Genomic DNA, 54,124 nt, shown 5'->3' with positions numbered 1-54,124 from the left:
TGGACCGGAGCTCATTGGTAAGCCCAGGCGGCACGCCGCCGGAGACGCCGCCCGGCCCCGGTTTCGGGCCCCCAAGCCTGGGTCCGCCTTCCGGCGGAGCACGGCCGGCACGCCGTGCAGCCCCCCGCCGTATTAAATATAAGCTTCAGTTTATAAAACTTGTGGCGGGCCCGCCGGGATTTGAACCCGGGACCTACGGCTCCGAAGGCCGCCGCTCTCACCTGACTGAGCTACGGGCCCTCCAAAATCTGGAGCCATATATTTAATTTTTAGGGCTGTAAGATAGATAAAGACTTGAGAGCTGAGATATATGGACATAAGCTTCCTAAGGAGGGAATTTGGCGACCGGTTTATAGAAGATAAAGTTGTCGCATCTCTATATATCCGCGACGCCTCGTTTATAGAGGTTTCTCAGTCTGTTATAGGGGTTGTATTTCCAGAAGACGAAGAGGAGGTTGTAGAGCTAGTTCGTTGGGCAGTGAGAAATAAGACCCCACTATTTCCACAGGGATGCGCCACAAGTCTCTCTGGCAACGCCATTGCGACAACCCCCGGGCTGGTGGTCAGCTTCGAAAGGATGGCCAAGGTGGAGATAGACCCCATAGACGGCGTAGCTGTGGCGGGGCCGGGGGTCAAGCTAGAGGAGCTTAATATAGAACTGGCTAGACACGGCCTCTTCTTCCCAGTAGACCCCGGCTCTGTCAAAAGTGCTACAGTAGGCGGGGCGATAGCCAACGGCGCAGGCGGTATGAGAGGCGCAAAATACGGCACTATGAAAGACTGGGTGTTAGGCCTAAGGGTGGTGACGGGGCGGGGAGATACACTTAAGTTGGGCTGCCGGACGTATAAATGTAGAAATGGATACGACTTAGTTAGACTATTTGTGGGGAGCGAGGGGACTCTGGGCTTAGTCACAGAGGCTACTCTCAAGCTAGCCCCCATCCCCGAGTCAGCTACGGCAGTACTGGCGTATTACAACGACGTAGAAACCCTAGTTGAAGACGTGGTAAAAGTCAGAGCCAACAGGGTGTGGCCCCTATTTGCCGAGTTTCTCGACGCGCCTACCTCTGCCCTAGTTGGTCTGGAAGAGAAAAACGCCCTTTTCCTCGGCGTCGATGTAAACACAGGCGCCGAGGAGAGACTGCTTAAAAAACTGAGAGAGCTTATCAGAGGCGAGATAGCACAGGAAGCCGCGGGGTGGGAAGCCGCCATGAAACTCCTAGAGCCAAGACGTAAGCTTTTCTATGGCCAGATAACAGCCGCAAGAGGGGGCGTGTTGGTGATAGAAGACATAGCTGTCCCCATCTCGAAACTACCTGACGCAGTCCGGGGCCTTAAGGCCGTTGCCGCTAAACACGGCGTCCCCCTCCTTCTCGGCGGACATGTGGGAGACGGCAATTTACACCCAGCCACTTGGTATAGGAGAGAGGAGGGCCTGGAGAAGGTGGAGAAGTTTATAAAAGACATGGCAGAGCTTGTGGCTAAGCTAAATGGCACAATCTCTGCAGAACATGGCGTGGGGATCCTAAAGAAAGAGCTGGCGAGGGCTGAGCTAGGGGAGACAGCGTTGAGCTATATGAGAGAGCTCAAAAAGCTCTTCGACCCGTACAATATCTTAAACCCAGGCAAGATCTTCTAGATTTTCTCCATCATCCTACGGAGGAGCTCGGCGATGTGAGGCGCCCTCTTTTCTAAGGTCTCTAGGGCCTCCCGAAGCGTCATCTCCGGCTTAACTCCAAGCGCCGAGAGAGTAAGAAGAAACTCGTCGAGAATATCACCAACTTTTACATTCCCCATCCAATCAGACGCCTTGAGAACCACATACCTCCTTTTTCCAATTTTCACAGTCTCGACAACCCCCTCCTTTTCTAGAGTGTATATGTACCACTGGACAGCTCCATAAGACACGCCAAGTGCCTTAGCCAACCTATAGACGGGGACAGGCCCCTCCCTCTTTAATATCTCAAGGATAATAGCTTTTGGATCCTTCACGCCCACATATACAGCGGGAGAGATATATTAAAGTTAAACTGTTAACAAAAAGTGCCCGTCCCCCTCTCGTATCTTCAATATTTGTATAGGCCAGCCAAGGGCGGATTTTACCACCACCGCCCTATCTGGGAAGTAGCGCCACACAGTGTTAAAGAGAGTCTGTAACTCAGGCGTTGGATCAACTCCTCTAAACGTGGCAAGTATCGCCGAGCGCGGAAGCGCGTTGTGTATAAAATCGAGGATATAGCCCACTCTTGTCCCCCTATCTTTTTCTTGGCCCCTCCCCGGGGGACTTAAGGGCCCGCCCCGGGTACACCGGGGCGAGGGGGCGGGTCATACGGGGGACGGCCGCCAGTTCTTTGTCTCGCACCACTTTGGGCGCCCCCGTCTGCCGCCCCGGGGCCATGCGTCGTTCATGAGTGAGAAAACTTACGAAGTTAAAAGTGTGATGGTCGCCAGTGCGGAGGAAAAAGTGGGTTGTTTTGTTTTCTGGAGGATTTCCCAGTAGCGTTTTTCTGCCCATATCATGGGGACGTTGTCGCGGTGCGCTCTGAAGCCGCACGAGGGACAGCGCATGAAGCGGCCGTTTTCCTCAACCATCTTGACTCCACAGCGGGGGCAGACCGTGCTGTATAGCCGCTCTTCCACATACGGAAGGCCGTACCATTGTGCGAGCGCTTGCAAACGCCTCCTCAGTTGGCCGAGACCGTCTAGGAAGTGTTTCTTATCGCCGCTCCAGTTGCCCTCCTTCAGCTCTTGGTACGTGTCGTCTTCCATTGTGTCGACGACTATGGCGGCTTGGTGCTCCCTCGCAAGCTTTATGATCTCGCGGGTGGCGTTTATAACGACGTCGCGGATTATGCCGTAGCGCTTTGTCTCAAGTTTCCACAGTTGTCTCTGGAGATCCAACGCTCTACGTGGATCCTTGTCCTCGTCCACACGCGCGAGAGCTCTACTAAGCCGGCTTATGTGGACGTGTATCCTCTCCAGTTTCTGAATCCGCTCCCTTTTGGGGAACTTCCACAACTCCACAACTCTACCATCAACGACCAGCCCAACTTTTACGTAGTGGTCAAGGCGGTTGACGTCGACGACGACAAGCGCCCTGGGTTCCACCGGCGTCACCTCTCTAGCGAATACGAGAGCGACATATAAACCGCCGTAAGTAGGATCCTTCTCACCACCTCTCTTCTCAACGCCAAGAAACGCCAACTTCAATTTAGCGCCCTCCTCCAACCGCTTTCTGATCCAAGAGATATCGCTCTTCTTCAGCTTGACGGCGAAAGGCGGTATGCCGAGTTTTCTTACTCTGACTACGCCACTCTTTAGGTCGACAAAGACCGCCGTACTCACATCTCTCTCATTTTCCACTCTCAGTTGGACGTCGAGGGGGATTGCCCGGTAGAACGCCACGTCGCGCCAGAGAAACTTGGAATATCTCACAAGAGCCCTCCCAAGCCCGTACCTGGGAAAGGTCTCTTCAATGATCTTGCACGCCAACTCCCGCCTGTCTGGCGTGAGAAGTCTGTCCAACTCCTCTGTCGTCAGCTTCGGCTCCTCTTGCCCCGTGATTTCCCTTAACAGCCTTCTGACGTACTCCTCCGCCGCTAGGTGCATACGCGTCACTAGGTCTAGGACGTCTGGACGCTCCTCAACGACGTGCCAAGGTATCTCTATCCTCAGCGTTCTGTATGCGTACATGGGCGTATATGTGGAGTGGCTGAAATCTCTGCTAGTTATAGAAGACACACGGGGGCAAGCCAAAAGTTTCACAAAACAATCCACGGCGCCGTGCCCAGCCTCAGAGCTGGCGAAACCCGCCCCCTCCACTGGCGCCGTCGTGAAGGCGGCGTTGGGAGGCTTGGCCATGTTGTTGACCTTCGCCGCCACAAGAACAACCGTCGTCGTAAGCAACTTGCCGACCCCCGCCGGCGTCATACGCCGCCGTTGCCACCCCTCGCGTTGTTCATACCGGCGATACCCACCGCGGCGTTGGCCGTGATAACCGCCGCAAACCCGTTTTTCAACCCACCCACACCTCTAACACAACCCTCTCACACTTTCTACTCCCTCGGCTCACCTGCCTGACAGCGACGACGTCAGGCAGGTGAGTCGAAATAGTTGAAAGAATGTTCCTGGCTTTTTCGCGCATGTGGCGGGGGAGGTATGAAGTTGTCGCATGCATCGCCAACGCCGCCGGGCGGATACTAACCGTGGTTTCCCTGCCAAAACCCCCGGCCGCCTCCGCCCAGGCATAGCCCTGGCGAGGGCGGACACAACCTCCTCTGAAAAAGCCACTCTCCTGCCCGAAGGAGCCGCCACCGGCTCTGGCTTCATAAAACTCTGAGACCACCTCCTAATGATATAGACGCCCCTCCGCGATATTGTAAAATAGAACTCTACCCCCGGCCCGGGCCCCAGCCGCGTTTTGACCACTCTGATCTTCCTATAGTGGTCCTTTGTGGAAGACTTGGCTAACCTCAAGAAGAGTGTTGATCACGTAGGCGAAGTGAGACTAGTTAATTTATCCCCCCAATGGCGATAATCGTGATGTTAAAAACTCTGTGCGTAGAAGACGCTGTCTCTCTACTCTGGAGAAGCGTGTTTATCCAATTTAAAATTTACCACGTCAGACAAATACTTGAAGTACTGCTCTATTACGCTAGACAATAGAACGTCTATGTGAGACACAGCTAGAAAAATCGGCACAATAACTTAGAGAGGCCTAGCTTAAGCCCCTCTGCCTTACTCCCCACCCGCAATATTGTAGAAGCCAACGCAGAGACCCCTCATATGATGCATAAAGCACAAGATGGGTCTTCCCAGACGCTGGAAGGTCGTATACGAATGTAAAAACCTTAGAGAACCCCTTATGACCCCTCCAGATATTGTACAAATCGACGCCAGTTCTCAGGGCCACGGAGCGCCTCCTTGGCTATCTTAGGGTCTATCCCCTGCCTCCGGGCAAACTCCGCGAAAAGATTTGCAATAAGCTCCGCGTTGTGAGGACCCATATCTTGTACTGCGTAAAGATAGAGGAGATATGGTCTTTCGAAGAGATCAGACGCCGTAGCCCCCCTTCTCCTCATCTTATATTCTATAATAGACCTAAGAGATACTCCCAGCGATAGGTAGAACTCTCGAAACAACTCTACCGGATTCATAGATAGAAAAAAACAATCCAATCTAAATACATTACTGTATACATGCCGAGCCCTACAATAGGCAACTAACTGATATCTAAAGCCGTTAGGCAGCTCTTAAATACCGTAGCGCTCTGAAACACAGGGGATTCGGCGGTAAAAACGCGCATATATAGTTATAAGCCGTAGACCGAGGATAGACATGTGATGAAGCTAGGCGCTGCCGAAAGATGGCGATAGCTCGAGAGGGCTGAACACCCAGCCCAGCCATCTACCTAATGGCATATTCTTATGGCTATACTCTCAGAGATCTCAAGTTCACATATGAGACAGAAGGTACTTCAAGTCTCTCACCAATGCCCTTGGCTACTGTCCCTATTTCCAATATTACCTCATCATGGGCAACATGCCTTTTCTAATCTTTTGACGTGTTTTATATTACTAGAATTTAGACGACTAGGTGGAATATCTAACTAGCCAATCCGCCGCCGGCAACGCTATTTCGACACGCCTTGGCATGAGGATTTTATACTATATTAGTTATGCACGTAATGTAATAGCCTGTGCCGAGGACTCTATAACCTACCGGGTTTTACAAGTGGTGTACTCCCCGGCTCCCACCGAAGAATATATAAACTATGAGGAAAATAAAAAGGGCGTGATTGAAATCGCTGAAGTTGCCAAACGCGGGATGACCCTCATATACGGCCCGCCTGGCTCTGGAAAGACCTCATTGGCCATGCGCCTAGCTAGCCGCATAGCTGACAAGGTACTCTGGGTCTCTACCACAGAGGGGCCAGACCTACTGAGAGAAGCCGCCAGAAGAGTAGGCGTAGACCCCTCCAAGTTCGACTTCTACGACTTCCCACGCGCCTTTAGACAAGACATAGCCAGATACATACTCGACCACATAGCCAACTATGGCGCCGCCGTAGTAGACTCAGTCACAGGAATGGCCACGCGGCAGAACATAGACGTAGTGACACACTCCATCCTCTACCAAATAGCCAAAGAAAAGCCAATAATCGTCATAGCAGACGAAGACACCCCCCATGTCAGCTACATAGCAGACCACGTAATACACGTCTGGTACCGAAAAAACAGCATAGGCCACTATATACGGTACGTGCAACTCGAAAAATCTAGAACACGCCCCCCAGGCCCAAGATACATCTTCGACATCGTAGAGGGGAAGGGGATTATGTACGTACACCCACTACACACAAGAGGCCACACGCAGCTAGTAGAAGAGGAAAAACTCGGCATAACGGCCCCCCTAAAAAGCGTAGTGTGCATACATGGAGAAAGAGTTAGAAAAGTAAACGCACTACTAGAAAAGATAAAGGACAGCGCAATCTTCCTGAAAATCGGCTCTTGGACCTCCTTCCACGGCATAGAGCTGAGAGATGACCAGATATATGTAGTGAAGACATTTCACGACCTCTTCAAGCTGTATGACAGCTTCACGTCTGGCAAGATAAAGGCGGAGTTTGTGGTAGTCAGCGGGCTTCTGAACCTGCCAGAGGAAGACAGGCCAGAGTACGTCTACACCCTTAGCTCATTGTTGGGCTTTGTGAGGTTTTTAGTTTTTGCAGATGTGGGTCCAAAGGATGAGACTGTTAGACTTGAAAAATACTGTGATGAGGTTGTCCAGGCCTAGAATATGCTGATGCCTACGTCTGCGCTGTTTGTGGGCAGTATGCCTGTGAGCACTAGTATCGCGAATAGTGTGAACACGCTGATTTTAACCATTATTCTTGTGGTTTCGTATGTTTTTATCACCTTCATGTACATGGGAGGGTTCCCTCGGCGTGGGTGGGGTTGGGCACGTCTGTAATACTTTTTGAAAGAAGGAGTATAAAATAAAATAGGTATATAATCCCTGCCGTGGCTGTGGGTGTTTTTGATAATCATACACATGCTAATGAATTTACCGGGTTTGGGGCTGTGGAGGTGGCTAGGAGGTTTAAGGCGGCTGGCGGGGTGGGGCTGGTGTTTGTCTCTCTGCTTACCTGGTCTATTGGGGGTGTGCCGGGGGATAGGGGTTGGGTTGTCAGGCTGTATGACCACACGGTTAGGAATGCAGAGGTGGCGAGGGGGGTCGGCCTTGTTTCAGGGGCTGTCGTGGGGGTCCACCCGGCTGAGTGTGTAAGGCTTTTGGAGGCCGGCTGGGGGGTTGGGGAGGTGGAGGAGTTTATGCGTTGGGCTGTAGATCTGGCGGCGAGGTATGTAGAGGAGGGGCGGGCGGTGGGCATGGGAGAGTTTGGGAGGCCTCACTGGCCTGTGGGGGAGGAGGTTGTAGAGCTGTGTAATAGGGTGCTTCTCTACGTGTTTGAGCGGGCGCGGGACGTCGGCGCCGTTGTCCACCTCCACTTAGAGCGGCGTGGCCGCGAGACTGTGGACTCTATCGCCGCTCTGGTGGCTAAGGCGGGCGTCGACCCGGCGAGAGTTGTAATGCACCACATCGAGGGGGCGTTGGCGGGGTACGCATACGCGAGGGGTCTCTCTCCCTCTGTCCCCCTGGGGCGGAGGGGCGAGTTTGAAGACGCGCTGAGGGCGGGGCCTGTCTTTGTAGTAGAGAGCGACTACCTAGACGACAAGTCGCGCCCTGGCGCCGTCATCCCGCCATGGACTCTAGCCTCTAGGCTCAGGCAGTATGTAGCAAAGGGGGTTCTCACAGAGGATGATATGTACAAGATATGTGTAGAAAACGTGAGACGTATATACAAAGACAGGCTAGATATATAAACTCCCTCTCGCGACTCCAGTGGGTTTCCAGGGCTGGTCGTTTATAGGAGATAGAGAGCTCTAAGGGGGAACGCCGCTACGGAGGATTTTTTAAACTGGATGTACGTCGTATACATGGCGGCGGTGATCCACGTGTTGGGGGCTCACGCATATACTTTGGTGAGGTATGGGGTAGATCCCTATGAAGATGTGGAGACTGCGGTGAAGAAGCTGGAGGCAAAGGCGCCGCACCTTGCCAGGTTTTTGAAAGAGGTTGCTACCTTCTGAGGGCGGTTAGCACTTTTTTCACTGCTGTCGCTGTGTCTACCGCGTCTTGTTCTGTTAGATTGGGCATTACTAATAGCGAGACGACGCGCTCCGCGGCCCACTCGGCGTTTGGGAGGGGCTTGTACTCCACCCTGCGCCTCTGGTATGGACAAGTCCACGGGCAGCCGAGGCCGTGGCCTTCTCTGCGTTGGAAGAGGGGCGTCTTGTAGAGGGGGGTTGGGTAGGCGACGAAGGCGTTTCCCACGCCTTCTGCCCTCAGCGCCTCTACTACATAGTCGCGGGGTTTGTTTAGCTTTTCCACCGCGAGTAGTATCTGGACGAGGTGCCAAGCGTGTCTGACGTAGGGCCTTGGCTTTGGGATAGTGAGGAGGTCGCCCTCTAGGGGGGCCAGCTCCTCCAACAGCGTCTTTACATAGGCCTCGCGCCTCTTCTGCATCTCTGGCAGCTGTTTGAGCTGGTGGTAGGCGAGTACGCCCTGTATCTCGGTCATCCTGTAGTTGTAGCCGAGGAGCTCGTAGCTATACTTCCCCACCTCGCCGTGTGCCCTAATTAGCCTCGCCCTTTCTGCATATGCAGCGACGTCTGTGGCGACGGCGCCTCCCTCGCCGGAGGTGATGTGCTTCGTGGCGTATAGGCTGAAGGTGGATATGTGGCCTATGGAGCCTGCCCTCTTCCCCCGGTACTCTGCGCCGAGGGCCTGCGCCGTGTCTTCCACGATCTTCACGCCGTATCTCTCTGCCAGCTTCATGAACTGGTCCATCTCGGCGGGCATGCCGGCTAGGTGCACCACCACCACGGCTTTTGTCCTCTCTGTTATTTTCTCCTCGGCGGAGGCCGGGTCTAGGTTGAGAGTTTCCCTGTCTATGTCTGCAAAGACCGGCACGGCGTTGGAGTGGAGTATGGCGGTGGCGGTGGCTGCGAAGGTGAAGGGGGTCGTCACCACCTCGTCGCCCGGCCCCACGCCTATGGCCTTAAGCGCCGTGTGGAGGGCTGTAGTGCCGTTGGAGACCGCCACGGCGTATCTCACGCCGAGGTAGGCGGCGAGCTCCGCCTCGAAGGCCTTTACCCACCTGCCGTGTTGCGCAGTTAGAATTCCAGATTTGAGAACTTCTGCTATGTCGTGGAGGACGTCCTCACTGTACACGACAGGCCTAGCCACGATAGGCTTTTCCCGCACGGGCTTGCCCCCCTCTATTGCTAACATAACCGCTGAGAGAAACACCCTATATAAACATAGATACGTACTCCATGGCGTGTGTAAGGTTTAATTTTGGGAAGAAATTTTAAATATAGCACTAAAAAATCTTCTATGGATGTTGTAAAAGATAACCTAGAGGTATATGGCTACTTGTCAAATATATATGGGCTTAACCTATTTGATGTCGATAAGCCGCTACAAAGAGTGCTTGAGTTTTTCTTAGGTAGAGTCCCCCAGTTAAGCAATTTGGGTAGATTTGTTGGACGTGATTTATTAGAAATAACCGACTATGTAGACAAAGCATCAAGACCTAGGCATATTATGTGGGATGTTAACGGCAATAGAGTAGATAGAGTTTGGCTTAATCCAGCTGAAAGATTCGCCTTAGAACGTCTGGTGTTTGATTTTGGTATTAATAAACCGCCTTATAAAGGAGCTAGTTGGCATGAACATTATGCAATGGGGTATTTGGTTTCAGACCCTGGTCTGTATTGTATCATCACGATAACAAATCAAACGGCTTATGCCCTTTACAAATACGGCGGTGACGCGCTAAGAGAGTTTGTGCCAAGACTTATAGGCGAGACAAGTCCCTTGGCTTTTGGAGCTACGTGGTTTACAGAGATCCAGGGGGGTAGTGACTTAGGCGCAAACCAGACTACTGCAAAAAAGGATGGAGGAGTATGGCGGCTATATGGAGATAAATATTTCGCAAGTGGAGCTGGATTAGCAGACGTCGCGCTTGTGTCTGCGAGACCTGAAGGCGGTAGACAAGGTGCCAAAGGTCTTGCGTTGTTTGCAGTACCACGTGTTAACTCTAGCGGAGGTTTAAACTTTGTAGTGAGAAGACTAAAGGATAAAAGTGGTACAAACTCCGTCCCCACTGGAGAAGTTGAATTTCATGGGTCTGAGGCATATTTAGTTGGCGATTTAGACAATGGCATTTACTATATTATGGAAGACTTAATGGTTTCAAGACTTGCCAACGCCATTGGCGCGTTGGGTGTCGCAAGAAAGGCGTATCTTGAGGCATATGAATATACAAAAAGAAGAAGGGCGTTTGGCAAACTACTCATCGAGCATCCCCTTGTTATTAGAGATTTGGTAGATATGGAAGTTACAATAGAGGGCGCGTTAGCGTTGACGTTTAAGGCAATTGAGGAATTTGATAAATCTTGGCATAGTGCGCCGCCATATAACGAGCGGTACCACTACGCAAGATTTCTAACACATATTTCAAAGAACATTACTGCAGATGCCGCCGCCTATGTAACACGTCTGGCTATGGAGCTCCATGGGGGTATAGGATTTTTGAGCGAATATCCTATCGAGAGGTGGCATAGAGAGGCTTTAATAACCCCCATCTGGGAGGGCACGAGCAATATACAGGCCTTAGATATGTTAGAGGCAATGTATAAAAAAGGCGCACATATCTCTATGATTAAAGATCTAGAGACTATAGTTTCAAGATTAAAGACATACCGTGATGTGGCGGAAAATGCATTGAATATATCGAAAAAAACTATTGAGTCGTTAACTACGTTGGATAGACAAGAGATCGAGTTTAGAGCTAAAGATATCTTAACTACACTAGGCCACAGTATTGCGGTGGTTACATTAATCGACATCGCAGATACATTAGGAGTAGAAAGATATGCCGCAGTGGCTAAGCTTTATTTTGAAAAATATCTCAGAGGCGAATACTCTGTCAATAGCTATAGTATCGGAAAGAATATAATCGACATCGAAAATGAACATGTAGTGATATATGCAAGGTAACATAGGATTTACAATACATAGTATATTAAGAAGAGCGAAAACGCTATGTCCAGATGTCAAAGTGGTATGGGAGGATAAAGAATTTACATATGGCGAAATATACAGCCGAGTTGTTTCATTGGCAAATGCACTACTTTCAATAGGCGTTAAAAAAGGCAGTGTAATAGGTGTCGCCGATTGGAACAGCCTGCCTATGTTTGAAATTCATTACGCAGCGGCGATGATAGGCGCAGTGATATATCCCGTGAACGTTAGATTGCCTCCAGAACATATCTTACACACATTAAAAATCGCCGATGTAGAATGGCTTTTCTACTCCAGCGATTTCAAATCTCTTTCTACACTGATAGATAAAGAAAAAACTATAAGCCTAAGCCCTGACTGCGACGGTAGATACTGCTACCACGATCTTGTGAAAAATAAGGGAGTTAGGGAGCCCGAGGTCGAAATTTCCGGTAATGACTACTTTTCCATACTTTTTACATCAGGCACAACAGGTCTTCCAAAGGCTGTTAGGTATACTCACGAGAAGATTATTCATGGAGCTCTTGCAATAGTATATCAACTGGGCCTATATAAAACCCCGGCTTCCCTTCATCAAGGCGATGTTATTATGCCTTTGATACCGTTTTATCATATACACTCATGGGGTAGTTTTATACATGCTCCCTACTTATGTAATAGGTACATATTAATGGGGAGGTTTATGCCTGATAAAGCGGTTGAACTAATAGAGAGATATAAAGTCACGTGGATCAACGCTGTTCCTACGATGGTGTATATGTTGATTGATTTTGCTGAAAAAGCGAAGAAGCTAGAAGCTCTTCGTGGATTGAAGGCTTTAGTTGGAGGCATGCCGATAACCAGCGGCTTAGCTAAGAAGATGGACAACCTAGGTATTAAGTTTTCTACAATCTACGGGGGGACGGATATGCTTGCTATTTCGATATCTATTGTCTCATCAGCTGAGGATATAGATACTGTTCGTCTAAATACTCATCCGGTGCCTTTCGCCGAGGTTCGTATTGTTGACCCAGACACAGGCAAAGACGTTGAAATAGGGAAAATGGGAGAGATCTGGGTAAGAACACCCTGGTTGCCTTATGAATATTATAAAGACCCCGTCAAAACAAGAGAGAGCTATGTAAATGGCTGGTTTAGAACAGGCGATATAGGCATGTTGTTGCCAGGCGGCGCTTTAAGAATAACAGATAGACTTAAAGATGTTATTAAAAGTGGCGGCGAGTGGATACCTACAAGTATTCTCGAGGCAATTATATCAAATATACCTGGCGTAGAGTTAGTGGCGGTTTTAGGCAAGGCACATGAAAGGTGGGGAGAAAGACCTGTAGCGGTGATAAAGCCAAAAGAAGGCTATAGCATTACTAAAGAAGTTATATACGAAGAGCTTAGTAAAGAAGTAAGTACAGGCAGAATACCGAAGTGGTGGTTGCCAGATGACATAATCTTCGTTAATGAGATGCCTTTGACCAGTACCGGTAAAATAGATAAGAAATTATTACGAGAAATACTTAAAATATAAAAATAATCAAATACAAAAGTCGAATATTGTATATTTTATGAAAGCTTAAGAGGTGATTCTTAAATTAGATTTAGTTTTTATACATAGAAAGCTCTATAGTGTCTGTGAGATGGCTCTATGTTACATACATTATATATTGGTCTTCTGTGGCTATTACAGCGGCTCTAGCGGCGTTGGGCTATCCGCTTGTAGATCCGCAAGCCGTGGCTAGGGCTTTTAACGAGACGGCGTCTCTACCTTATGAACAACGTTTTCTCCAGTCTGCAGTCGACGTGGCGTTTGTATCTCTCTTCTCCTACCCGGCTTTGTTTTATGCCGCTACGGTATATGGCATAGCCACGGCTACTTTGGCAGGCGCATTCGGCGCCGGACACGCGTTTCTCTACGCTGCGGTTGTTCAAATAGTCCTCTTCTTCCTGACGGAAGTTGCGAAATGGCACCCGCTTGTCCAACGCCTCTCTAGAGGTAGGGTAGAGTGGAGGAGGTACCTTCTCTGGGTGGCAGCAGCTTTCTCTCTAGTGGGAGTTCTCTCCCTCTAGCTATTCTGGGGCGGCGCTTTGTTGCGCCAAATATTGTTCTACTATGTCGTAGCCATATATTGCTTTGAAAAGCTCTCTGCCTTGCGGCGTCATTTGTGTGGGGTCCCACGGCTTTTCAAAGTCTAGCTCTACCTCTACGTCCTTAGCCTCTGGCATGACTGTCTGTAGGGCGTAGCCAACTTCTTGTGCCACACTTCCAGCCACTGGACACCCCACTGCAGTGAGAGTCATAGTGACTTTCAATATGCCGTCTTCTAAAACCACTTTTCTAATTAGGCCGAGGTCGTAGACGTTGATGGGTATCTCTGGGTCGTAGACCTCTCGTAGAACCTCAATTATCTTCTTGACTTTTTCAGGAGGTAAATTTGTTTCAAAGACAGGCCTCTCGTCCATATCTCTAATCCCGAATATTAGATAAAAAGTTATATGGCCGTAGCCAATTGCGGCTATGGATGTAATAGATGTCAGAGGACAACAGTGTCCAGACCCGTTGAAGAAAGTCGCGTCTATACTCGCGGGGGCGTCTGCGGGCGCCCAGTTTAAAATTGTGACAGATGACTATGTGTGTTATGTAATGCTTAGGCGATTGATGGCTATAAACGATGTGAAAATTCTACAGGCCGAAGAGACGGGACCCTACGTGCTTGTGGTAGAGAAGTAGTTATAAACATCGGCTTATTTTAAGATATGTACGAGGGCAAGTTCTACAGAGTTCTCCACCCACGTCCAATTCTTGTAATAGTTTCTAAATGTCCCAACGGCAGACTTAACCTCATGCCTGCGTCGTGGAATACCCCAGTCTCTGAAGAGCCGCCTACTGTAGCCGTCGCCGTGGAAAAAAGCTCGTATACCTACGAATGTCTTAAACACCATAGATATGCTACGCTTAACGTCCTCCCGATTGAAGCCGCAGACTTGATATACAAGCTGGGGAGCGTCAGCGGACGCAACGTCGACAAGGCTACTGAATTTGGCGTAAAGTTTGAAAACTCTGAAAAGATAGACGTGCCTCGCGTCGCAGGGGCTATCGCTGGATATGAGACTGAGGTGTATAAAGAGGTTGAGGTGGGGGAGGTCGCCCTGTATATATTTCACGTCTTATACACTTGGGTTGCGCCTGGCGTAGCTGACCAATGGGGTTTTGACTTCAGAAGGGTAAACATCCCGCTACACGGCGCGGGCCGTGCCTTCTATAGAGTAGATCCACGGCCTGTCTTTGCCAAGAGGTAGTCTAATAGATTTTACATTTGGCGGAGGGCGTTGCTGCCCCACTAATACAAACACGACGTCTTTAAAGACTTTCTTCGCTCTGTTTAAAACAAGCGGGTTTATCCTATCGTCTTCTCCATCTGTCACAACAACCAGCATGTAGTTTTTTAGTCTGCGTCTTTCTACGTCGTCAATTGCGACTTCTACTGCTTTAGATATGTCTGTGCCTCCTCCAGCGGATACCCTAAGCAAGATCTCGGCCATCTTAGCCACGTCTTCTACAGGGTCGTATACCTCTGCGTCGAAAAACCTAAGCACGACCCTCCTATACCTCCTTAGTACAGCTAGGGCGTAGGCAGTTGCAACAGCTATTTTTTCGACGCCGTCTATCAAGCTGTACATAGACCCAGACTTATCTACCAGTAGGTAGACGCCTCTATCGCCTTGCGCCCTCGGCATCCTTATGGAAAGTTCGGCGGCCGTAGCTTTGTGAAGAAAGAGGAGTGGGGCGCCGAGAAAGAGAGCTTTTGTATATGTAGTAGCCCGCCGCGCCTTCTCAATAGAGCTATAGATTCGCCCGTATATAACCCCTGCCGTGGAGACTATCGCATCCCCAACGCCAAGGGGGTTTCCGATGAGTTTTTCCAACGCCACAGCCTTCTCTAAGATTTTTGCCATTTTTGCCCTCCGCGGGTCTACGGCTAGAGAAAGTGCAAGAGAGGCGGGGTCCCCCCTCCTCCCTCTGCCTAAGACCTCCCCTAGTTTTTTAAGAACTCTATATAGCTCTTCCACGTCTGAGGGGTCTCCAAAATGGCGCCTCAACTGTCTCCACGCCTCAGTCCACGCATCTCTACGTCCTAAGCCAAACCACGCCCTTCCATATTGTTCAAGGGTCTGTAAATACTTTTCAAAGGCCTTTAGAAGCCTAACGGCCGCCTCTAGAGAAGCCCTGTGGTTTAGTCGACAAAGTGGCGCAATGGCGCTGTAGTATTGCGAGTTTATATACATAGTTACAAATTTCCTCCACACGGCGCTGAAGGCTCTGCCGCCAAATATCGGCGTGCGGTAGTGGATATAATATGCGTCAACTGCCTCTTCTTCGCCGACGGATTTAATGCCGGCGATTTGCAAAACTTTCCTAGCTCTACTTCTAACTACGTAGTCGTTGTAGTCAACATTAAGTAGAAGACCCATAAAATATGTCTACTTTAATAAAGTTCTGTATTTTAAGATTTACAAGTATTTATTTAGTATTTTTAAAATTGGCATATTATATACAATATTATATAAGGCTACCCATATATTTTAAATATTTACGATTAATGAAAATGTTTATAAATATCATTTTTTGTGTGACTATGAAATCTGGTACTATTGTGGCGGCTGTCGTGGCCATATTGATAATAGTTGCTGTTGTTTACTTCTTTACACAGCCGTCGCCCGCGACTTCTCAGAGCAAGGCCACAACGCCTGTGCAGTCTGTTTCTCCGACGGCGCCGGCTAGATATACTGTGATAATAGCCACGGGCGGCGTAGGAGGCGTATATTATTACTATGGGGGGGTGGTGGCCGGGATTTTAAAAAACTTTACAAATATAGATGCCTCGTCTATTCAGACTGCAGCTTCAATAGACAACCTACTTTTGATAAGAGATAAGACAGATCCCGCCAGGGGTGTATACTACTGTGGCACCACGTTGCCCGACTCGGCATATCTTGCGTATACAGGTCAACACGACAAATTTAAAGACAAACCAGCCCCCATAGCTATATTGTGGACGATGTATCCAAACTATCTACACATAGTAACTAGAAGCGATTCTGGCATAAAGACGATATACGACTTAAAAGGTAAACGGGTCTCGACAGGCGCCCCAGGTAGTGGGACAGAAGTAGAAGCGCTTCTACTTCTACAGGTGTTGGGGATAGACCCGGCAAAAGACTTCTCCAAGTGGGAGAGACTGGGGGCTGCGGAGAGCGCCGCAGCGCTTAGAGATGGCACAATAGACGCTTTTATCTGGAGCGGCGGACTGCCGACGTCTGCAATTGTAGAGCTAGGGGCTTCTTTAAAACAGCGTGGCGTATCTCTAGTCCTCATAGAAGTGCCAAACGAAGTAATTGAGAAATTCACTTCAAAATTCCCTGGCCTTGCTTCAAGAGGCGTTATACCTAGCAATATCTATGGCACTGAAAGAGACGTGCAAACTCTAGCCTTTTGGAATATGTTTGTCTGTCATAAAGACATGCCCGAGGATCTAGCTTATCAAATAGTCAAGGCGGTGTTTGAACACCTAGACATATTGCAAAAGTCTGTGGCTGCGGCTAAAGACACAAATCTGAAAAACGCGTTGCTTTACTACGGCGGTACTATCCCATATCACCCAGGCGCGTTACGGTACTACAGAGAGAAGGGCGTCCTCAAGTGATTGAGCTTTTATTAGTAATAAACAATACGCTTTTTCTCTTGCCTACAGACGTATTCAGCATACAGATCGAATTTCTCAACTCTGTGACAGGGTCGCGGGTGGTACTAACATTTGACTATGTCGGCGGGCGTTTTTACGCTTGGATGTCAACAGATAGAAAAACTCTCGAATACTATACGTCGGGGGTATATGACGTAGGAGATGTGCTCTATAAGACAGTTCTTGACAGAGTAATTTTTTGTAGTTCGGCATACTATAATATCACTATATATTATAGCTATGGAACAATTCATTTTTCATCTATAAATACATGTTTTTTCGCCTTGATATGGCCAAGGAGAGGTTTCTGGCCTATTTTCTCGCAGCCGCCTCTGTATACCACCTATATCTATTCTTCCACCCCTACACTCCGTTGAGCTATGTCGTAAGAATACCAGTATTTGATCTAACCCAAGTAGTTAGAGCAACTCACGTCTGGCTTATAGTTACCGCCGGCTACCTACACTCATACGTATATCCCCCAAGGCCTTCGCCTTTTGCGGGGTATATATTTGCAGCTCTAGCCTTAATCCCGACGTTATCTCTAGTACCCAAGATAGGCCTCTTGCCGGCTCTCATAGTTATACTGGCATATGTGATATCTGTAGGGCCGCTGACCCCCAGATACGACAAGAGACTTGATCTCGTCGGCGCAGTTCTCGCCTTTCTGCCGTATATATACTTGGTGGTTAATTATGAAGATCTTATATATAGGGCTGTCACTCCAGAGGTTTGGGATTTAGCTATGGGTTGGACATTAACTCTTTTGTTGATGGGAGTTGTGTATAGATTTGTCGGCGGAGTCCTCTCGATATTAGGTCTTGTGTTTATGTTATATAACATGTTTGGCTATTTATTCCCGCCGCCGTGGCGTATAGCGGGTTTTGACGTCGATTATTTAGTTGCCAAGACCTATATTGAGACTGAGGCGGCGCTTTTTGGCACAGTAACTAGCGTCTCTGTACAGTATATAGTATATTTCACTATATTTGGAAGCGTCTTAACTGTTTTAAGATATGGAGATAAGCTAGCAAGAGGCGTCTTTGCGTTACTCGGCCGCAGTCCGGCAAGCGTTGGTAGAGCTGCAGTGGCGCTTGGGATAGTGCTTGGTATGACGTCTGGATCTGGAGCGGCCGATGCGGCGTATGTTGGAAATGCGTTAAAAGGCGCATTTAAAAAAGCCGGCTATGATGATATAACTGCCGCAGGGCTTGTGGCAAATATAGGCACAGTGGCGTTAATAACGCCTCCCATTTTGGGCGCAGTGGCTTTTGTAATGGCCGAGATTTTGGCTATACCCTACGTCTGGATTATGGTGATGTCGGTTCCGGTCTTAGCTCTATATATAGCGTCGATATTAATGTACAATGAATATTATGTACGTAAGGCGCGTCTTAGAGAGTTGGACATAGAGAGGGAGAGTATAAAGATGTGGCTTAGGAGAGGCGGCTGGGCGGGTGTTGTGCCTATTGCGTCAGTTTTAACAATCTTACTGATGGGCTACACAGTAACAGCTGCAGTAGTAGTGTCTACAATCTTGGCGATTATACTGGCCTTTTTCTTAAAACCGAGACCAAGCGTCGGCGATGTGATAAAAGGCCTTGCCGACGGGTTTAAGTTATTAATCGCCGTGGGAAGCTCGATTGTGGTAGCTAATTTCATCATGGCTATGGTAGTGGTGTCGGGTCTTGGCACAACTTTCTCGGTAGTATTGGTAAATCTTTCGCAGTCTCTGTACATAGCTTTGTTTTTCGTAGCTGTGTTTTCTCTAGTATTAGGCATGGGGGTGCCCCCCACTGCTACATATATTACCGCATCTCTGTTGACAGCTCCTGCAATTGTAAAATTCGCCATCGCCGCCGGCATGCCGCCTCAGGCGGCTTTATTAGCTACTCACATGTTTCTATTCTACTACGCGGTGCTTGCCGATATCACGCCGCCTGTGGGTCTTTCAAACTTCGCCGCGGCGTCTGTATTTGGCGTAAACCCGATAGACGTCGGCATAAAAGCTGCCAAGGTCGCGCTTCCTAAATACATAATTGCGGCCCTCTTTCTCACAAGTTATGAAGCTACGGCGATATTAATTATGCCGACTTTACTTACGGCAGGTATTGAATACACTATTAAGGTGTTTTTTGCGAAATTTGCCCTTGTTCTCTTAGCAATATGGTCGTTTACTATTGCAAACGTGGGATGGCTTGGCGGCAGAGAACTTGATATAGCCCGTCGCGTTGTAGCCATATTGATTGGGGGCTTGTTAATTGTGCCGAATTGGGAAGTTAACATGGTGGGTTTAGTTGCCTTTGCAACTTTTTATCTAGCCGTTAGGAAAAAGATTTTATGAAGCCGCTGAGGGGGGTTCGAGTTTTAGATTTTACAGCGGCGATGGCAGGGCCCTTTGCTACCATGTTGCTCGCGGACTTAGGCGCGGAGGTTATAAAAATAGAACCTCCAGAGGGTGACCATGCGAGAGACTGGGGCCCCCCCTCATATGGTGAGAAATATAGCGCATATTTTGCAAGTATAAACAGGGGCAAGAAGTCTGTGGTTTTAGATCTTAAAAAAGAGGAGGGTCGTGAGATAGTCTATAAATTAGTGAGATCTGCAAAGGTAGTTGTTGAGAATTTTAGGCCGGGGGTTGCTGAAAAACTGGGGATCGATTTTCAAACTTTAAGAAGATATAATCCACAAATCGTATATTGTTCTATTTCGGGATTTGGCGAAGGGCCCTATAGAGATCTCCCGGCATACGATTTAGTGGCACTTGCAATGTCTGGGCTTATGGATTTAACAGGCGAGCCAGATAGGCCTCCGGTGAAATTTGCCGTGCCGATAACAGATATAGCCGCTGGTTTTTACTGTGCTCTCGCAGTGACAGCGGCGGTATTAAGTGGAGTTTCTGGCTACATTGAGGTGCCTCTCATAGAGGCGGCGGTTTCATTACTTACACACCAAGCTGGCTACTATTTCGCTAGCGGCAGGCCGCCGAAGAGAATGGGTAGTGCACATCCGACAATAGTGCCTTATCAAGTGTTTAAGGCCAAGGATGGATATTTTGTACTTGCCGTCGGTAGTGACCACCTATGGAGAAAATTCTGTGAGGCTATAGGCAGACCTGAGCTAGCTGATGATCCTCGTTTTAAGACAAATAGAGATAGAGTAAAAAATAGGGAAGCGCTTGTAAAGATTTTAGAGGAGATCTTTACTGAAAAAGAGGTGAGCTACTGGGTATCTCTAATGTGGCAAAACGGTGTGGCTGCTGCACCTGTGTATAACGTTGCGCAAGTATTTTCAGACCCGCATATTCAATATAGAAGGATTGTAATTGAAACAGAGGGTCCATACGGCCCTGTGAAGATGTTAAAAAATCCCATTAACTCTCACTCAATAGACGTGGGAAGCTATACGCCGCCCCCAGCCCTCGGGGAACATACCTGTGAAATACTCAGGGAGCTTGGATATACAGATGCAGAGATCAAGGAGCTCCTTGAGAGAGGCATAGCTAAAGCTAGGTCCTGTGTATAAGGAGATGATGCGGGGGGTGGGATTTGAACCCACGCAGGCCTACGCCACAGGGACCTGAACCCTGCCCCTTTGACCTGGCTCGGGCACCCCCGCTATGTTTTCCTATCTACGGAACCTTATAAGTTTTAACGGCGGGTTACACAGAGCGATTTGATATATAATGCCGTTGGGAACTATACAAATACGTGCGGTAAAGTTTTTAATTCTGTGAGTTGATACATCTGAAGCGGCGGTAGCTCAGCCTGGTTAGAGCGCTCTGGGGCGGAGCCCCGCGTAAGGCTCATAACCGGGAAGTCCCGGGTTCAAATCCCGGCCGCCGCATGTCTTTTATGATGAAGGCGTCGGGACACTATAGACTGGTGATAGCCACCTGGAGGGCTGAAGCTACGTGGTGCATTCTACGTCGAGTAGTGGAGTAAGCGGACTTTCGGCAACTCCCTTCTCAACTGCCCACATGGCTGTGTGGAGAGCGGCTTTTGAACTTGGTCCTAGGGGAATAGAGACCTTCACTGTTTGCGGCGTATGTATAACGTCTGCCTCTGGGCACGAGCCGCCGTATTGAGAGGCTATAAGTGTTAAATCGGGGGCATATTCTCTAGCCCGTTTTATTAACGCCCTGGCCAGCGGCTGATCTACACAGGGTATAACTAACGCATCTGTAGAGATGGTATGTGCCAATATCCTATCGGCTAGGTTGTTATAATAGGCCTCCTCTAGTATTCTGTCTATATCTACGCCGTTTATGTCATATACACAACGGCCTCCACACGCTAGTTCAATTATCTTAGCTGCTCTGGCGTCTTTGATGGCGAATTTCTCTATTCCGCTGTCTATAAGTCTCTTTGCTACATACATGGCTACATATTGTATATAGTGTAGAGCTGGTGTTGTATAAAGCGGTACAACGGGTATCTTCCTCCCTCTGTAGTAAACAGCTATGTTGTCTTGAGATATTTCAAGAGCTAACATTTAATAATGCACTGTAGTAAAAATATATATGGACTTCGGCTTGTCTAGAGAAGACAAGCTTTTTGTAGAATCTGTTAAATCATTTGCTGAGAGAGTTATTGCACCCAGATGGGTTGAAATAGACGAGAGGAAGTGGCCTATTGAGGAAGTGGCGGCGAAATTGGGCGAAGCCGGTCTTCTGGGTATGACTCTAAGTTCTAAATATGGCGGACAAGAGGCGACGTTTCTACAAGCGGCGCTCGCAGTGGAGGAGTTAGCGTATGCAGATCCTTCGCTTGCTACGCCAGTTTATGTACTGCTAGAGACCGCTTGGCCTTACATAGTCCAGCGCCACGGGCGGGATGAGGCGAAGGAGGAGGTTCTGCCGGAGGTTGTGGCTGGCCGCGCCTTCGTGGGCATAGGCTCTACAGAGCCGCAGGGGGGTAGCGACGTGGCGTCATTTCAAACGAAAGCAGTTAAAGAGGGCGGCTTGTGGAAGCTATATGGCGAGAAAAACATGGTGACTGGCGTATCTACAATCTTAAATTTGCCATATGGCGGCGGCGTAGTCGCAATTACAAGGACAGGCAGACTTGAGGATAGACACAAAGGGATAACAGTCTTTCTAGCGCTTCTGAAGAGGAGGGGTAGAGTGACGCCGGGCTTTACCCATAGAGATTGGGATGAGATAGGCCGCCATGGTCTCTCTACGGGCTATCTAATGCTAGACGGCCTTCCTGTGGAGGACGTTTTTATGCTTGGCGAATTAAACGGCGGGTTTAAAATCGCAATGGAGGGCTTTAACCTAGCCCGCACAATTATAGGAGCGGCGTCTATAGGCGCCACTAGGTGGTTGTTAGACAGAGGGCTTGAGTGGATTAAACAGAGGGTGGTCTTTGGAAAGCCGATTGCAAGTTACCAATCGATAAGTTTCAAATTTGCCGAACTTTATGCAAGACTTGAAGCCGCAAGACTTGCAGTCTATAGAGCGGCTTGGGTTGCAGATAGGTTTTACAGCGGCGACACTGCGTTTACAATACACGACGTCGCCACTGCCGGAGCTACAGCCAAATATCTAGCTGTCAGTCTCGCAGTCGAAGCGGCGTTGGAAGTTATGAAGTGGTTTGGCGGCGCCTCTTACTTTAAGGAGACTAATATAGCTAGGGCGTTGTTGGGAATTTTGTCTTATTACGTCGGAGCAGAAGGCGCTGAGAATATACTTAAGTTGATAATTGCGAGAAATATCATTGGCAGAGAATTTGTTTAATTTTCCTCAATAAAATATTTGCGTGAGGAGGATCGAGGGTCTTAGAATTCAGCTAGACGCAGTAAATTATCTTAAGTCAGTAAAAAAGCTGTTGGGCGTCACCTACAGAGACCTCTCGCCTCTGTTAGATCTCCCTGAGAGTGTGTTGTCAAGATATGTGACAGGCGATATGTTACCCTCTGTTGAGACGGCGCAGGAGATGTTAACGAAACTTATGTCGAAGTATCCTATAGAGACTGTGGTTAAGGCTAAGCTTAAGCTTTATGACACATATGTCGACATGTCTTTTGTCAACCTTCCCGAATTTTGGCATCTTTACGAGATATACATAGCGCGTAAATTCGAGGGACTTGAGGTTGATGTTGTTTTAACAGCTGCAGTAGATGGAATACCGCTTGCCGTCGCCGCAGCCTCTAGATTTGAGGCTACGTTGGTAGTCGCCAAGCAATACAGAGAGCCAGGGGTAGAAAACTACGAATATACATATCTCAGAGAGGGGAGACCCGTTACACTGTACATCCCCGCTGCGTATATAAAAAGGGGAGGCAGAGTTTTTATAGTCGACGACATTGCCAGGACGGGAAAAACTCTGAGGGCATTAATCGGATTATGCAACAAGGCAGGCGCCCAAGTGCTAGGTGCGTCTATACTCGTGGCGCGTCAAGGCTTAAACGTTGAGGCGAATTTTCCAATAGACATAGTCTATACATACTAAAGGGCGGAAATATTAAAAATAATATACACGAAGTGTTATGGTTAAATGTTCAGAGCTTTTGAAAAAGCCGCCGATTTTTCTGTCTGGGACCGCCACTATACGAGATGTGGCGGTGGAGCTAGTAAAAAACAAGGTGGGGCTTGTGGTACTTACAGCTAGAGACAACCCTAAAAAGCCTGTCGCCGTTGTGTCTGAGAGAGATATAATAAGGGCAGTGGCACAGGGGTTAGACCTGGATAAACCTGCTATAGAATTAGGCAATAGGCCTATCACTGTACTTGATTCAGACCCTATTTTAGCGGCTATGGAGACTATGCGCCGGCATAACATTCGTCATGTGGTAGTTGTAAATAAAGAGGGCGAGTTGGCAGGCGTGCTTTCGGTAAGAGATCTCTGCTACGAGAGGACTATACTTCAAGAGCTGGCTAGAGAGGAATATATTTTATGGGGGTGAAAAATATCATGGCTACTCTGGTGAAACCAGAAAGGCCTTGCCGCGCTGTCGCCGTCGTATCCGGGGGGCCTGACAGCACGTGTTACGCCGTCCTCTGGCTTAAGAGGGGTTGTGATATACATGCGGTGTCTTTTCTCTACGGCCAGAAGGCGTCTATAGAGGTAGAAAAGGCGCAACTCGTCCTTAGGAAGATAGATGAATTAGCCGCCGCCAGAGGCTGGGGGAGAGTTGTAGAACATAGAGTAGTCGATCTCTCTGCCCTGGGCGAGCTATGGCGTGGAACACAACTGACAGACTCCTCTCTTTCTGTAGAGAGGGAATATACGCCGACGGTTGTCGTCCCAATTAGAAATGTCGTAATGGCGGCGGTTGCCACCGCATATGCCTATACAATTAGGAATTTTACCGGGGCGAAGACTTACGTTATTTACGGGGCGCATTACGACGACATAAAACCGCGTGAAGACACTTGGGAACCTCGATATCCGGACTGCTCCCCCGAATGTATAGAGGCTCTCCAGACGGCCTTTCGTATATGCCACTTCCGCGCCGAGAGAGACGTAGAGATCTGGACTCCCTCTAGAGAGGGGCTTAAAAAGTCGCAACTCCTTAAGATATGTTATCAAGAGGTGGGCGATTTGATATACGAAACTTGGTCTTGTTATAAATCTGGTGAAGCCCACTGCGGAGAGTGTGAAAGCTGTAGAAATAGACATGCGGCATTTATAGAAGCCGGACTGCCCGACTGTACCACATATTTAGCCCCGCCCGGCCCAGGCTTTGAAAGAAGAGGTCGCTTCTATATACATATAAGTTGTGTCAAACGAGGACAGACCTAATTTTTGCTGAGACTTCAGATAATCAAGCCCTCTTCATAAATCCGTCGTTCCCATGTTCATCACATAGCCTTCTGTATAAATGTGGCCTTCTAAGATATATAGTTGGCACAGTTTTTCTAGCTTCTTCTACAAGACGTAGATCTATTAAGACCTCGCGATATCTCTCCCCAGCGCCAAGCTCTGCCTCTACAACGCCGAAGGGGTTTACCACAACCGACCTCCCTGTGAAGCGCGGCCCCCAGAGAGCTGAGACTGCGATGTACATACCATTTTCTATAGCTCTAGCCCTTGCCAAGATGTGTAAAATCTCCTCTTTTAGAGGACCTGCGTACCACGCGGCGGGGACGGCCACGAGGTCGGCTCCTGCCAAAGCTAATTCTCTAAACACCTCTGGAAACCTTAGCTCAAAACATACTGCAAAGGCGACCCTGGCCCCCCTCACTGTATAAACTTGCGAAAGTTCGGCGCCTGGCTCTACAAACTCAGACTCTTTATAGCCGTAGGCGTCGAAGAGATGCGTCTTCCGATAAAACCCCACTACCCTCCCCCCTGGATCTACTAAAACTGTAGTGTTATACACCTTCGGCCTAGGTCCTCGCTCTAGGAACCCCCCGACCACATAGGCGCCGAGCTCTCTTGCCAAACGTCCAATTAAGCTGGTGAAATCTTCGAGAGCTACTGCCTTATTCCAAATCTCCTCCGGGGGGAGCCCGGTGGGGTCGAACATAGAGTACTCTGGTAGAAGCAGTAGATCTGGCTCAGACCTTCCCACGAGACTTCTTAATTTATCTAAGTTGCCAGGGGAAATCTGAGCTATGCCCAACCTAAACATTATAAAGGAGGATCTACGGATTTAAACATGTTAAACTTAATCCTCTCCATAACACTGATAACTCCATCTGGCGCATTTTCTCCAGGCCCCCTCACTGCTTCTGCAGTGGCATTGGGAGCAACTCGCGGATGGAGAGCAGGTCTCTATGTCGCCGCCGGCCACATGGCCTTTGAGCTTCCCTATGTTATGGCCCTTGTCTATGCCTTCAGCAAGATCAACGTCGAGACCTATAAGCTCCCCTTGACCGTAGCCGCTCTCGCCTTCATACTATATTTTGCGTACCTCCTCCTAAGAGACGCCTGGGGGATAGCCAGAGGTAGGCCGCCAGCCATCCCCACGTCTAAATTTGCAAACCCTCTGACGGCAGGCATAGCGCTAACAGCTCTAAACCCCTACTTTCTCCTCTGGTGGATAACGGTGGCCGGCCCCATAGTGGCGGAGCTCGCCGCCCAACCCCCCTATGTCTTCGCCGCGGTATATGTTGCACACGTCTGGATGGACTACCTCTGGCTAGTACTCATGGCGTCTCTTGGAAATGCCGCGTCGCGCCTCCTCTCGGCGAAGGGCTACGCCGCCTTTCTCGCCGCTCTAGCCATCATGTTGTTATACTTCGGCGTTGAGCTACTGCGTAAGCTCTTTTAAAATTGTAAACATAGCCCTGGCGTTTTCTAACATGGCGTGGTTGTTGTTGAAAAAGACATAGGCCCTCTCCGGCTTAAGTTCTATAATTTTCTGTGCAACCTCTCTAAGCTCCTCTTCGTCATAGTAATGTGAATACCAAAGCGTTCGTCCATGCATCCGTAGATACACGGTTCCCCCAGCTTCTACGATCCAAACCCAATCTGGCGAATCTATAGAAACGGGGGTAAAGCCCACATCCTCAGCCCATTCCACAATGTCTTTACTAAACCAGCTGGGGTGTCTAAATTCAAACGCCGCCCTCCTCCCGAGCAAGCCGGCAATTTTCTCCACTCGTGACATATTGACGCTAGATTTGACAAAGGTAGGCGGCATTTGGAAAAGATAGAAATCTACATATGGGTCAAGCGGCTTGAACACTTCGAAAAACCTTTTCAACAGCTCTAGTGCTCTATCAGAAAGTCTGCCGAAGTGGGTAACCCCTCTATATACCTTCACAGCCCACCTAAGCCCACAGCCGACTTTTGCCCACTTCGCCGTTTGTCTCTTAGTGGGAAATCTGTAGAAACTGGCGTTGAGCTCAACGGCGTTAAGCCCGCTCTGTTCCACATACCATTCAAGCGACCTGCCTAAATTCCAGGAATAGAGCCACCCAGACGTCCCAACAAACACCTCCATAGACGACACTAGACCTGCACAAAAACTTGTTTACCGCAATTGCAACCGCCCATTTTCCGGCAACTAGACTCATACTGCCGCAGTAGCGTTCTGAAAAGCAGCATGTATGCCAAGTCTCTTCTTCCGACCCCTGAGACCTTGATAGAGGCCGGCCTCCTATATGTTTACAACCAAAAGCCTCGCCCCTCAAGGCGGGGAGACAAGTTATGCAGTATATAGTGACCGCCCATAGATTTATAAAACATAAGATTACGGCTAAAACATCAGCCGCCGTCTTAACGGCTGTTGCTTATGAAAAATATCTAGATTCGCTAAGGGAGTTCTAAAAACTCTTAAGGCGCTTTGCCAATCTAAAGCTATTGTTGTTGGCGAAAAACTTTTTAAAGTGAGCCGTAGTTAGAGCCGCCCCGGCTAGACGGGGGCCGTAGCCAGCCGGCTACCCCAACCGGTAGTATAGCCCGGACTAGTATATGGCCATGTGCCAGCTAAAGCGGGCCTGTCGAGCCCGTGACCCGGGTTCAAATCCCGGCCGGGGCGCCATTGTCTCAACTCTTTAACCTACGCGCCCAATTTTTCTATTTATAACTTTCAGAAGTATTTTCGGGATAGAAACATTTATAAATTCAAATAGAATTTGTATCTATGCCAGAAGTAAAAGGTCCGTATCTGGGGATGAAAATTCCGGAGGATCTATGCTTCAATACAGACGCTGGGAGGAGGTGTTTCCGTGACTACAAGGGCAGGTGGCTACTGCTGTTTAGCCACCCCGGCGACTTTACGCCAGTCTGCACGACAGAGTTTATTGCCTTTGCAAAGAAATACGACGAGTTTAAGAAGAGGGGGGTCGAGCTACTTGGCCTTAGTGTAGACACTGTCTATAGCCATGTAGAGTGGAAGAGACAGATAAAACAGCTGTGGGGTGTCGAGATTCCATTTCCAATAATCTCCGACGTGCCAGATTTCCAAGTAGCAAATTTGTTTAATGCAATTCCGCCAGGCACAACAGCCACCGTAAGAATGGTGGCGTTGATAGACCCAGAGCTAAAGCTAGTTTGGTTCGCCCTATATCCGTTGACAAATGGCAGAAATATCGACGAGATTCTGCGTATAATCGACGCGATACAGTTCACGTACAAGTACGGCTATGCCACTCCAGCCGACTGGAGACCAGGCGACCCAGTAATAGTCCCACCGCCACATACTTACGAAGAAGCCGAGAAGAGACTAAAGGAGGCCGGAATCGAGTGCAAGACCTGGTGGTTCTGTACAAAGAAACTGTAATTTTTTCTACACCACCTCTTTCTTGTGGTTGTTGCCGGAGTCGACCTCTCGGTGCGTAGGCCTTCTGCCATTGCTGTATTTGAGGAATGCGACCTCCTCTACCTAGGGCTTGGGCTAGGCGACAGAGATGTCGTCAAGCTCGTCGGCTTGTTTAAGCCTGCTGTTGTGGCTATAGACGCCCCTCTCTCTATGCCGCCGGGGGGACGCGGCTTAAGAGATGTGGAGAGAGAGTTGAGGAGACTCGGCTTTAGGCTTCTGCCGCCCATGATGGGGGGTATGGCTAAACTTACCGAGAGGGGGATTAGGCTTGCGGGCGCGTTAGAGGGCGTGGTGATAGAGGTGCACCCAACGACGAGCTTAAAGGCAATGGGGCTGTCTAGGAGGGCTATAGAGAGGTGGCTGGGCCTGCGCCAGAGGGATCTCGTCGATGCGGCAATTGCGGCATTGACGGCTGTGGCGTATACAAGGGGGGCCTACAGGAGGTTCGGCCCCTTTGTCCTCCCCACGGCCAGGGTCTGTCTCTAACGGCGGAAGCGGCGCGCGGTAAGGGCCTCTACACCGGGCTTCCCGAGGGCTAGGTCTGCGGCCAGCTTTCCCAGGGCTGGGCCGTATGTCCAGCCGAGTCTACAAGCCCCTGTTACAATCACGACCTCGCCTATCTTGTCCACTATGGGAAACCCGTCTGGGGTACAAGGCCTGTAGCCCACTGACATGTCTAACACCTCGAAGTTGCCCAAGACCTCCCGGGCTCTTTGCAACACCCTGGCAGAGGGACTGTGATCTTCCGTGCCATCTAGGTCGAACCTACCCGTTACCTTTGTCCACTTGGGGAGAGGCACCACCGCGACCCCTTTGGCCATTTCTATAAACATGCTTTGGGCTTTGGCTGTGGTTCTGAAGCCGTACCCCTTAAACGGGGCGACTGGGATTCCGAATTTCCTCGCCCAGTAGCCGGCAGCCACCACGACGGCGTCTGCCTTCACCACGTCGCCGCCCTCTAGCCAGACCTCCCGGCCGGCCACCTCCTGCGCCCTCTTCCTCACCATCTGGACCCCCTGTAGCTCTCTAAGCATTCTAGCCACGAAGTCTTCTGTAGATAACTTCGCGGCGTCTAAATACACCAGCGCCTCTCTGCCACAACATCTGCCCATCTCCACCTTCGGCGATAGGGGATCGCGTTTGGCCTCTTCCAGCGCCGCCGCCACGTCTATCCCCACCTCATAGAGAGGCTCTTCTGAGTAAGCGAAGTCATTCTCTGCCTCAGCCAGCGCCCTGTACTGACGCCAGGAGTATTCGCCGAGAGTTTTTATAGCTTCCCACATGTCTTGTGTAGGCTCCCTACCCCACGCCCTGAGGTATGCCGAAATCCAACGCCAGTCCCAAGTCTTTATCCTCGCGTCGCCACGGAGAGCCATAGAGAGGTACCTCTTGGGATAGGACCTCACGTTTATCCGGTTTATCACAAAGCGTGTGAACTCCAGAATGCCCGCCGCCGCCTTAGACCAGCCGCCTGGCTCTCCCTGCTCGATTATCACCACGTCTGCGCCTTGTTGTCTCAGATAGTATGCTGTAAAAAGGCCGATAATTCCACCTCCAACGATGGCAACCTTCATGGCAAATGTTTTATACAGGATATTTATCAATTGCCATGAAGTCTGTGGCTGTATCAATAGCGGCGTTGCTCATAGGTCTCGTCTTGGGCTACCTCGTTGGCTTCTCCACGGCGCCGAAGGCTTCCATAGCGGCTACAACCACTACGCCGAACGCTACTGCGACAACTGCCACGCCCTCCTCTCCCCAAGCGGCTTGTCCAGTTTCTGTCGATGTTATTAAGAAGAGGGGGAAGTTAATAGTTGGCACAGACGCAACGTGGCCTCCCTGGGAATGGGTTATGGGCGACAAGATAGTGGGCTGGGATATAGACATTGCCCGCGAGATCGCGAAGGCCCTGGAGGTTCAGCTGGAGATTAGAGATATGAGATTCGCCGGCCTTTTAGAGGCCGTTAGGAAGGGGGACGTGGATCTGGCCATCAGCGCCATCACCTGGACTTCTGAGAGGGAGAAAGTCCTCGAGTTCTCCATGCCGTATTATCTGGAGTCTATAGTAGTTGTTACTAAGGCTTCGCGCACAGATATAAACAAAGTGGAAGATCTCTATGGCAAGACCGTGGGTGTACAAATTGGCACAACCCACGAAGAGTGGGCGGCTACAAACTTGGAGAAGCCCGGGAAGGCGACTGTGAGAAGGTACGACAAGGTGTACCCCTATATGGTCGAGGTGTTGAAGAGAGGCGACGTAGACGCGATAATCCTAGACCGCTCCATCGCCACAGCTCTTGTTAGAAAATTCCCCGATCTCAAGATCGCGTTTGAGCTTCCTGGTTCTGCAGGTTACATCTCGGTGGCTATGCCTAAATGTGCCCAAGATCTTAAGCTAGTTGTAGATCAAGTAATTGAGAATCTTATGCAAACTGGTAAATTAGACGAGATTTTCCAGCGGAATTTCGAGCTATTTCTACAGTCGTAAAATTTTAAATACACCCCCCTTTTTCCGGCTGTGCCGTCTACAAAACCTCCAAAGGAGAGGCCCTACGGCAAGAGCAAGATAAGGTGTATTAGATGTGGCACCAGAGAGGCTGTGATACGTAAATACGGGCTGTATTTATGTAGGAGGTGTTTCCGAGAGGTAGCTCCACAACTTGGCTTTAGAAAATACTATTAACAAAACTCTCCGTCACTAGCTTATATTCGAGAGCAGTGGTATTTTTGTCGCCTTTCTAGATCTGGAGTTAGGCGAAATGTTTTTAAAGGTAGGGGGTTCGCGGAGACGATGGTGATGCTTGACCTGCTCTCTAACGCCTTGATCCAGATTAAAAATGCAGAGATAATGGGCAAGAAACAGGTAGTAATATGGCCTGTGAATAAACTAATCTACCATACATTAAGAGTACTTCAGCGTTATGGCTACGTTGGCGAAATAGAATATATCGACGACGGGAGAGGTGGGAAATACGTAGTCCAGCTGCTTGGGAAGATCAACGACATCGGCCCAATAAGGCCTAGATACCCGGTGAAATATAGAGAGATTGTTCAATGGGAGCAGAAGTTCCTCCCCGCTAGACAGATAGGAATTTTAGTCATCTCCACAAGCCAGGGCGTTATGTCTCATATCGAAGCTAAAGAGAGGAAAATCGGCGGCGTTCTATTAGCTTACGTTTATTAAAGACGCTCACCACCGCCTCCTCACTTCTTGGGATTTTCAAGCGCGTCAAGACTAGAGAACGTCTCTGAAGCCTCTCTATTTACAATTGAAAGCCCCGCCCTTTAGGGCAGGGAGCGCGGTCGTAGCCCTCGTAGGGGGTCTTACAACGCGGTAAGTTTCGCCTTTCAAGAGATCGTGCTAAGAAATAGCGATGAAATTTAAATACTCTTTTACTCCCCGTTTTTCGTGTCTGCGAGACCTAGGAGAGAGCTCCCACAGCCCCTTAGGAGATTGCTTAGGCTAAGGCTTTTACTTAAGAGGAAGAAGCCTGACTTCGTGCGTATAGACCAGTGGAGGTATAAGAGGATTGAGGATAGTGGATGGAGGAACCAGAGGTCGCTTGACAATAAGATTAGGAGAAAGTGGAAGGGCTGGCCTAAGCCTGTGGAGGTAGGCTACCGCAAGCCTGCCGCCGTACGCGGCCTACACCCCAGCGGCTTTGTAGAAGCTATTGTACATAGCCCAGAGGAGCTGAGTAAACTAGACCCCAAGATACACGCCGTTAGAATAGGGAGGACAGTAGGGCTAAAGAAAAGACTTGAGATTGTGAAAAAGGCGCGAGAGCTGGGATTCTACGTGCTTAATCCTGGGAAGAGGGTGGAGGAGCTGTTGAAGAAAGAGTTAAATAAGGCCCAGTCTAGCCAATAGGTATGGTCGATGTGAAAAGACTTGCGGCAGAAATCTTGGGAGTTGGGGTAAGTAGGGTAAAGATATCGCCTGAAGCCGCCGAGAGGTTAGAAGAGGTGGTTACTAAAGACGATGTAAGAGCGCTCATAGACCAAGGGCTTATTTGGGCTGAGCAGAAAAAAGGCGTATCTAGAGGACGTTGGCGTATTAGACATGAGAAAAAGAAGGAGGGGAGGAGGAGGGGACACGGTAGCCGCAAAGGGAGGAGGATAGACGAAGAAGAGTTGTGGAAAAACAAAGTGAGGGCTATGAGGAGGTTTCTAAATACTTTGAAGAAAAAGGGCTTGATAGAACCTAGAGTCTGGAGACAGCTATATAGGATGGTAAAGGGCAACTACTTCCGTGACTTAAGTCACTTGAAGATGTATATAAACGAACATAAGCTAGCGAAAGAGCCTGTACGGTAACATGGCAAGAGGCCCTAGATATAAGGTTCCGTTTAGAAGGAGGAGGGAAGGCCTCACTAACTATAGGAAGAGGAGGAAGTTACTACTCTCTAAAAAGCCTAGGCTTGTGGTTAGGAAGACAAACAAACACATAATTGCTCAGGTCGTTGTGGCAAAGCCACAAGGCGACGTGACTATTGTAGGCATAGACACAAGGGCGCTTGCTAAATTCGGCTGGAAGGGAGATGAGAACAACACCCCGGCCGCATACCTACTGGGGCTTATCGTTGGATACAAGGCGAGAATACGTGGTGTGAGAGAAGCTGTGCTTGACATAGGTCTTCACAGACCTGTGGCTGGGTCGAGAGTGTTTGCAGTGCTTAAGGGCGCTCTAGACGCCGGTTTAGAGATTCCTCATGGCGAAGAGATCATCCCCAGCGACGATAGAATATCTGGTAAACACATCGCGGAATATGCAGAAAAACTCAAGAAGGAAAACCCAGAGCTCTACAAGACGAGATTTTCTCGATACCTCCAGCGGGGATTAGCTCCAGAAGAGTTGCCTACTCACTTTGAGGAAGTGAAAAAGAAAATTATAGAGTATTACGAGGGAAAACTCGCCAAAGCTATAGCTCAGTAATATATATATTCTTCCGAGCTCTATCTTATAGAGTGCCGCTGGAGTGCCGCCCTAGGCGGCTCTATGATAGTCGGCCCCCCGGCCTTAAATTTTAAAAATAGCTATTTACATAAAGGCAAGCCCCGGTAGCTCAGCCCGGTCGGAGCGCCCTGGGGCGACGCCCCGCGCACGCCTTGTAGCTGTTGGCAAGACAGCGGGAGGTCCCGGGTTCGAATCCCGGCCGGGGCTTTTTTATATCAAGTCGTCGTAGTCCAGTGTGTAGAGATCTATATTACGAGCGGGGGTAATGAACACTGGCAGGAAGAGGCGATAACGCCTAGGGTCATGGTTTTAATATCGTTTTTCTTCTGGCTTGTGGAGGTATTTGTATCTAGGACTTTAGTAGAATCCACCCGGTTGGTGTCGCAAAGACATGTAAATCCACTTGGTATGTTATATGGCGGCTATATGTTACAGTGGGTTGTAGACGTCGGCAGTGTAGCGGCTATGAATTTCGCCGAGGGAGATGTGGTACTTGGGTTTTTAGACAGGATGCATTTTGTCACCCCGGTGAGGGCCGGCGATTTATTAACTTTCAGAGGCTGGGTTGTAAACGTCAGACGGAGTAGTATCTCTGTGTTAGTGGAGTCTTATGTAAAGAGAGGGGGCGAGACTAACTTGGCTACAGTAGGTAGAATGATATTTGTAAAACTTGGGCCTGGAGGAGAGCCTGCGCCTGTGGGGAAGAGGGTGATTTGCGACGTGGGATGGGAGGAGTTGTGTAGTTACTTCCAGAAGTGGAGGTCTGATATAGATGCGGTAGTTGAAGGGGAAGAGCCCGGCGTAGAGGGAGATAGGCATTTAACAAGTAGCTTCTTAGCAATGCCTGAAGACTCTATCGATGGAGTCTTAATGTACGGCGGGAGACTTCTCTATAGACTAGACGAGTTGGCATTTATAGAGGCTTTTCAGTTTTACCCAGCTATATATGTGACAGCTAGCGTCAACAGAATTGTCTTTAGAAGGCCTATCTATGTTGGAGATATTGTCTCTGTTAAAACAGGGGTTACTCACGTTGGCTCTACAAGTCTAGAAATTGGCTTTGTAGTAGAGGCGTTTGGCCAGAGAGGCCGACGGAGAGTTGCCGACGGCTACTTTACTTTTGTCAATATGTCCGAGGGGAAGCCAAGCGAAATTAGGATCCCGCCTAGAGGCGACGAAGCCGCTAGAAGAAGGAAAGAGGAGAGCGTGCAGGAAGCCAGGATGTTGAAGGGGCTTAGACCGCCCGCCGGGGCGGAGCCGTGGCTTCTTCAGCTGGTTAGAGGTTTTCTACGAGGTGGTTAAGGAGCTCCTCAGGCTCATCTTTAAGGGCTGAGGTGTAGTAGAGGCGGACAGCCCCTATGGCTGTCGCAACGTCATCACCCTCGGTCATAAATCCGACTTCTTCTGCGAGATCTCTCTTATTTCCAATTAATATCTTTTTATGTGGCGGGTATTTAGAAACCCAGTTCTCGATTTCCCACAATGCATGTAACGTCGGGGGGTCTACAATACTGTACATATATACAATCAGGTTGAGACGGGTGCCAAAGACTCTTATAGCTTCATAATATTTTTGTGCTACTTCTACGGCGTATTGACCTGGCGTATCTACGAGATACAACTCTCTGTTTCCAACTACTATCTGATAGACGCCGGGTCTCCGGGTAACTCTCGGCATTTTTGCAATCCCGAGTATCCTATAGATATATGTGGTTTTTCCAACTCCGCCGACGCCCATAAAGACAATTGTATTACTCTCCTTCTTTCGAAACATCTGTTATACAGAGGTCTGAGTCTCTATATATAATCTTCCCACTTCGGCCGCATTCTTCGCCTCTGCCCAGGCCTAACGTCTCTGAGATAAGGTCTGCAAATATCCCAAGGGCCCCCATGAAATTTACCCTATATACTCTCTTCGCCAACTCCCGGGCTCTTTTTAAATCTACCTCTCTATGGCATATAATTGCGAAGGAAAACAGCCCATATTTGTCCGCTGGTAGATCGTCTATACGCCCTACCTCAAAGCTGACGTAGAGAGAGGCGGACATAGACTCGCCGATTTTTTCCAGCTCTAGAGGTAGTATTGAGACGCGCTCTTCTTCAAGCGCCAAGACTTCCCAGTGTTCGTCTAATACCACGAGGTCTGCCCCCGTTGCTGCAGATATCTCTGTAGAGAAGCCGCAGGGAAGCCAGCCTGCCACCAGCGCCAGCTCTCCTCTACCTATCTTCGTTGACGCTCTTGCTCTTAGCGGTTGGAAAAGTGCTGTTGCGGCAAAAAGCGCCTCGTGATTTAGTCTAAAGGCTTCGCCAAGGAGATGGGGGATGATTATGTCGTCAAAAACTGCACCGAGTAGACGGCTAGATACAGTAGGTAGCACCTTGTTTGTACGCTTGTATTTATCGCCACGTTTTACAAAATAGCCTAACTCAGCTAATAGTTGATATATCTTTCCCAAGGCATCGTCTACCTTTACTTCGTTCTGCTTTAATAGAAGACGTAGGTAGCGACTTCCGGCGATTCCCGCGTCAAGAGCTGTAGACACGTATCACTAACGTGTAGCTATTAATATACAACTTTTCAACAACACTTTAGCGCGTGTGACGTTTCGTGTTCAACGAATTTGTTCTAGAGATAGTTTGGTTGCCGACTAAGGCGTGGGCGAGGAGAAAGCCCTTAGGCGTAGGGCATGTGGCTATCGTAAGTAAAATATATCGTTAAGCTCTTGTGTTATATAAAATCTCTGTGATATATCTGTGCATTTATTCAGCCGGCGAGGAGATGTCTTGTACTTTAGACTTGGAGATGTGGACATCTCTATAGTGTCTTCCCCCATAGTGGAGGATATCGCCAAGAGGCTAAGAGAGGGCGCTTCTATTGTTATATTGGGGCCTCACGGCGTTGGCAAATCTATTGCAATATTTTCACTTGCCTACTCTGTTGCGGAGAGAGGCGCCGTTGTTATAGACTTGGCGTCTGATACCTCTACTTTTTCAGAGTATATAAAATTGGCTAAGAGGGCAAAATGGGCTTTTGCAATATTTGACGCATTGCCGCCGCAGTTTTATGCAGAGCCTGAAATTTGGGTTGAACACGCCGTCCTTTGGCGAGACAACTGTAGTAAAATAATTGCCAGGGCCGAATATATAAGACAGAGGGGGTTTCCCTCGGCGATTGTATTACCCAGCGAGCTTGCCACTAGATGTAGATCAGAGCTTTCTAGATATGAAAAAGTGGTGGTTAAGCCAAGTCTAGAAGTTGCTAGAGAGATATTTCTTCAAAATAGCGAGGTTTACTGTGGCGACGATTATGCAAATGTCGTAGTGGAGAAGATCTCAGAGTGGGGCGAGGGGTTGGGTTTTATGGCTCTCTATGGGGCGAAGTCTCTTCAATATTGCGACGAGGATCCTGCCGCCGTTGTGAAAGAAGCCAGGCGTGTATATGTGGAGAGACTTAAGTCTTTTATAAAGTCGGTGTATGCCCCTACATGTTCAAGAGGCAGAGTTTTTGTAAATGTATTGGCAAATAGACATCTTCCGTCTCCTATAGTTGCACAATCTATACACTACGACGTAGTGGAGTCTAGAGTTAGGACGTTAGAAAAGCTCCTGGCGCTTATAGACAGAGTCACAGGGCCTCACAAAGAGTATGTAAAAATACTGGCGCTACAATCGGCGGAGGAGTTAAGACGGTTAATGAGACCCACTTGGTATATAAAGGCGCTAGGCACAAAGCTGGGAGAGTTATATAAAGAGGCTCTTCTAAAGGCGGCTGAGGAAGTGCGACGTCTCTGCGGCATAGCTTTACGGGAGATAAATATACGTATGTTAGTAAAGGCTTATGTAATTGCTTACGAGGCCTACGACGACTTAGCCAAGTCGATAGTTGCGCTTGCCTTGGGCAGAAGCCCGTGCCTAGGGAGGATGCGGCGGCTTTGCCAACGTGGCGTATTAAACGAAGCCGTAGTAGAGGCAATTCTAAACCCCTACAGACTGTCGATCGACGTTCCGCCTACAGTAGCGGGGGGGCTTGAGTATTACGCAGGGAGGAGAGCTGAGGAAGTAGAGGAGAGGAGTTGGATTGAGGTGTTAAACACTCTATACGAGGCGGCTGAGAGAGCGAGGGTGGATTTAAGACCGTTTAGAGACTATGTGGAATTGGCGCTAGCCCGCGGAAATTTAATTACGAAAAAACTCGCGATTGCGTTAGTTCAATCCGCCGCCGTGGTGCCAGCTGAGGTTTTAGCAACGGCTTTAAAAGCCGCCGTAGAAATAGGCGAGTCTGTCGAGGAGCTCTTAGAGAGATATATTGAGTCTGTCGGAGACGCCTCTCTCATATACGAGAGGTGCGGGGCCGAGTGTAGAGATATCTTAGTTGAAGTGGCTGTCGCTTCTGCGGCAAAGAAAGCAAAGTCAAGCCCATGTCAAGCGGTGCGGCAGTTGGAAATTGCAGTGGCAGGGGCTGGCTATGAGGAAGTTGTAAGACGGTATAAACCGTCTGAACACTGTATTCAACCTATATAAACTGACTACAGCTTATTGCTGTGGAGAGATATTTGCGTAAGTATGGAGACGCCGCGCTTATAGACGAATTAATAAAGACAACAAATGCACATGGTGAATCACGTCGTAGATTTAATACGGAGGTTGTTGAGTCTCTGGGCAGAATTATAGATCTCGCCGAGAGTTATATAAAAAACGAGACAGATAGGCTTATACTTGTATTGGAAAAGTTAGGGGGCAGAGTGCCCGAGTTTAAACAGCTGGGGCTTGGAGATGTAGAAGAGCGCCTAGCGACTATAGTTAAAGAGGCCGATGTAGTTATAGAGAAGCTTAGAGCTAAGCTTGATGATATAAGAGAGGGTGGGGCGCCCTATCTTACAATAGACGAGCTTTTTGACTTAGTAAAGGAGTTAAACGAGCTTTGGGATATTACAAGTAGATTTGTTAAATTTTATAACCAGATATACAGCGATCTTGCGCCGTTGTTTCTCATTACTTCATAACCTTCGTAATGTTTATAAACCATAACTTGTCTTAAGTCGTGGAGAAGTTCAGAACTATTGTAGGCGAGAGAAAAGAAGAGCCGAAGAGAGAAACCGCTGCCGTGGCTCAAGAGGTTAGAGTAGAGCCGTCGCCAGAGCCCACACCGGCTCAGCCTATACAAACCCCGCCGTCCATGTCTAAGGAAGTGGTTGACGTTGGACAGTTTATGAAGTTTGTAGCGTCTACTATTGCAAAACTGCCGGCGGAGGAGAGGACATTTGTGAGGTTTCTAATCGCGCCTAAAGCCACGCCCATAGTCATGAACGACCGCATGATCGACGTTATTTACAAAAACATTGACCTCCTCGAGGAGCCACATATAGAGGCTTTAAGTAGATCAATGTCGCCCGAGGACTTAGTAAAACTCGCCGAGAAGTTTAACTCCAAGTTGGCTGCGCTTGTAGCTACGCTTGCCGAGAAATGCCGCCCATCTACACCACAGTGATAAATGATAAAAACTGGGACTGTTGCCTTCACTAGTTGTAAAGGTGGTGTTGGAAAAACTACACTCGCCGTAAACACAGCTGCAGCACTACCTATAAACGTTTTGTTGATAGACCTGGGAGGCGGTGCCTCACGTTTTTTTCCGGCGCCTCATATAGAGCTTGAGAAAATCCAGCCTGACATAGAGGCGTATAAAGACGAGAGGACTAAAAACCTCTTCTTAATACCCATAGCGGTAGATCCGGCCTCTATATGGAGGATAGAAAATTGGGAGCAGATATTCAATAATCTGTCTGAGGCCGTCAGGAGAAACATAGTGAAGTATTCTATAGATGCCGTCTTTCTCGATATGTTCCAACTCTCGAGAATAACGCCAATAGAAGTCTTTGGGCTAGATAGGGCAGATATCGTCATATTAGTTGTAGAGGGCTATGAGGACTGTTCTAAGCCTTTGGCGCTTATAAAGAGGTTTTTTGACGCACGGCTCTATATTGTTTTAAATAAACATGAAAGAGGGATTGAATATCAAGGCGCTGTTCTTAAAATACCATTTTCAGCAACTTTAGACTATTACAACAGACGTGGCCAACTATATACAAAGCCTGTGCTTAAACTCGCCGAGTTTCTATTCCAAGAGCTTAAAAGAGTAAACAAGTCACGGTGGTTTGAACAAATATCAACGTAAAATATTTATCAAAATATGTAAATAGATAAGTGGATCTAAAAACATTAGTGGCGTCAGTATTGGCGTCTGTAGTTTCGGCAGACGTCCATACGGTATATGCCCTCGTCTCAGTTGCAAGAGACGAGCTTAGGGAGAAGTTTGAAGTCTCTCTTCCAGCTGTGGAAGAGGCGCTTAGGCAGTTAGTGGATGAGGGATACGCCGCGGAGTATGAAGAGCTGACGCTAGATCTCAAAAAGAGAGTAAAGAAATACGTCATTAGAGATAAGATTAGAGAGCTGGCGCAGCCGCTCCCACCTAAGACACAGCAAATTGCCAAGTTGAAATATGTCACGCCAACTTTCTATTATTTGCTTAATCAACAGAAATAGAGAGCGCGATAAGACGGACATTGGAGCCCCGGCCGGGATTTGAACCCGGGACCTACGGGTGGCTGCCGTAGCCTGCAGCGTCGGCGGACTGGCGGTCCTCCGCCGCTCTGCCGGACTGAGCTACCGGGGCTAGTCTCTTTACTCCGCCTTTATTTAAATTTTTAATTCTGGCCTCTTTAATAATAAAGTAGCCCCACCCGCTGGGATGCCAGTATTTTTCGCCCGCAACTATTTCGACAGATAGCAGGGGGCTTTCAAAAACATATGTTTCATATTCTCCTCCCTCGCCGACGGGGGAGAACCCATATCTCCTACTCGCGGCGATTATTTCTTCTGCTACCTCTGGTGTTACGACAAGGCCCAGGTGTCTGGGCTTTAGCCCCATCGCCATGGCGGCGGTAATTATAAAACGTAATCTCCGCGCCTCTTCCCTCAAGACCTCTTCCTGGTCGCGGCCCCAGAGAGGCGTTATGTGGACAAGGCCGAGTCTTTCGGCTAGGGAGTCTATACGCGATTTTTGATATCTAGACGCCACAGCCCCTGTTACAATACCCTCTATCTTGTGCCGCTCTACTATTACCTTTAGCGATTGGTAAAGTTCTTCTACTTCCCTCTCCTTCTCGCCGCTTACTTCAACTAAATATTGAGACACACCCATGGCCTCTCCATGTAATAGACTCCACCTGATATTTACAGTGTGAAACATATAGGAGTCTGTTCTTTGTGATACGACAGTTATTAAACACGCCACCTCATGTCCATCCTCAAGTGCCTTTAAGAGAGAGTAGTGGCTGTCTTTCCCCCCTGTGTAGAGAACTGCCACCCTCATTTTTTCAACTGGCTAATCACTCTCTCTACATACGCCACAGCCTCGAAAACGCTCCCCAGATTTACTACCTCCTCTTTCCTAAGCCCCGGCCCTCTCACGGCATATGCCAGCCGCTTGGTCTTGGGAAACCATAGGAAGTAGACTTCGTAGCTTCCAACTCTCCCATTTACCCACTCCATTAATCCATTTGCCTCACCACGGCTTTCAACTACATCAAGTCTTTTTGCAATTTCGGCGTTGAAAGTTTCTATAAATTTTAGTAAATCCACGTCGGGAGTTGTAGAGGGGTAAAAATTTTTACTAAAAAGCCCCGTCTTTGAGACATAGGGCAGTCATCTAAGCTTACTACATCTATCTTCTCTTTTCTCAGCCACATTACTCTTCTGCGGCGGACCTCCGAATTTACATATGTTGATGTACGGCGCAAGTATTAGACACATGCTATTTATGAAGTTTTTGAGCTTTGTCCACATAGAGATAACATGTACCGTTTTTTAAAAAGGCTTTTAATTGTGCTTATTTTGCCTAGCTATTATCGCCAATACATGGTAATATAGATCCCACAGATTTTCCTATCTCTTTGACACCCAGCTTGACGTAAGATTTAGGTAGTGTCGCTAGTTGTGACTCTGGCGAGACCAAGCATAAGTGTAAGGCTTGGCCTTTCCAAAGAATTTTTTCTGCCTTTATAAAGCTGTGTTAATACGTCTTCCATATGCCGTCTTTATCTAGGTAAACACTCTTCTCTCGCGATAGTTTTGAAAGCACAGCTCTTACTGTAGTCATTGTAAGCAGTATATTCTCCCCGTTGTGTTCTTTCCCCACCTCTTTTAACAGGCGTATAGAAATCGTAGTTATGTCTGCAGGCAGAAATCTCTTCACTAACGCAACCGCTTTTTCAACCGCAGAACGGTTGAGATCTAGCAGCTGTTCGATTCTCTTCCTACTCCCAATCACTGGGCCGTGGCCGGGCACTAAGATTTCTGGTTGCAACTCTCTTATGTAATCGAGAGAGTGTAGAAAGGCATCTACATCCATTAGATACGGAACTCCATACTTCTCTAAAACTTTCTCTCCAAATATTGCGTCTCCGGCGTAGAGAACGCCATCTATGTAGTAACCAACGTGGCCAAAGGTGTGGCCGGGGAGTGGGACTACCTCAAATGGCCCGATATTATCTCCTGGCCTTACAACTCCACTAACTTTTAAATCGTTGCCTTTATACACGGCATTGTCTATGTATACTCCATGTGTAAAAAATAGACGGGCTCTTACGCTGGCTACAAAGAGCTCCTCTCCCCACGGCGCATAAACCTCGGAGTTTTCTGGAGTCGCTGTGAGGTGGTCTGCATGAAAATGTGTAAGTAAGACAACAGGCGTATTTCCTGTATGGGCTAAAATATCGGCCGCCCTTCCCTCTGGCTGGCCTGGATCGACGACATATCTTCCCACTATGATTGTATTGGGCGACCCCCTGAGAAGTTTTATGCCACTTTTCAGCTCCATAGATATGAGACGTTAACTATATTTATTTTAGAGTAACCGTCTGTTATGACGTTTTCAATCATAGCCACAGATGGGGTAGACGTGGGCGTTGCGGTTTCTTCAAAGTTTGTTGCAGTGGGCGCATTCGTGCCTCATCTCGAGGCGTCTGTTGGCGCAGTTGCGACACAATGTTATGCAAATCCAAAGTTGGGCAAATCTATATTGGCTTTGTTAAAGCAGGGTTTATCTGCCAGAGACGCAGTGGAAAGGGCATTGGCACAGGACCCAGACAGAGAGCAGAGACAGATAGGGGCTGTAGACATTAGAGGAGACGCTTTTGGTTTTACAGGGAGAGAATGTCCGGCTTACGCCGGGCAAATTATCGGAAGCGGATATGTAGTTCTTGGTAATATCTTAGCGGGACCCCAAGTGCTTGAGTCTATGGCTAAGGCTTTTGAAACCCAACGGGGGGAATTGGTAGATAAGCTCCTAGCGGCACTAGAGGCAGGAGAGAGGGCTGGGGGAGATAGAAGAGGTAAACAGTCGGCGGCTGTAGTCGTATTAAGACCCAATGGCGGCTACCTTGGATTAAGCGATATATATGTCGATATTAGAGTAGACGACCATCCAGAGCCTGTCGCTGAGCTCCGACGTATTTTTAAAATATGGGAACTCACGTTGTTAAACAGAGACGACCCAAGAGATGTGGTAAACAAAAGAGATGTGGCGGCGGAGGTTCAAGAGATCTTGAAAAAGCTGGGTTTCTACAGGGGGGAGGTGACAGGCGTGTGGGATGATAGTACAGAAAGGGCGTTTAGAGAGTGGGCTGGGTATGAAAATTTTGAAAACAAGATTAGAGATGACGATAAGATCTGGGGCTCCGTATATCGCTTTCTCAAAGAGCTAGCAAATCGATAGGCAACTCCTCTATATATCTCAGACCCCATTTAAACATCTCTAATTTTACCGCGTGTATATAGACGCCGCTTCTATAAGCCCTGACCAGAGCTTCTGCAAACTTTCTGTCCATCTCCCAGTTCGGCGAAAATACCTTAGCCCTCTTCCTAAACACTAGAAATATAACATGGGCCTCAAAGCCCTCCGTCACTGCTTTTGCAAGCTCTTCCATATGCCGCGCACCTCTTGAAGTTGGGGCGTCTGGAAAAAGCGCTTTGCCGCCAGCTTCAAGCGTGACGCCCTTGACTTCTACAAGAGCCCTCTGGCCATTGGGCCCTCTGAGTAAGAGATCAAACCGCCCCTTTCCAAAGGCTGGCTCATATCTCTCAATTGCATATCCGCGTAGTAAGAATCCGGCCTCTATTAGCCAAGACGTTATTTTATTATGCGTTGCCGAATCTATAAATACAAGTTCGTCGTCTAGTTCTACGGCAGTTAGATAATATTGTGTCTTGCCCCTCTGTTTACGCCTAGCCCATATCATTGCGCCGGGAAATAACAACTCTTGAAGCCTACCTGGGTCATGGATATGTACAAGAGTTTCAACTCCATCTATTTCAGCCAATCCAACAAATCTATTAAGTCTCTTTTTAAAAATCCCCCAGACGTCAGGTTTCTCAATAGGGAAGTACATACGACGGACTCAACTATAATATTTTTATCAAAACTGTGTTAATCCCCATGTCGAGTAAGGCAATATGTAGCTGTTGTTAAACGACGGCCCCTTCCCGCCCCAAGGGGCGGGGCCTATAATGTCACAGAGCCTTTCTTAAAGACCGCGCTAGAGAGACAACCTCACGCTTACAAATACGTCATATATAATGGCGATTTCTCTTCCTACTACTAGCTTTCCTCCAGGACTCGGGTACCTATAGCTTTTCCCATCCCTAGTTGGCTCCGGTTTGGGTTCCCTCCGGCGTTTCCCTTTAGCAATCGTCTGACATACCTGTTGTAGTTATCAAGTTGAAAACGTCTTGAGCTGGAGGCTTCCTATGAAGATGTCTATAAGTGCAAAATTTGTCGGCTTATAGAGCTGTGCGGCTTCTTTATATGAGTCTCGGAGAAATACATATATGGAGATATTCCATAGACGCAGTATGTCATTTGAAAGGCTAAAGGTGCCGTTGCCAGGTATGGAGCTTGGCCACATCAATGTCTATGTTTTTAAGTGTTCAGATGGGTATGTGTTAATAGACGCAGGTCTCGCCACGTATGACGCAGCTCTTGCGCTTATAAGAGGGCTTAAGTCGCTAGGCGTAAAACTTTCAGAGATTTCGAAGGTGTTTATTACACATCTACATGCAGACCATATAACTCTTGTCCAATTTCTATCTGAAGTAGCATCTCCAGATTTTTATATTGGGAAGGAAGAACTAAGAGATACAATAACTTCTTTTGATGAATTCATAAACAAGTACATAGATGAATACAAGAGACACGGAGTTCCAGCCGACATACTTGAGGCTTTTCTTAAGTTACATCCAATGTCTAGGTTTAGAAAGGCGTATGAAGATATATGGAAATTAAATTGGAAGGGTGTTGGCGATGGCGAAAAAGTTGGTTGTGGGCTTGAAGCAGTATGGACGCCCGGCCACACGCCGGGACACACCGTATATGTAACAAAATTTGGAATTTTCACCGGCGACCACGTCTTGCCAAAAATAACGCCAAATATCTCCTGGTATCCACGTCCAGGGTTTAATCCGTTGAAGGAGTATTTGTCTAGTCTAAAAAAAGTCGATTTAAAGACAAGGGGATTTCCGGCGCATGGGGATGAAATCCCTAATTTATCTGCCAGAGTTTCGGAGTTGTTAAAACATCACGAAAGGAGATTAAACGAGATACTAAAGGTATTACAAGAGCCTTTAACTACATATCAAGTTGCTAAAAGGATTAGTTGGGACGCCGGCGCCTTCGACCAATTTAATGCATATAACAAAATCTTTGCCATAGGAGAGGCCCTCAGTCACTTAATCTACCTAGAAGAAGCTGGTGTAATACGGCGCGTGGAGAAAGAGGTAGTATACTGGGTTCGGCTTTAATATTCTGCGGCTTTCTGGGTTTTACCAAGACTATAAAGAGGTGGTGCGGGGGGTGGGATTTGAACCCACGCAGGCCTACGCCACAGGGACCTAAACCCTGCCCCTTTGACCTGGCTCGGGCACCCCCGCCTACTTACTTAATAGGCTGGGAATTAAAATTTTTCCGTGTGTTAAAGGGGGTGTAGGATGTTTAAGACTAAAATTGCTATAATTACCGTAATTGAGACTAAGATAGCAGTTCTTGGGTTTAGTTTAATACGCTCCAACTCTCCCTCTTCACTAAATTTAATAAGACCCGCTGCGACAAAGGGGTTTAGACCTTCGTATTTCCTCCTACGTGCCATAAAGTTCACAACTTTTGCGTTTAAAAATTTGATAACACAAGCCCAACTCTTTAAACCTCGTGCAAGCAGGAAGCGCGGGTGAAAGCTAAAATATCTCTAGGCAGAGGTCTAGGCTTTCAATTTCTCTGTTTTCATAGCCTTTACGAGGTTAGAGAATTTGACCCGTTACTCAGCCCATGCGAGTGTCTTCATGTTCTGACCATTGGGGTGTCATCACATTAAATTGTGAAGTAGAGATTTTAATATTGTGAGCCCCCTGGTTATAAGCGTAGGTTTCATACGCCGATTTATTTCCAAAATAACGTGTTTTTATGAAATTAAAAACGTTGATTCTTGCATATATGAGTCCCCTAACTGAAGGTATATGAGTTTCTGAAAATAGGCATGCTGTTATTGTTTTTAATAGGTGTGGTTGATTTGGCCATATGTATTGGATTGCTATTTTAGCGGGTCTTTTGGGCGGCCTTCTCGGCCCTCTTATCGGCGTAGGAGGGGGCGTGATAATTGTCCCTATGTTAAATCTATCAGGTGTGGTCTTTCAAACTGCAGCGGCGGCAAGTATGTTTTCTATAGTTGTCACATCTGCAGTCGCTGTGTATAATTACAGAAAAATGATCAACTTTAGAGTATTAGCCAGATATATGGCTATATCTCTTTTGGCCGCAGCCATAAGCGCCGTTGTTTCTGTTAAATACTCCGGGCCGTGGATTAAATTAGCATATGGTATTTACCTAATAGCAGTTGGCATGGTGCTTTTAAAAAACGCGAGGCCGCGCAGAAATATACCTTGGCTAGGCCTACTCCTTATATTTATCGGCGGCTTTATCTCTTCTCTTTTTGGAGTCGGAGGAGGCACGATTTTTGTCCCAGCTCTTATATTAATCTCAGGCTTTGACCCCAAGTCAGCCGCCGCTATGAGCATGGGTATTATTTTCCCAACTGCAGTATCTTCAACTACTATATATGCAGCATTAGGTGTGCTTAACCTCCCGTTGGCAGTAGCCATAGCAGTTGGAAGCTTTATAGGCTCCTATACCTCGAGCAGATATATTATGCCGAAGCTAAAGTCTGGGACGGTGAGGAGGCTGTTTGTTATCTACGTGTTTGTAATAGGTATTTACTACCTATGGAGTTATTTTTCCCTGTCCCTGTCTTAAGTTTTCAAATGCCGTCTTTATCCACCTGAGCCAGTCTGTGTACGTCTTATCTCTGCCAATTGTAAAAGGCTCATATACAACATACGAGGTGTCGTTACGAAATATTACAACATATATAGGAGGCGTTTGTGCCACCGGCGCACCCCCCAGCGGCCTATATTGGCCATATGACTGCGCCACAAGTTTTGCAAGTTCAAACGCCTGGTCTACTCTCTGTGTAAAAACCGTGGCGTTTTTAATCTCCCCCTGTAGATAGTCTTGTAGCGTTATTTTGCCATCATAGAGAAGAGAGAGGTATCCTCTTGTCGCGTTGTCTATAGCCCATGGGGCTAAATACACTGTATACCCCTCTGCTGTTTTTAACAACTCGCGTAATACAGCCAATAACTCAGGTCGATTTGCCGTGTTGATTTGATCGCGGTACCCCACTATTACCACCCCCTGCGGGCCGCGTTGAGCTAAAATACCTATTTGTGAGACGTAGTTTAATACGGCTTGTCTCTTGGCTTGGTCTTCCCAATACGGCTTGTACATGGGCTCTTTGCCATAGGCGCCGGTGGCTAGAGTTGCAAAGAGTATACCCATAGTGACGACAAATGCGATTGTGAAGACAAGCCAGTTATTCATAGGCCCCTATTTGACCCACCTATATAAATTTATAAAGTGGTAGATAGCCGGCAACAATCGTGGGGCTCTCATTTTGGCTTAGGGGGAATGTGGGCGCTATGATAATCTCGTGGTTTCTATTCGCGATATCAAGTTCGTTAACTCAGCCCTATATGTCTAAATACCTACATATGTTGGGGGCGTCAGACATCGAGATAGGCCTTGTGAGATCTCTTGGCTCTCTTGCCGTATTGCTTACTATCCTCCCGGGGGGAGTTTTAACAGATGTAGTCGGGAGGAAGAGGTCTATTGTGGTGGGTACGTGGGGGATAGCGATAGTCCAGTTTTTCTACGCCGCGGTTCAAGACTGGAGACAATTTGCCGTTGTATATGTGATAGATTGGGCACTCCATTTTTATCAACCAGCTCTAACAGCAATATTACTTGACTCTCTCCCACCTGATAAAAGGGGCGGGGGCATGATGCTGACTGCAGTCCTCCCACAAGTGCCCTGGCTTTTTCTACCGCCAGTAGGCGGATACCTCTTAGACCACATGGGACTTTTCGGTATGCGTCTATCATTCATAATCTCTGGTCTGATTTCAGTTACAGTAGCTGTATTGCGTATGAGAGCCCTCCAAGAGACTATAGAAATTAAGCCGATAGACGGCAGGAAATTAATCTCAGAAATTCTACAATCTTACCACTTCTGGAGAGGGATGTCTACAATGCCCTCTTTTATCATATATATCACACTTCTAGGGTTTTTAGTCTCGTTTGCCGGAATCTCTCTACAGACTTTTGGCGTGTTATATGCGACAAACGTGATCGGCATAGATAATACGTCTTGGGGAGTTATACAGAGCGCCACAACTGCCGTTGGAATCTTCTTCGGCCTTATCTTAATGCCAGTTATAGACAAGGCGCCTCGTGTAACAGCTCTCTTCTCCGGGCTACTTCTAATGGCTGTGGGCTACTTTATGATTGGAGTTTGGAAAAACGTAGTTTCGTTAGTCACAGCAACTATAATTATAGGGATTGGCGGCGAGATCGCCATGTCTATAAGAAGGGCTTTAGTCGGCGATTATATAACGCCGGAGAATAGGGGGAGGGTTATGGGCGCGACGCTGGCGTTAGAATATTCTGGAGCCATCGCCGGAGGCGTGACTGTGGCTTATATATATTCTATATCTCCTCATCTGGCGTTTATACTCTCAGGCGCGATTTTATCTATTTCTGCACTGCCGTTGATACGTGGAGTTCTACAAGCTCGTTAGTCTTTGGAGTTAACAGAGACAGAATGACTATCGGGCCTGCGGCCGCCCTTGTGACGTCTTTGCAGGTAGCACACGGCCCTCCTGGAGAGGCTGGGCGCCACAAAAGGGGGTTTGCTAGCCTTTGACTATTAAGACGTCTATCGGCGACTCTTGTACAACTCTTGAAGATACGCTACCCATTAAAATACGCCTAATTGTTGAAAGCCCTCTGGCCCCCAGTATTATAAGAGACGCGTTTATCTCTCTTGCGAGTTTCACAATTTCGTGAGCTGGATCGCCTTCAAGTATTTTGCCCTCCGCATTACCACCTAAGGCCTCTAAGGCCTCTTTTATTAATTGTTCGGCTTTCTCTCTCAAACTTGTTAATACTGTAGGCGAGGAAAACATGTCGGAGAGAGATAATATCGCCGTGTCTATTACATGTACAACATAGATCTTAGATCCAAATTTCTCTGCGAGGACTTTCGCCTTTTGAAGGGCCTTTTTGGCTTGAGGAGAGCCGTCATATCCTACCACGATTTTTTCCATGTTAATAAATGACACCAGGTTAATATATGTTCTCTCTGGAATTTGTCTTTTCTTAAAAATTTAAGTTGTTATAGGGATTAAACTTGTTAAAACTAATCTGCGCTTGGTCTATGCTCTTCTGGGATACCGTATTCTATAAGACTTCTTAATACAGACTGCTCAGACACCAAGTCTCTAATTGAGATCACTCCGAAGAGTTTTCCACCTTTTGTAACAACAACGTGGCGTATATTGTGTTCGCGCATTATTTTTGCCACATTCCAGATAGGCTCGTCGCCCTCTATTGTAATTACTGGAGAAGTCATTATCTCTTTGGCCGGTAAATTCACATCAATGTTATTAGCTACCGCTCTTACAATATCACGCTCAGATACAACGCCGACTACTACATCTGGTTGTGATTTATCCACTATAACCACCAGACCTATTTTTTTCTCCGCCATAATTCTGGCAATATCTTTAATCTTTGTGTCTGGAGTTGCCGTTATAGGCGGCTTCCTAGCTAAGATTTCTGCTTTCATAACCAACACGCGATTTTGTTAAATAAATCTATCGGAAATTATATATCATTATACTAGCTCATACAGAGAGCAAGGCCTAATGCGTCTCTAAACACGTCTGGATGGTTTTAAGATAATGGTAGCCCGGCCGGGATTCGAACCCGGGCCACGGGTTGTGGGTGCCTCCGGCACTGTCCAGAGCCCCGCATCCCAAGCCGGGTTATCCTTTGGCCGCTAGACGACCGGGCTCGGGTTATACACTATTTTCCACTTTTAAAATTTTTCTTAAGACCAATAATTGGCGGATCTTGAGGTGCAGGAAAATTTATATTTACAACCATTCTAGATATATATGGAGCGACGTATCTCTATAACTGTTTCAACTCCGTATCTTGTAGAGTATGTATATAGACGAATATCCGGAGAGCTAAGGGCAAGAGGGGTGTCCAGTAGTATATATACAGAAGGCGTTACTATAAAGATATTATCTGTAGAAGGTGTAGAACGTATAGTGTGGGATATAGTAAAGACGTCCCCAATGGCGGTTTTTACAAGTATAGATTTTAAATAGGGGCTTAGTATCTTTTGTGCCTGTTTTATCTAAGCCTTGCATATTTGCAGGGTCTTGTCCAGGCGATTTAGGTGATACAGAAGTTCTATGGTTCGGGAGTCAACTCTGTGTTTCAAAAGCGTCAAGTATAGTCAAGGTTTTCGGTGCTTTAGAAACTGCGTTGAGTTATATAAATGCAGCTGCCGTCGTTTGCAGAAGACAGAGGAAGTGTCTCCTGAGGGCTTATTGGTCTTTGTTTAACCTCGGGTTCTATCTCTCAACTGGTGCGGAGAGGTACTATAAGAAAAGTCTCTACATGTTGAGAAAAGCTCTTAGATGTCTCTACCCACTTCTGCCAGACACGCCAGTGGGTTGGCTTGTGTGTATAGATGAATGTTGTACAGTCATCAATAACGCGAGGGTTTGGGTCCGGTGGGCGGAGAGGCGGCTTGCCGCAGTTGAGGAGGGAAGAGAAGCTATCTTTATTCTAAACCACTTGGGAAACCTCTTGTTTGAACTAATGAGAACTTGCAAACACGGCGTTTGGACAAAAGGGAGGTATTATGTCATAGAGCCAGAAAACGAAATACATACACCCCCGTTGGCGTAAAGTATAAAAAGTGAATGCTTGAAATAGGCGAGGGCCGGTAGTCTAGCGGAAGGATGCCCAGGGGCTAGGCCCCGCATAGGCCTTGCACGCGGGTGATCCCGGGTTCGAATCCCGGCCGGTCCACCATCTTAATACCTCACTCCTCCAAATACTTTCTTTAAAATTTCGTAAAACTCTTCTGTTTCGTCGAGCTTATATAGCTTGGCATAGACGGCATCTAGTCTCTCGCGGAGAATTTTAAGCTCAACTGAAGCCACTAGAACTCTGGTCTGTAACACGGCGTCTGGATTGACTGAAATACTGTCTATGCCTGCTCTCACAAGGAATTCCACAAGTTGTGGATATACAGAGGGTCCCTGTCCGCATATAGACACTGTGCGGCCCATCTTATGCGCCCTCTTTATAATATCATAAATCGCCCTTAACACTGGCGCCTCTCTCTCATCAAAGTACTTGGGGTTGATACGTACTAAGAAGTCGTTGTCTCTATCAACGCCAAGTACTAATTGTGTAAGATCGTTAGAGCCTATGGAGAAGCCGTCGAAATATTGAGAGAACTCCTCTACCATAAAGGCGATTGAGGGCACCTCTGCCATGGCCCACACTTTGAAATCGCGGTCGCGGTAGAGCCCCTCTTCTTCGAGAAGCCTAGCAAATTTCTCTGCCTCCCATACTGTTCTAACAAAAGGCGCCATTACCCATATGTTATTGAGGCCCATCTCCTCTCTGGCTTTTTTCACCGCCTTAAGCTCTAGTCTAAACGCCTTTTCATATTGTGGAGAGACGTAGCGCGATACGCCACGCCATCCAAGCATCGGGTTGCGCTCTTCGGGCTCGAACTTCTCGCCGCCTTCAAGACCCCTATATTCATTGGTCTTAAAGTCGCTGAATCTCACAACGACGGGCCTTGGATATATTGCCGAGGCTACTTTAGCTATGCCATCGGCCATCTTGTTGATAAACTTATCCTCCTTCCCTATTGACAACAGATAAAGCGGGTGTTGGCCTATCCAACTAGAGATTACAAACTCGATTCTCATAAGGCCAATCCCGTCAAATGGCAGATCTTTATATTCATCTATTTTATCAGGCTCTCCCAAGTTCATATACACCTTAGTACCTGTAGGTATTGCGCGGTAGATGTGGAAAATTATCTCCCGTGGTGGAGCGGCCGTAGTTACAGCCGGTTTTTCCTCAGCTTTTTCAACTACTGCCCCGGCTAGTACAACGCCTCTACTGCCATCTACGGTATATATTTCACCATCTTTTAAAACAGATGTCGCATTGCCTGTGCCCACAACGGCAGGGATGCCGAGTTCTCTACTTACAATTGCAGCGTGTGAAGTCCTCCCGCCTTCGTCGGTAACAATTGCGGCCGCGAGACGCATGTAGGGCACCCAGTCTGGATCGGTCATTTTTGTAACTAAGATGTCGCCCTTCTTTAGCTTCTTCTTTGCGTCCTCGAGAGTGAGACATATTTTAGCGGCACCTACGGCCACGCCTGGGCTAGCTGCAATACCTCTCACAACTACAGTTCCGGCCGGCGTTACCTCCTCCTTTTTCGCTTCAGTCTGTTTTCTAGACCAGACGGTCTCCGGCCTTACCTGGAGTATATAGAGGTTCTGCGGAAAGACCATATCGGCGTCTACGGCGAATTCTATATCTACAGGATAGCCATAGTGTTGTTCCAACACTATAGCCATCTTTGCCAATTCTATAACCTCTTCGTCTGTAAGCGCAGGCGCCTGTGCCTTCTCAAGCGGGAGCTCTACCTCTTTTGTAAGGCCCCCCTCATCTCTTACTACGGCAATTTTCTTTGTAGAAATCCTTTTCTCAACTATCTTCATAGTAGACTTATCAACTATGTATTCATCTGGCGTTACAACGCCTCTTACTACTCCCTCGCCGAGACCCCAACTTGCCTCAATAACTACCTTAGACCTATCGCCATTTGTTGGATCAAGTGTAAATATAACGCCAGCAGATCTCGCGTTGACAAGCTTCTGAATTACTACAGCCATTAGGCTCTTTTCATGAGGTATCCCCATTTTCTCACGGTAGTACAACGCACGAGCTGTGTAAAGAGAACTCCACACTTTTTTCACATATGTTATGACGTTTTCTACCCCCCGCACGTTAAGATAGGTGTCTTGTTGGCCTGCGAAAGAGGCTTCAGGGATGTCTTCAGCAGTGGCCGAGCTTCTTACAGCTACAGCTACGTTCTTTACGCCAGTAATTTCACAAAGCTTTAAATAAGCGCTGGCGATTTCTCTCTCTAAATCGGTGGGCAACGGAGCGCTTTCAACTAACTTACGTATTTCAACACTTGCCCGCTCATATTCCTCGGGATTTCCGCTGGTAATAAATTCGGAGAGAACGCTCTTAATTTTCTCCTTGAGATTTGTTACTTCAAGAAAGTAGCGGAATGCCTCTGAAGTCACTATAAACCCCGGCGGCACTTGTACAAGACGTGCCACCTCGCCGAGATTCGCGCCCTTTCCGCCTACTAGTAAGATATCATTTTTACTAACCTCATTTATCCATTTAATAAACTGCATAGTGGCGAGTATACCCAGTTATATAAGTATAACTCAGTATATATATCTAAATACTATAATTATATATCATAATATTTATATGTGAAATGAGAAAATAGACTAAGATAAACAGTGTTATACAATTTTGAACCGGAGTTTATTTAATGAAACATACTTTTTATAAATCGAGCGAAAAACTGCACGAGACCTAGGCGGCTTTGCAGAAGTAATAACCTTAGTTAGCTTCCTCCCGCAGTATATACACCTACGTAAAACGCCGCTGTACATTAGGTAGTCTACTCCGCAGTAGAGACATCTGCCGATTTCTGGCACATAGCCAACTTCACCAACTTCTATTGTAACCCACCCGCCTTTTAAAACTACGCCATCTACATATGGCGCAAATACGCCAACTTTATCTAAGTCAGTCGCCACAAGGACGTCAAAAGATTTTCGAGCTTTCTCCGCAATTGTACGGACGGCGTTAAGTAAATCGCTTACATCTCTAGGCTCAAGAAGCACAAATTTCACGCCGTTCCGGTAGTCCCCAACCGCATAGTCGAGCTCCTCCAATACGCCGTCTGCCCCACCTGCAAAAGCTGCATCTACGCCATCTTCTCCCAACTCCCTACTTATGAATACCTTTGTGCCAGTCTGCTTTACAATCCTCACAGAAGTTGCAATAGACATAAGCCGCGCCACTACTGGGTCACAGTCGCCGAATGGCTCTCCGAGGGCCACTGGCGTCCCATCGATAGGTGACTTAGAACACAGCCAAGACCCTGCGAACACAGCTACGGGAGGCCCCCTTACATACGCTAAGAGCATAGCTTTAAAAACATGGAATAAATAAAACGTGATTCTGTTAGCAAGACTATTTGAGGGTTCAAACAACGGCATGGCATATGCCGTAGCCCCTGTGGAGGATAAATATCGGATAGTGCCAACGCGAAACCCGCTGGCAGACGCGGCGGCGTTGGCAGAAAAGGGCAAACAGTTTTTAGTACTCTATAGCCTCTCGACACCTACCTTTGTAGAACATTGGCGCGAAATTTTAGAGGTAGCCTCTAGGTATCCAGTAGTAGTCGGTGGCCCGCATGCGGTA

At 47.9% G+C, this 54,124-nt stretch carries 62 protein-coding genes, 9 tRNA genes and 1 pseudogene (1 of these 72 cut by a window edge); 43 read left to right on the top strand and 29 right to left on the bottom strand.

Annotation, left to right across the window (positions count from 1 at the left end; translation table 11 throughout):
* Window positions 1-162 precede the first annotated feature (162 nt).
* Window positions 163-240 (bottom strand) — tRNA-Arg (locus tag ACZ49R_RS10755).
* Window positions 241-310: 70 nt separating this feature from the next.
* Here ACZ49R_RS10755 and ACZ49R_RS10750 point away from each other — a divergent pair.
* Complete coding sequence (locus ACZ49R_RS10750; protein WP_464733098.1) at window positions 311-1,639, top strand: FAD-binding oxidoreductase; 1,329 nt, start codon at window positions 311-313, stop codon at window positions 1,637-1,639.
* Here ACZ49R_RS10750 and ACZ49R_RS10745 read toward each other — a convergent pair.
* The 3 genes from ACZ49R_RS10745 to ACZ49R_RS10735 all read right to left on the bottom strand — a co-directional run bounded on the left by ACZ49R_RS10745 (window position 1,636) and on the right by ACZ49R_RS10735 (window position 3,693).
* Entirely contained in the window at window positions 1,636-1,998 is a 363-nt protein-coding gene (locus tag ACZ49R_RS10745) for a helix-turn-helix domain-containing protein (protein ID WP_011763561.1), read from the bottom strand. The two genes, ACZ49R_RS10750 and ACZ49R_RS10745, sit on opposite strands and share 4 nt — an antisense overlap.
* A 27-nt stretch (window positions 1,999-2,025) precedes the next feature.
* On the bottom strand, window positions 2,026-2,244 hold the full coding sequence (locus tag ACZ49R_RS10740) for a hypothetical protein (RefSeq protein ID WP_464733097.1): 219 nt from the start codon (window positions 2,242-2,244) through the stop codon (window positions 2,026-2,028).
* 177 nt (window positions 2,245-2,421) lie between these two features.
* Window positions 2,422-3,693 carry a zinc ribbon domain-containing protein gene (locus ACZ49R_RS10735; protein WP_464734131.1) on the bottom strand — a complete coding sequence of 424 codons (1,272 nt, stop codon included), beginning with the start codon at window positions 3,691-3,693 and terminating at the stop codon, window positions 2,422-2,424.
* A gap of 846 nt (window positions 3,694-4,539) precedes the next feature.
* Here ACZ49R_RS10735 and ACZ49R_RS10730 point away from each other — a divergent pair.
* Window positions 4,540-4,665 carry a hypothetical protein gene (locus ACZ49R_RS10730; protein ID WP_464733096.1) on the top strand — a complete coding sequence of 42 codons (126 nt, stop codon included), beginning with the start codon at window positions 4,540-4,542 and terminating at the stop codon, window positions 4,663-4,665.
* Between the two features lie 197 nt (window positions 4,666-4,862).
* Here ACZ49R_RS10730 and ACZ49R_RS10725 read toward each other — a convergent pair whose 3' ends face one another.
* Complete coding sequence (locus tag ACZ49R_RS10725; RefSeq protein WP_464733095.1) at window positions 4,863-5,156, bottom strand: hypothetical protein; 294 nt, start codon at window positions 5,154-5,156, stop codon at window positions 4,863-4,865.
* A 637-nt stretch (window positions 5,157-5,793) separates the two neighbouring features.
* Between ACZ49R_RS10725 and ACZ49R_RS10720 the strand changes: the two genes are divergently transcribed.
* The 3 genes from ACZ49R_RS10720 (at window position 5,794) to ACZ49R_RS10710 (ending at window position 8,150) form a co-directional block, all read left to right on the top strand.
* Window positions 5,794-6,795, top strand: coding sequence for an RAD55 family ATPase (locus ACZ49R_RS10720; protein ID WP_464734130.1), 1,002 nt, complete (start codon window positions 5,794-5,796; stop codon window positions 6,793-6,795).
* Between the two features lie 227 nt (window positions 6,796-7,022).
* The gene (locus tag ACZ49R_RS10715) at window positions 7,023-7,883 is read left to right on the top strand and encodes a TatD family hydrolase (RefSeq protein ID WP_464733094.1); all 861 of its coding nucleotides are present in this window, start codon (window positions 7,023-7,025) and stop codon (window positions 7,881-7,883) included.
* Window positions 7,884-7,982: 99 nt separating this feature from the next.
* Window positions 7,983-8,150 (top strand): hypothetical protein, encoded by a 168-nt coding sequence (locus ACZ49R_RS10710; RefSeq protein WP_464733093.1) that lies wholly within the window; start codon window positions 7,983-7,985, stop codon window positions 8,148-8,150.
* Here ACZ49R_RS10710 and ACZ49R_RS10705 read toward each other — a convergent pair.
* Window positions 8,140-9,354, bottom strand: coding sequence for a DegT/DnrJ/EryC1/StrS family aminotransferase (locus ACZ49R_RS10705; RefSeq protein WP_464733092.1), 1,215 nt, complete (start codon window positions 9,352-9,354; stop codon window positions 8,140-8,142). The two genes, ACZ49R_RS10710 and ACZ49R_RS10705, sit on opposite strands and share 11 nt — an antisense overlap.
* Window positions 9,355-9,459: 105 nt before the next feature.
* Between ACZ49R_RS10705 and ACZ49R_RS10700 the strand changes: the two genes are divergently transcribed.
* The 3 genes from ACZ49R_RS10700 to ACZ49R_RS10690 all read left to right on the top strand — a co-directional run bounded on the left by ACZ49R_RS10700 (window position 9,460) and on the right by ACZ49R_RS10690 (window position 13,209).
* Complete coding sequence (locus ACZ49R_RS10700) at window positions 9,460-11,127, top strand: acyl-CoA dehydrogenase family protein (RefSeq protein WP_464733091.1); 1,668 nt, start codon at window positions 9,460-9,462, stop codon at window positions 11,125-11,127.
* Window positions 11,117-12,670, top strand: coding sequence for an AMP-binding protein (locus ACZ49R_RS10695; RefSeq protein WP_464733090.1), 1,554 nt, complete (start codon window positions 11,117-11,119; stop codon window positions 12,668-12,670). The genes ACZ49R_RS10700 and ACZ49R_RS10695 overlap by 11 nt, the downstream gene beginning before the upstream one ends.
* 104 nt (window positions 12,671-12,774) lie before the next feature.
* Window positions 12,775-13,209: a hypothetical protein gene (locus ACZ49R_RS10690; RefSeq protein WP_464733089.1), complete on the top strand. Its 435-nt coding sequence runs from the start codon at window positions 12,775-12,777 to the stop codon at window positions 13,207-13,209.
* Here the strand turns inward: ACZ49R_RS10690 and ACZ49R_RS10685 are convergent, their stop codons facing one another.
* Window positions 13,210-13,602 (bottom strand): metal-sulfur cluster assembly factor, encoded by a 393-nt coding sequence (locus ACZ49R_RS10685; protein ID WP_464733088.1) that lies wholly within the window; start codon window positions 13,600-13,602, stop codon window positions 13,210-13,212.
* Between the two features lie 55 nt (window positions 13,603-13,657).
* Between ACZ49R_RS10685 and ACZ49R_RS10680 the strand changes: the two genes are divergently transcribed.
* Both ACZ49R_RS10680 and ACZ49R_RS10675 read left to right on the top strand, forming a co-directional pair.
* Window positions 13,658-13,870 (top strand): sulfurtransferase TusA family protein, encoded by a 213-nt coding sequence (locus ACZ49R_RS10680; protein WP_011763572.1) that lies wholly within the window; start codon window positions 13,658-13,660, stop codon window positions 13,868-13,870.
* Window positions 13,871-13,896: 26 nt separating this feature from the next.
* A complete protein-coding gene (locus ACZ49R_RS10675; protein ID WP_464733087.1) occupies window positions 13,897-14,439 on the top strand; it encodes a flavin reductase family protein in 543 nt (180 codons plus the stop codon).
* On the opposite strand, the gene ACZ49R_RS10670 is transcribed toward ACZ49R_RS10675, so the two are convergent.
* A complete protein-coding gene (locus ACZ49R_RS10670; RefSeq protein ID WP_464733086.1) occupies window positions 14,377-15,612 on the bottom strand; it encodes a VWA domain-containing protein in 1,236 nt (411 codons plus the stop codon). The genes ACZ49R_RS10675 and ACZ49R_RS10670 overlap by 63 nt on opposite strands.
* 164 nt (window positions 15,613-15,776) lie before the next feature.
* On the opposite strand from ACZ49R_RS10670, the gene ACZ49R_RS10665 reads away from it, so the two are divergent.
* The 3 genes from ACZ49R_RS10665 to ACZ49R_RS10655 all read left to right on the top strand — a co-directional run bounded on the left by ACZ49R_RS10665 (window position 15,777) and on the right by ACZ49R_RS10655 (window position 20,408).
* A complete protein-coding gene (locus ACZ49R_RS10665) occupies window positions 15,777-16,844 on the top strand; it encodes a TAXI family TRAP transporter solute-binding subunit (RefSeq protein WP_464733085.1) in 1,068 nt (355 codons plus the stop codon).
* A 328-nt stretch (window positions 16,845-17,172) separates the two neighbouring features.
* On the top strand, window positions 17,173-19,227 hold the full coding sequence (locus ACZ49R_RS10660; RefSeq protein WP_464733084.1) for a TRAP transporter permease: 2,055 nt from the start codon (window positions 17,173-17,175) through the stop codon (window positions 19,225-19,227).
* Window positions 19,224-20,408: a CaiB/BaiF CoA transferase family protein gene (locus tag ACZ49R_RS10655; protein ID WP_464733083.1), complete on the top strand. Its 1,185-nt coding sequence runs from the start codon at window positions 19,224-19,226 to the stop codon at window positions 20,406-20,408. The genes ACZ49R_RS10660 and ACZ49R_RS10655 overlap by 4 nt, the downstream gene beginning before the upstream one ends.
* An 8-nt stretch (window positions 20,409-20,416) precedes the next feature.
* On the opposite strand, the gene ACZ49R_RS10650 is transcribed toward ACZ49R_RS10655, so the two are convergent.
* Window positions 20,417-20,501: transfer RNA gene (locus ACZ49R_RS10650), tRNA-Leu, on the bottom strand.
* A 133-nt stretch (window positions 20,502-20,634) separates the two neighbouring features.
* Between ACZ49R_RS10650 and ACZ49R_RS10645 the strand changes: the two genes are divergently transcribed.
* Window positions 20,635-20,729: transfer RNA gene (locus tag ACZ49R_RS10645), tRNA-Met, on the top strand.
* Window positions 20,730-20,792: 63 nt separating this feature from the next.
* Here ACZ49R_RS10645 and ACZ49R_RS10640 read toward each other — a convergent pair.
* The gene (locus ACZ49R_RS10640; protein ID WP_464733082.1) at window positions 20,793-21,377 is read right to left on the bottom strand and encodes a hypothetical protein; all 585 of its coding nucleotides are present in this window, start codon (window positions 21,375-21,377) and stop codon (window positions 20,793-20,795) included.
* Window positions 21,378-21,405: 28 nt separating this feature from the next.
* On the opposite strand from ACZ49R_RS10640, the gene ACZ49R_RS10635 reads away from it, so the two are divergent.
* Genes ACZ49R_RS10635 through ACZ49R_RS10620 form a run of 4 tightly spaced genes read left to right on the top strand, consistent with a single transcriptional unit; the run spans window position 21,406 to window position 24,631 of the window.
* The gene (locus tag ACZ49R_RS10635; RefSeq protein ID WP_464733081.1) at window positions 21,406-22,623 is read left to right on the top strand and encodes an acyl-CoA dehydrogenase family protein; all 1,218 of its coding nucleotides are present in this window, start codon (window positions 21,406-21,408) and stop codon (window positions 22,621-22,623) included.
* 22 nt (window positions 22,624-22,645) lie between these two features.
* Window positions 22,646-23,338 carry a phosphoribosyltransferase family protein gene (locus ACZ49R_RS10630; protein ID WP_464733080.1) on the top strand — a complete coding sequence of 231 codons (693 nt, stop codon included), beginning with the start codon at window positions 22,646-22,648 and terminating at the stop codon, window positions 23,336-23,338.
* Window positions 23,339-23,375: 37 nt separating this feature from the next.
* Window positions 23,376-23,792, top strand: coding sequence for a CBS domain-containing protein (locus tag ACZ49R_RS10625; RefSeq protein WP_464733079.1), 417 nt, complete (start codon window positions 23,376-23,378; stop codon window positions 23,790-23,792).
* Window positions 23,793-23,800: 8 nt separating this feature from the next.
* Complete coding sequence (locus tag ACZ49R_RS10620; RefSeq protein ID WP_464733078.1) at window positions 23,801-24,631, top strand: 7-cyano-7-deazaguanine synthase; 831 nt, start codon at window positions 23,801-23,803, stop codon at window positions 24,629-24,631.
* A 22-nt stretch (window positions 24,632-24,653) separates the two neighbouring features.
* Here ACZ49R_RS10620 and ACZ49R_RS10615 read toward each other — a convergent pair whose 3' ends face one another.
* A complete protein-coding gene (locus ACZ49R_RS10615; RefSeq protein ID WP_464733077.1) occupies window positions 24,654-25,463 on the bottom strand; it encodes a carbon-nitrogen hydrolase family protein in 810 nt (269 codons plus the stop codon).
* A 27-nt stretch (window positions 25,464-25,490) separates the two neighbouring features.
* Here ACZ49R_RS10615 and ACZ49R_RS10610 point away from each other — a divergent pair, with 27 nt between their 5' ends.
* Window positions 25,491-26,105, top strand: coding sequence for a LysE family transporter (locus ACZ49R_RS10610; RefSeq protein WP_464733076.1), 615 nt, complete (start codon window positions 25,491-25,493; stop codon window positions 26,103-26,105).
* Here the strand turns inward: ACZ49R_RS10610 and ACZ49R_RS10605 are convergent.
* A complete protein-coding gene (locus tag ACZ49R_RS10605; RefSeq protein ID WP_464733075.1) occupies window positions 26,085-26,780 on the bottom strand; it encodes a DUF72 domain-containing protein in 696 nt (231 codons plus the stop codon). The two genes, ACZ49R_RS10610 and ACZ49R_RS10605, sit on opposite strands and share 21 nt — an antisense overlap.
* Window positions 26,781-27,201: 421 nt before the next feature.
* Between ACZ49R_RS10605 and ACZ49R_RS10600 the strand changes: the two genes are divergently transcribed.
* The 3 genes from ACZ49R_RS10600 to ACZ49R_RS10590 all read left to right on the top strand — a co-directional run bounded on the left by ACZ49R_RS10600 (window position 27,202) and on the right by ACZ49R_RS10590 (window position 28,586).
* A tRNA-Asp gene (locus tag ACZ49R_RS10600) sits at window positions 27,202-27,320 on the top strand.
* Between the two features lie 102 nt (window positions 27,321-27,422).
* Window positions 27,423-28,061 carry a peroxiredoxin gene (locus ACZ49R_RS10595; RefSeq protein WP_464733074.1) on the top strand — a complete coding sequence of 213 codons (639 nt, stop codon included), beginning with the start codon at window positions 27,423-27,425 and terminating at the stop codon, window positions 28,059-28,061.
* Window positions 28,062-28,085: 24 nt separating this feature from the next.
* A complete protein-coding gene (locus ACZ49R_RS10590; protein ID WP_464733073.1) occupies window positions 28,086-28,586 on the top strand; it encodes a DUF429 domain-containing protein in 501 nt (166 codons plus the stop codon).
* Here the strand turns inward: ACZ49R_RS10590 and dpdh are convergent.
* Entirely contained in the window at window positions 28,583-29,674 is a 1,092-nt protein-coding gene (dpdh, locus tag ACZ49R_RS10585) for a D-proline dehydrogenase (RefSeq protein WP_464733072.1), read from the bottom strand. The two genes, ACZ49R_RS10590 and dpdh, sit on opposite strands and share 4 nt — an antisense overlap.
* 35 nt (window positions 29,675-29,709) lie before the next feature.
* Here dpdh and ACZ49R_RS10580 point away from each other — a divergent pair, with 35 nt between their 5' ends.
* The 8 genes from ACZ49R_RS10580 to ACZ49R_RS10545 all read left to right on the top strand — a co-directional run bounded on the left by ACZ49R_RS10580 (window position 29,710) and on the right by ACZ49R_RS10545 (window position 34,359).
* Complete coding sequence (locus ACZ49R_RS10580) at window positions 29,710-30,588, top strand: ABC transporter substrate-binding protein (protein WP_464733071.1); 879 nt, start codon at window positions 29,710-29,712, stop codon at window positions 30,586-30,588.
* 30 nt (window positions 30,589-30,618) lie between these two features.
* A complete protein-coding gene (locus tag ACZ49R_RS10575) occupies window positions 30,619-30,783 on the top strand; it encodes a 30S ribosomal protein S14 (protein ID WP_011763587.1) in 165 nt (54 codons plus the stop codon).
* 108 nt (window positions 30,784-30,891) lie between these two features.
* Window positions 30,892-31,284 carry a 30S ribosomal protein S8 gene (locus ACZ49R_RS10570; protein WP_011763588.1) on the top strand — a complete coding sequence of 131 codons (393 nt, stop codon included), beginning with the start codon at window positions 30,892-30,894 and terminating at the stop codon, window positions 31,282-31,284.
* A 225-nt stretch (window positions 31,285-31,509) separates the two neighbouring features.
* The gene (locus ACZ49R_RS10565) at window positions 31,510-31,971 is read left to right on the top strand and encodes a 50S ribosomal protein L32e (protein ID WP_011763589.1); all 462 of its coding nucleotides are present in this window, start codon (window positions 31,510-31,512) and stop codon (window positions 31,969-31,971) included.
* A 2-nt stretch (window positions 31,972-31,973) separates the two neighbouring features.
* The gene (locus tag ACZ49R_RS10560) at window positions 31,974-32,417 is read left to right on the top strand and encodes a 50S ribosomal protein L19e (RefSeq protein ID WP_464733070.1); all 444 of its coding nucleotides are present in this window, start codon (window positions 31,974-31,976) and stop codon (window positions 32,415-32,417) included.
* 1 nt (window position 32,418) lies between these two features.
* Window positions 32,419-33,036 (top strand): 50S ribosomal protein L18, encoded by a 618-nt coding sequence (locus ACZ49R_RS10555; RefSeq protein WP_464733069.1) that lies wholly within the window; start codon window positions 32,419-32,421, stop codon window positions 33,034-33,036.
* A 119-nt stretch (window positions 33,037-33,155) separates the two neighbouring features.
* Window positions 33,156-33,264: transfer RNA gene (locus ACZ49R_RS10550), tRNA-Thr, on the top strand.
* A 126-nt stretch (window positions 33,265-33,390) separates the two neighbouring features.
* The gene (locus ACZ49R_RS10545; RefSeq protein WP_464733068.1) at window positions 33,391-34,359 is read left to right on the top strand and encodes an acyl-CoA thioesterase; all 969 of its coding nucleotides are present in this window, start codon (window positions 33,391-33,393) and stop codon (window positions 34,357-34,359) included.
* Here the strand turns inward: ACZ49R_RS10545 and ACZ49R_RS10540 are convergent.
* A complete protein-coding gene (locus ACZ49R_RS10540; protein ID WP_464733067.1) occupies window positions 34,334-34,831 on the bottom strand; it encodes a Rab family GTPase in 498 nt (165 codons plus the stop codon). The two genes, ACZ49R_RS10545 and ACZ49R_RS10540, sit on opposite strands and share 26 nt — an antisense overlap.
* Window positions 34,809-35,600: a hypothetical protein gene (locus tag ACZ49R_RS10535; RefSeq protein ID WP_464733066.1), complete on the bottom strand. Its 792-nt coding sequence runs from the start codon at window positions 35,598-35,600 to the stop codon at window positions 34,809-34,811. Before ACZ49R_RS10535 ends, ACZ49R_RS10540 begins: the two co-directional genes overlap by 23 nt.
* A gap of 211 nt (window positions 35,601-35,811) precedes the next feature.
* On the opposite strand from ACZ49R_RS10535, the gene ACZ49R_RS10530 reads away from it, so the two are divergent.
* The 5 genes from ACZ49R_RS10530 to ACZ49R_RS10510 are packed head-to-tail and all read left to right on the top strand — an operon-like array spanning window position 35,812 to window position 39,597.
* On the top strand, window positions 35,812-37,578 hold the full coding sequence (locus tag ACZ49R_RS10530; RefSeq protein WP_464733065.1) for an ATP-binding protein: 1,767 nt from the start codon (window positions 35,812-35,814) through the stop codon (window positions 37,576-37,578).
* Window positions 37,579-37,598: 20 nt separating this feature from the next.
* Window positions 37,599-38,060 carry a hypothetical protein gene (locus tag ACZ49R_RS10525; protein WP_464733064.1) on the top strand — a complete coding sequence of 154 codons (462 nt, stop codon included), beginning with the start codon at window positions 37,599-37,601 and terminating at the stop codon, window positions 38,058-38,060.
* 38 nt (window positions 38,061-38,098) lie between these two features.
* Complete coding sequence (locus tag ACZ49R_RS10520; RefSeq protein WP_464733063.1) at window positions 38,099-38,545, top strand: hypothetical protein; 447 nt, start codon at window positions 38,099-38,101, stop codon at window positions 38,543-38,545.
* 3 nt (window positions 38,546-38,548) lie between these two features.
* Window positions 38,549-39,229: a nucleotide-binding protein gene (locus ACZ49R_RS10515; RefSeq protein ID WP_464733062.1), complete on the top strand. Its 681-nt coding sequence runs from the start codon at window positions 38,549-38,551 to the stop codon at window positions 39,227-39,229.
* A gap of 29 nt (window positions 39,230-39,258) precedes the next feature.
* Window positions 39,259-39,597, top strand: a complete 339-nt coding sequence (locus ACZ49R_RS10510; RefSeq protein WP_464733061.1) for a hypothetical protein — start codon at window positions 39,259-39,261, stop codon at window positions 39,595-39,597.
* A gap of 21 nt (window positions 39,598-39,618) precedes the next feature.
* On the opposite strand, the gene ACZ49R_RS10505 is transcribed toward ACZ49R_RS10510, so the two are convergent.
* From ACZ49R_RS10505 to ACZ49R_RS10485, 5 genes and pseudogenes are all read right to left on the bottom strand, one after another.
* A tRNA-Cys gene (locus tag ACZ49R_RS10505) sits at window positions 39,619-39,727 on the bottom strand.
* 96 nt (window positions 39,728-39,823) lie between these two features.
* Window positions 39,824-40,426 (bottom strand): annotated as a pseudogene (locus ACZ49R_RS10500) (diphthine--ammonia ligase); the annotation flags it as partial.
* A complete protein-coding gene (locus ACZ49R_RS10495) occupies window positions 40,423-40,695 on the bottom strand; it encodes a hypothetical protein (protein ID WP_464733060.1) in 273 nt (90 codons plus the stop codon). The pseudogene ACZ49R_RS10500 and the gene ACZ49R_RS10495, both read right to left, overlap by 4 nt.
* Before the next feature lie 63 nt (window positions 40,696-40,758).
* The gene (locus tag ACZ49R_RS10490; RefSeq protein ID WP_167827685.1) at window positions 40,759-40,899 is read right to left on the bottom strand and encodes a hypothetical protein; all 141 of its coding nucleotides are present in this window, start codon (window positions 40,897-40,899) and stop codon (window positions 40,759-40,761) included.
* Between the two features lie 226 nt (window positions 40,900-41,125).
* Window positions 41,126-41,932: an MBL fold metallo-hydrolase gene (locus ACZ49R_RS10485; RefSeq protein ID WP_464733059.1), complete on the bottom strand. Its 807-nt coding sequence runs from the start codon at window positions 41,930-41,932 to the stop codon at window positions 41,126-41,128.
* Window positions 41,933-41,977: 45 nt separating this feature from the next.
* On the opposite strand from ACZ49R_RS10485, the gene ACZ49R_RS10480 reads away from it, so the two are divergent.
* On the top strand, window positions 41,978-42,829 hold the full coding sequence (locus ACZ49R_RS10480) for a DUF1028 domain-containing protein (protein ID WP_464733058.1): 852 nt from the start codon (window positions 41,978-41,980) through the stop codon (window positions 42,827-42,829).
* Here ACZ49R_RS10480 and sfsA read toward each other — a convergent pair.
* Window positions 42,807-43,502 (bottom strand): DNA/RNA nuclease SfsA, encoded by a 696-nt coding sequence (gene sfsA / locus ACZ49R_RS10475; protein WP_464733057.1) that lies wholly within the window; start codon window positions 43,500-43,502, stop codon window positions 42,807-42,809. The two genes, ACZ49R_RS10480 and sfsA, sit on opposite strands and share 23 nt — an antisense overlap.
* A gap of 463 nt (window positions 43,503-43,965) precedes the next feature.
* On the opposite strand from sfsA, the gene ACZ49R_RS10470 reads away from it, so the two are divergent.
* Window positions 43,966-44,910, top strand: coding sequence for an MBL fold metallo-hydrolase (locus tag ACZ49R_RS10470; RefSeq protein WP_464733056.1), 945 nt, complete (start codon window positions 43,966-43,968; stop codon window positions 44,908-44,910).
* A 41-nt stretch (window positions 44,911-44,951) separates the two neighbouring features.
* Here ACZ49R_RS10470 and ACZ49R_RS10465 read toward each other — a convergent pair.
* Together ACZ49R_RS10465 and ACZ49R_RS10460 are read right to left on the bottom strand one after the other, a co-directional pair.
* Window positions 44,952-45,039: transfer RNA gene (locus tag ACZ49R_RS10465), tRNA-Leu, on the bottom strand.
* A gap of 41 nt (window positions 45,040-45,080) precedes the next feature.
* Complete coding sequence (locus tag ACZ49R_RS10460) at window positions 45,081-45,254, bottom strand: preprotein translocase subunit Sec61beta (RefSeq protein ID WP_011763602.1); 174 nt, start codon at window positions 45,252-45,254, stop codon at window positions 45,081-45,083.
* Window positions 45,255-45,679: 425 nt separating this feature from the next.
* Between ACZ49R_RS10460 and ACZ49R_RS10455 the strand changes: the two genes are divergently transcribed.
* Window positions 45,680-46,411: a sulfite exporter TauE/SafE family protein gene (locus ACZ49R_RS10455; RefSeq protein ID WP_464733055.1), complete on the top strand. Its 732-nt coding sequence runs from the start codon at window positions 45,680-45,682 to the stop codon at window positions 46,409-46,411.
* On the opposite strand, the gene ACZ49R_RS10450 is transcribed toward ACZ49R_RS10455, so the two are convergent.
* Complete coding sequence (locus tag ACZ49R_RS10450; RefSeq protein ID WP_464733054.1) at window positions 46,379-47,038, bottom strand: hypothetical protein; 660 nt, start codon at window positions 47,036-47,038, stop codon at window positions 46,379-46,381. The genes ACZ49R_RS10455 and ACZ49R_RS10450 overlap by 33 nt on opposite strands.
* A gap of 59 nt (window positions 47,039-47,097) precedes the next feature.
* Here ACZ49R_RS10450 and ACZ49R_RS10445 point away from each other — a divergent pair, with 59 nt between their 5' ends.
* Window positions 47,098-48,294: an MFS transporter gene (locus ACZ49R_RS10445; protein WP_464733053.1), complete on the top strand. Its 1,197-nt coding sequence runs from the start codon at window positions 47,098-47,100 to the stop codon at window positions 48,292-48,294.
* A gap of 114 nt (window positions 48,295-48,408) precedes the next feature.
* Here ACZ49R_RS10445 and ACZ49R_RS10440 read toward each other — a convergent pair whose 3' ends face one another.
* The 3 genes from ACZ49R_RS10440 to ACZ49R_RS10430 all read right to left on the bottom strand — a co-directional run bounded on the left by ACZ49R_RS10440 (window position 48,409) and on the right by ACZ49R_RS10430 (window position 49,571).
* Window positions 48,409-48,822: a universal stress protein gene (locus tag ACZ49R_RS10440; protein WP_011763606.1), complete on the bottom strand. Its 414-nt coding sequence runs from the start codon at window positions 48,820-48,822 to the stop codon at window positions 48,409-48,411.
* A 92-nt stretch (window positions 48,823-48,914) separates the two neighbouring features.
* Window positions 48,915-49,343: a CBS domain-containing protein gene (locus ACZ49R_RS10435; RefSeq protein ID WP_464733052.1), complete on the bottom strand. Its 429-nt coding sequence runs from the start codon at window positions 49,341-49,343 to the stop codon at window positions 48,915-48,917.
* Window positions 49,344-49,459: 116 nt separating this feature from the next.
* Window positions 49,460-49,571, bottom strand: a tRNA-Gln gene (locus ACZ49R_RS10430).
* 103 nt (window positions 49,572-49,674) lie between these two features.
* Between ACZ49R_RS10430 and ACZ49R_RS10425 the strand changes: the two genes are divergently transcribed.
* From ACZ49R_RS10425 to ACZ49R_RS10415, 3 genes are all read left to right on the top strand, one after another.
* On the top strand, window positions 49,675-49,893 hold the full coding sequence (locus ACZ49R_RS10425) for a hypothetical protein (protein ID WP_464733051.1): 219 nt from the start codon (window positions 49,675-49,677) through the stop codon (window positions 49,891-49,893).
* Between the two features lie 16 nt (window positions 49,894-49,909).
* Entirely contained in the window at window positions 49,910-50,482 is a 573-nt protein-coding gene (locus ACZ49R_RS10420) for an ATP:cob(I)alamin adenosyltransferase (RefSeq protein ID WP_464733050.1), read from the top strand.
* A 31-nt stretch (window positions 50,483-50,513) separates the two neighbouring features.
* Window positions 50,514-50,608 (top strand) — tRNA-Ala (locus tag ACZ49R_RS10415).
* A gap of 2 nt (window positions 50,609-50,610) precedes the next feature.
* On the opposite strand, the gene ppsA is transcribed toward ACZ49R_RS10415, so the two are convergent.
* Both ppsA and ACZ49R_RS10405 read right to left on the bottom strand, forming a co-directional pair.
* Window positions 50,611-53,040: a phosphoenolpyruvate synthase gene (ppsA, locus tag ACZ49R_RS10410; RefSeq protein WP_464733049.1), complete on the bottom strand. Its 2,430-nt coding sequence runs from the start codon at window positions 53,038-53,040 to the stop codon at window positions 50,611-50,613.
* Between the two features lie 114 nt (window positions 53,041-53,154).
* A complete protein-coding gene (locus tag ACZ49R_RS10405; protein ID WP_464733048.1) occupies window positions 53,155-53,847 on the bottom strand; it encodes a hypothetical protein in 693 nt (230 codons plus the stop codon).
* 28 nt (window positions 53,848-53,875) lie between these two features.
* On the opposite strand from ACZ49R_RS10405, the gene ACZ49R_RS10400 reads away from it, so the two are divergent.
* Window positions 53,876-54,124, top strand: partial view of a TIGR04013 family B12-binding domain/radical SAM domain-containing protein gene (locus ACZ49R_RS10400; protein WP_464733047.1) — the beginning only. 990 nt of this gene lie beyond the right edge of the window; 249 of the gene's 1,239 nt are visible here — the first part of the coding sequence; its start codon is at window positions 53,876-53,878; its stop codon lies off the right edge, out of view.

It is taken from the genome of Pyrobaculum organotrophum, from assembly GCF_055384425.1.
Note: the sequence above shows the minus strand (reverse complement) of the source record. Positions and strands in the feature narration are given on the sequence as shown.

Bases quoted from the DNA above. Each gene is read 5' to 3' on its own strand.
- ACZ49R_RS10750 (WP_464733098.1), top strand. From the start codon at position 311: ATGGACATAAGCTTCCTAAGGAGGGAATTTGGCGACCGGTTTATAGAA.
- ACZ49R_RS10735 (WP_464734131.1), bottom strand. From the start codon at position 3,693: ATGTACGCATACAGAACGCTGAGGATAGAGATACCTTGGCACGTCGTT.
- ACZ49R_RS10725 (WP_464733095.1), bottom strand. From the start codon at position 5,156: ATGAATCCGGTAGAGTTGTTTCGAGAGTTCTACCTATCGCTGGGAGTA.
- ACZ49R_RS10710 (WP_464733093.1), top strand. From the start codon at position 7,983: ATGTACGTCGTATACATGGCGGCGGTGATCCACGTGTTGGGGGCTCAC.
- ACZ49R_RS10705 (WP_464733092.1), bottom strand. From the start codon at position 9,354: ATGTTAGCAATAGAGGGGGGCAAGCCCGTGCGGGAAAAGCCTATCGTG.
- ACZ49R_RS10700 (WP_464733091.1), top strand. From the start codon at position 9,460: ATGGATGTTGTAAAAGATAACCTAGAGGTATATGGCTACTTGTCAAAT.
- ACZ49R_RS10695 (WP_464733090.1), top strand. From the start codon at position 11,117: ATGCAAGGTAACATAGGATTTACAATACATAGTATATTAAGAAGAGCG.
- ACZ49R_RS10685 (WP_464733088.1), bottom strand. From the start codon at position 13,602: ATGGACGAGAGGCCTGTCTTTGAAACAAATTTACCTCCTGAAAAAGTC.
- ACZ49R_RS10680 (WP_011763572.1), top strand. From the start codon at position 13,658: ATGGATGTAATAGATGTCAGAGGACAACAGTGTCCAGACCCGTTGAAG.
- ACZ49R_RS10675 (WP_464733087.1), top strand. From the start codon at position 13,897: ATGTACGAGGGCAAGTTCTACAGAGTTCTCCACCCACGTCCAATTCTT.
- ACZ49R_RS10670 (WP_464733086.1), bottom strand. From the start codon at position 15,612: ATGGGTCTTCTACTTAATGTTGACTACAACGACTACGTAGTTAGAAGT.
- ACZ49R_RS10665 (WP_464733085.1), top strand. From the start codon at position 15,777: ATGAAATCTGGTACTATTGTGGCGGCTGTCGTGGCCATATTGATAATA.
- ACZ49R_RS10660 (WP_464733084.1), top strand. From the start codon at position 17,173: ATGGCCAAGGAGAGGTTTCTGGCCTATTTTCTCGCAGCCGCCTCTGTA.
- ACZ49R_RS10655 (WP_464733083.1), top strand. From the start codon at position 19,224: ATGAAGCCGCTGAGGGGGGTTCGAGTTTTAGATTTTACAGCGGCGATG.
- ACZ49R_RS10640 (WP_464733082.1), bottom strand. From the start codon at position 21,377: ATGTTAGCTCTTGAAATATCTCAAGACAACATAGCTGTTTACTACAGA.
- ACZ49R_RS10635 (WP_464733081.1), top strand. From the start codon at position 21,406: ATGGACTTCGGCTTGTCTAGAGAAGACAAGCTTTTTGTAGAATCTGTT.
- ACZ49R_RS10625 (WP_464733079.1), top strand. From the start codon at position 23,376: ATGGTTAAATGTTCAGAGCTTTTGAAAAAGCCGCCGATTTTTCTGTCT.
- ACZ49R_RS10620 (WP_464733078.1), top strand. From the start codon at position 23,801: ATGGCTACTCTGGTGAAACCAGAAAGGCCTTGCCGCGCTGTCGCCGTC.
- ACZ49R_RS10615 (WP_464733077.1), bottom strand. From the start codon at position 25,463: ATGTTTAGGTTGGGCATAGCTCAGATTTCCCCTGGCAACTTAGATAAA.
- ACZ49R_RS10610 (WP_464733076.1), top strand. From the start codon at position 25,491: ATGTTAAACTTAATCCTCTCCATAACACTGATAACTCCATCTGGCGCA.
- ACZ49R_RS10605 (WP_464733075.1), bottom strand. From the start codon at position 26,780: ATGGAGGTGTTTGTTGGGACGTCTGGGTGGCTCTATTCCTGGAATTTA.
- ACZ49R_RS10595 (WP_464733074.1), top strand. From the start codon at position 27,423: ATGCCAGAAGTAAAAGGTCCGTATCTGGGGATGAAAATTCCGGAGGAT.
- dpdh (WP_464733072.1), bottom strand. From the start codon at position 29,674: ATGAAGGTTGCCATCGTTGGAGGTGGAATTATCGGCCTTTTTACAGCA.
- ACZ49R_RS10580 (WP_464733071.1), top strand. From the start codon at position 29,710: ATGAAGTCTGTGGCTGTATCAATAGCGGCGTTGCTCATAGGTCTCGTC.
- ACZ49R_RS10570 (WP_011763588.1), top strand. From the start codon at position 30,892: ATGGTGATGCTTGACCTGCTCTCTAACGCCTTGATCCAGATTAAAAAT.
- ACZ49R_RS10560 (WP_464733070.1), top strand. From the start codon at position 31,974: ATGGTCGATGTGAAAAGACTTGCGGCAGAAATCTTGGGAGTTGGGGTA.
- ACZ49R_RS10555 (WP_464733069.1), top strand. From the start codon at position 32,419: ATGGCAAGAGGCCCTAGATATAAGGTTCCGTTTAGAAGGAGGAGGGAA.
- ACZ49R_RS10540 (WP_464733067.1), bottom strand. From the start codon at position 34,831: ATGTTTCGAAAGAAGGAGAGTAATACAATTGTCTTTATGGGCGTCGGC.
- ACZ49R_RS10515 (WP_464733062.1), top strand. From the start codon at position 38,549: ATGATAAAAACTGGGACTGTTGCCTTCACTAGTTGTAAAGGTGGTGTT.
- ACZ49R_RS10490 (WP_167827685.1), bottom strand. From the start codon at position 40,899: ATGTGGACAAAGCTCAAAAACTTCATAAATAGCATGTGTCTAATACTT.
- ACZ49R_RS10485 (WP_464733059.1), bottom strand. From the start codon at position 41,932: ATGGAGCTGAAAAGTGGCATAAAACTTCTCAGGGGGTCGCCCAATACA.
- ACZ49R_RS10480 (WP_464733058.1), top strand. From the start codon at position 41,978: ATGACGTTTTCAATCATAGCCACAGATGGGGTAGACGTGGGCGTTGCG.
- sfsA (WP_464733057.1), bottom strand. From the start codon at position 43,502: ATGTACTTCCCTATTGAGAAACCTGACGTCTGGGGGATTTTTAAAAAG.
- ACZ49R_RS10470 (WP_464733056.1), top strand. From the start codon at position 43,966: ATGTCATTTGAAAGGCTAAAGGTGCCGTTGCCAGGTATGGAGCTTGGC.
- ACZ49R_RS10460 (WP_011763602.1), bottom strand. From the start codon at position 45,254: ATGGCACGTAGGAGGAAATACGAAGGTCTAAACCCCTTTGTCGCAGCG.
- ACZ49R_RS10455 (WP_464733055.1), top strand. From the start codon at position 45,680: ATGTATTGGATTGCTATTTTAGCGGGTCTTTTGGGCGGCCTTCTCGGC.
- ACZ49R_RS10450 (WP_464733054.1), bottom strand. From the start codon at position 47,038: ATGAATAACTGGCTTGTCTTCACAATCGCATTTGTCGTCACTATGGGT.
- ACZ49R_RS10440 (WP_011763606.1), bottom strand. From the start codon at position 48,822: ATGGAAAAAATCGTGGTAGGATATGACGGCTCTCCTCAAGCCAAAAAG.
- ACZ49R_RS10435 (WP_464733052.1), bottom strand. From the start codon at position 49,343: ATGAAAGCAGAAATCTTAGCTAGGAAGCCGCCTATAACGGCAACTCCA.
- ACZ49R_RS10425 (WP_464733051.1), top strand. From the start codon at position 49,675: ATGGAGCGACGTATCTCTATAACTGTTTCAACTCCGTATCTTGTAGAG.
- ppsA (WP_464733049.1), bottom strand. From the start codon at position 53,040: ATGCAGTTTATTAAATGGATAAATGAGGTTAGTAAAAATGATATCTTA.
- ACZ49R_RS10405 (WP_464733048.1), bottom strand. From the start codon at position 53,847: ATGCTCTTAGCGTATGTAAGGGGGCCTCCCGTAGCTGTGTTCGCAGGG.